Source organism: Parafrankia sp. FMc2, from assembly GCF_041008525.1.
Classification (GTDB): Bacteria; Actinomycetota; Actinomycetes; order Frankiales; family Frankiaceae; genus Parafrankia.
Map to the genome: position 1 here is coordinate 1 of NZ_JBFLUG010000007.1, position 57671 is coordinate 57671.

Annotated in this window: 53 protein-coding genes (1 of these 53 running past the window's edge); 10 read left to right on the top strand and 43 right to left on the bottom strand. The window is 72.2% G+C overall.

Going from position 1 to position 57671, the window contains the following annotated elements; all coding sequences use genetic code 11:
* Positions 1–229 precede the first annotated feature (229 nt).
* A complete protein-coding gene (locus AB1460_RS04270) occupies positions 230–2383 on the bottom strand; it encodes an EAL domain-containing protein (protein ID WP_368959261.1) in 2154 nt (717 codons plus the stop codon).
* Between AB1460_RS04270 and AB1460_RS04275 the strand changes: the two genes are divergently transcribed.
* Positions 2367–2606, top strand: coding sequence for a hypothetical protein (locus AB1460_RS04275; protein WP_368959262.1), 240 nt, complete (start codon positions 2367–2369; stop codon positions 2604–2606). The genes AB1460_RS04270 and AB1460_RS04275 overlap by 17 nt on opposite strands.
* 529 nt (positions 2607–3135) lie before the next feature.
* Here the strand turns inward: AB1460_RS04275 and AB1460_RS04280 are convergent.
* From AB1460_RS04280 to AB1460_RS04300, 5 genes are read right to left on the bottom strand one after another with little or no spacing between them, the layout of a single operon-like run.
* On the bottom strand, positions 3136–4227 hold the full coding sequence (locus tag AB1460_RS04280; RefSeq protein WP_368959263.1) for a class E sortase: 1092 nt from the start codon (positions 4225–4227) through the stop codon (positions 3136–3138).
* Positions 4228–4236: 9 nt separating this feature from the next.
* On the bottom strand, positions 4237–5049 hold the full coding sequence (locus AB1460_RS04285; RefSeq protein ID WP_368959264.1) for an energy-coupling factor ABC transporter ATP-binding protein: 813 nt from the start codon (positions 5047–5049) through the stop codon (positions 4237–4239).
* Positions 5046–5825, bottom strand: a complete 780-nt coding sequence (cbiQ, locus tag AB1460_RS04290) for a cobalt ECF transporter T component CbiQ (protein ID WP_420497188.1) — start codon at positions 5823–5825, stop codon at positions 5046–5048. The genes AB1460_RS04285 and cbiQ overlap by 4 nt, the downstream gene beginning before the upstream one ends.
* A gap of 41 nt (positions 5826–5866) precedes the next feature.
* Positions 5867–6376, bottom strand: a complete 510-nt coding sequence (locus tag AB1460_RS04295; protein ID WP_368959266.1) for a PDGLE domain-containing protein — start codon at positions 6374–6376, stop codon at positions 5867–5869.
* The gene (locus AB1460_RS04300) at positions 6373–7143 is read right to left on the bottom strand and encodes an energy-coupling factor ABC transporter permease (RefSeq protein WP_368959267.1); all 771 of its coding nucleotides are present in this window, start codon (positions 7141–7143) and stop codon (positions 6373–6375) included. Before AB1460_RS04300 ends, AB1460_RS04295 begins: the two co-directional genes overlap by 4 nt.
* A gap of 390 nt (positions 7144–7533) precedes the next feature.
* Between AB1460_RS04300 and AB1460_RS04305 the strand changes: the two genes are divergently transcribed.
* Complete coding sequence (locus tag AB1460_RS04305; protein WP_368959268.1) at positions 7534–8463, top strand: glycosyltransferase family 2 protein; 930 nt, start codon at positions 7534–7536, stop codon at positions 8461–8463.
* Positions 8464–8514: 51 nt separating this feature from the next.
* Here the strand turns inward: AB1460_RS04305 and AB1460_RS04310 are convergent, their stop codons facing one another.
* Positions 8515–9252 (bottom strand): class I SAM-dependent methyltransferase, encoded by a 738-nt coding sequence (locus AB1460_RS04310; protein ID WP_368959269.1) that lies wholly within the window; start codon positions 9250–9252, stop codon positions 8515–8517.
* A gap of 237 nt (positions 9253–9489) precedes the next feature.
* Between AB1460_RS04310 and AB1460_RS04315 the strand changes: the two genes are divergently transcribed.
* Complete coding sequence (locus AB1460_RS04315; RefSeq protein ID WP_420497189.1) at positions 9490–10824, top strand: glycosyltransferase family 4 protein; 1335 nt, start codon at positions 9490–9492, stop codon at positions 10822–10824.
* On the opposite strand, the gene AB1460_RS04320 is transcribed toward AB1460_RS04315, so the two are convergent.
* Positions 10825–11505 (bottom strand): class I SAM-dependent methyltransferase, encoded by a 681-nt coding sequence (locus AB1460_RS04320; RefSeq protein WP_368959270.1) that lies wholly within the window; start codon positions 11503–11505, stop codon positions 10825–10827.
* Between the two features lie 3 nt (positions 11506–11508).
* On the opposite strand from AB1460_RS04320, the gene AB1460_RS04325 reads away from it, so the two are divergent.
* Complete coding sequence (locus tag AB1460_RS04325) at positions 11509–11691, top strand: hypothetical protein (protein WP_368959272.1); 183 nt, start codon at positions 11509–11511, stop codon at positions 11689–11691.
* A 179-nt stretch (positions 11692–11870) separates the two neighbouring features.
* On the opposite strand, the gene AB1460_RS04330 is transcribed toward AB1460_RS04325, so the two are convergent.
* Both AB1460_RS04330 and dnaG read right to left on the bottom strand, forming a co-directional pair.
* Positions 11871–13049 (bottom strand): RNA polymerase sigma factor, encoded by a 1179-nt coding sequence (locus AB1460_RS04330; protein ID WP_006538863.1) that lies wholly within the window; start codon positions 13047–13049, stop codon positions 11871–11873.
* 40 nt (positions 13050–13089) lie between these two features.
* Positions 13090–15054 (bottom strand): DNA primase, encoded by a 1965-nt coding sequence (gene dnaG, locus AB1460_RS04335; protein WP_368959273.1) that lies wholly within the window; start codon positions 15052–15054, stop codon positions 13090–13092.
* An 843-nt stretch (positions 15055–15897) separates the two neighbouring features.
* Here dnaG and AB1460_RS04340 point away from each other — a divergent pair.
* Positions 15898–16053 carry a hypothetical protein gene (locus AB1460_RS04340; protein WP_018640427.1) on the top strand — a complete coding sequence of 52 codons (156 nt, stop codon included), beginning with the start codon at positions 15898–15900 and terminating at the stop codon, positions 16051–16053.
* Positions 16054–16093: 40 nt separating this feature from the next.
* Positions 16094–16633, top strand: a complete 540-nt coding sequence (locus AB1460_RS04345) for a PH domain-containing protein (RefSeq protein WP_368959274.1) — start codon at positions 16094–16096, stop codon at positions 16631–16633.
* Positions 16634–16897: 264 nt separating this feature from the next.
* Here AB1460_RS04345 and AB1460_RS04350 read toward each other — a convergent pair whose 3' ends face one another.
* The 15 genes from AB1460_RS04350 to hemW all read right to left on the bottom strand — a co-directional run bounded on the left by AB1460_RS04350 (position 16898) and on the right by hemW (position 34173).
* Positions 16898–18781 (bottom strand): transketolase, encoded by a 1884-nt coding sequence (locus tag AB1460_RS04350; protein WP_368959276.1) that lies wholly within the window; start codon positions 18779–18781, stop codon positions 16898–16900.
* Positions 18782–19158: 377 nt separating this feature from the next.
* Positions 19159–19845: a YdcF family protein gene (locus tag AB1460_RS04355; protein WP_368959277.1), complete on the bottom strand. Its 687-nt coding sequence runs from the start codon at positions 19843–19845 to the stop codon at positions 19159–19161.
* A 58-nt stretch (positions 19846–19903) separates the two neighbouring features.
* Positions 19904–22957, bottom strand: coding sequence for a glycine--tRNA ligase (locus AB1460_RS04360; protein WP_368959278.1), 3054 nt, complete (start codon positions 22955–22957; stop codon positions 19904–19906).
* A 45-nt stretch (positions 22958–23002) separates the two neighbouring features.
* On the bottom strand, positions 23003–23458 hold the full coding sequence (locus AB1460_RS04365; RefSeq protein WP_368959280.1) for an antibiotic biosynthesis monooxygenase family protein: 456 nt from the start codon (positions 23456–23458) through the stop codon (positions 23003–23005).
* Entirely contained in the window at positions 23451–24248 is a 798-nt protein-coding gene (locus AB1460_RS04370; protein WP_018640415.1) for an isoprenyl transferase, read from the bottom strand. The genes AB1460_RS04365 and AB1460_RS04370 overlap by 8 nt, the downstream gene beginning before the upstream one ends.
* Positions 24249–24437: 189 nt before the next feature.
* Positions 24438–25169, bottom strand: a complete 732-nt coding sequence (gene recO / locus AB1460_RS04375; RefSeq protein ID WP_368959281.1) for a DNA repair protein RecO — start codon at positions 25167–25169, stop codon at positions 24438–24440.
* 76 nt (positions 25170–25245) lie between these two features.
* The gene (gene era / locus AB1460_RS04380) at positions 25246–26163 is read right to left on the bottom strand and encodes a GTPase Era (RefSeq protein WP_368959282.1); all 918 of its coding nucleotides are present in this window, start codon (positions 26161–26163) and stop codon (positions 25246–25248) included.
* A complete protein-coding gene (locus tag AB1460_RS04385) occupies positions 26163–26555 on the bottom strand; it encodes a cytidine deaminase (RefSeq protein ID WP_368959283.1) in 393 nt (130 codons plus the stop codon). The genes era and AB1460_RS04385 overlap by 1 nt, the downstream gene beginning before the upstream one ends.
* A gap of 4 nt (positions 26556–26559) precedes the next feature.
* A complete protein-coding gene (locus AB1460_RS04390) occupies positions 26560–27948 on the bottom strand; it encodes a hemolysin family protein (protein ID WP_368959284.1) in 1389 nt (462 codons plus the stop codon).
* A 15-nt stretch (positions 27949–27963) separates the two neighbouring features.
* The gene (gene ybeY / locus AB1460_RS04395) at positions 27964–28443 is read right to left on the bottom strand and encodes an rRNA maturation RNase YbeY (RefSeq protein ID WP_018640410.1); all 480 of its coding nucleotides are present in this window, start codon (positions 28441–28443) and stop codon (positions 27964–27966) included.
* Between the two features lie 22 nt (positions 28444–28465).
* The gene (locus AB1460_RS04400; protein WP_368959285.1) at positions 28466–29500 is read right to left on the bottom strand and encodes a PhoH family protein; all 1035 of its coding nucleotides are present in this window, start codon (positions 29498–29500) and stop codon (positions 28466–28468) included.
* Between the two features lie 222 nt (positions 29501–29722).
* Positions 29723–30466 (bottom strand): 16S rRNA (uracil(1498)-N(3))-methyltransferase, encoded by a 744-nt coding sequence (locus tag AB1460_RS04405; RefSeq protein ID WP_420497193.1) that lies wholly within the window; start codon positions 30464–30466, stop codon positions 29723–29725.
* 47 nt (positions 30467–30513) lie between these two features.
* A complete protein-coding gene (gene dnaJ / locus AB1460_RS04410; RefSeq protein ID WP_368959286.1) occupies positions 30514–31656 on the bottom strand; it encodes a molecular chaperone DnaJ in 1143 nt (380 codons plus the stop codon).
* Entirely contained in the window at positions 31656–32675 is a 1020-nt protein-coding gene (gene hrcA / locus AB1460_RS04415; RefSeq protein WP_368959287.1) for a heat-inducible transcriptional repressor HrcA, read from the bottom strand. Before hrcA ends, dnaJ begins: the two co-directional genes overlap by 1 nt.
* 268 nt (positions 32676–32943) lie before the next feature.
* A complete protein-coding gene (gene hemW / locus AB1460_RS04420; protein ID WP_368959288.1) occupies positions 32944–34173 on the bottom strand; it encodes a radical SAM family heme chaperone HemW in 1230 nt (409 codons plus the stop codon).
* A 265-nt stretch (positions 34174–34438) separates the two neighbouring features.
* On the opposite strand from hemW, the gene AB1460_RS04425 reads away from it, so the two are divergent.
* Complete coding sequence (locus AB1460_RS04425; protein WP_018640400.1) at positions 34439–34606, top strand: hypothetical protein; 168 nt, start codon at positions 34439–34441, stop codon at positions 34604–34606.
* Between the two features lie 206 nt (positions 34607–34812).
* Here the strand turns inward: AB1460_RS04425 and lepA are convergent, their stop codons facing one another.
* On the bottom strand, positions 34813–36675 hold the full coding sequence (gene lepA / locus AB1460_RS04430; protein WP_368959289.1) for a translation elongation factor 4: 1863 nt from the start codon (positions 36673–36675) through the stop codon (positions 34813–34815).
* A 268-nt stretch (positions 36676–36943) separates the two neighbouring features.
* On the opposite strand from lepA, the gene rpsT reads away from it, so the two are divergent.
* On the top strand, positions 36944–37213 hold the full coding sequence (rpsT, locus tag AB1460_RS04435; RefSeq protein WP_018640397.1) for a 30S ribosomal protein S20: 270 nt from the start codon (positions 36944–36946) through the stop codon (positions 37211–37213).
* A gap of 196 nt (positions 37214–37409) precedes the next feature.
* On the opposite strand, the gene AB1460_RS04440 is transcribed toward rpsT, so the two are convergent.
* Genes AB1460_RS04440 through AB1460_RS04455 form a run of 4 tightly spaced genes read right to left on the bottom strand, consistent with a single transcriptional unit; the run spans position 37410 to position 42523 of the window.
* Positions 37410–37772 carry a hypothetical protein gene (locus AB1460_RS04440; RefSeq protein WP_368959290.1) on the bottom strand — a complete coding sequence of 121 codons (363 nt, stop codon included), beginning with the start codon at positions 37770–37772 and terminating at the stop codon, positions 37410–37412.
* The gene (gene holA / locus AB1460_RS04445; RefSeq protein ID WP_420497190.1) at positions 37769–38794 is read right to left on the bottom strand and encodes a DNA polymerase III subunit delta; all 1026 of its coding nucleotides are present in this window, start codon (positions 38792–38794) and stop codon (positions 37769–37771) included. The genes AB1460_RS04440 and holA overlap by 4 nt, the downstream gene beginning before the upstream one ends.
* Before the next feature lie 13 nt (positions 38795–38807).
* Positions 38808–41285 (bottom strand): ComEC/Rec2 family competence protein, encoded by a 2478-nt coding sequence (locus AB1460_RS04450; RefSeq protein WP_368959292.1) that lies wholly within the window; start codon positions 41283–41285, stop codon positions 38808–38810.
* Positions 41285–42523 (bottom strand): helix-hairpin-helix domain-containing protein, encoded by a 1239-nt coding sequence (locus AB1460_RS04455; RefSeq protein WP_368959293.1) that lies wholly within the window; start codon positions 42521–42523, stop codon positions 41285–41287. The genes AB1460_RS04450 and AB1460_RS04455 overlap by 1 nt, the downstream gene beginning before the upstream one ends.
* Before the next feature lie 209 nt (positions 42524–42732).
* On the opposite strand from AB1460_RS04455, the gene AB1460_RS04460 reads away from it, so the two are divergent.
* On the top strand, positions 42733–43293 hold the full coding sequence (locus AB1460_RS04460; protein WP_368959294.1) for a YceI family protein: 561 nt from the start codon (positions 42733–42735) through the stop codon (positions 43291–43293).
* 124 nt (positions 43294–43417) lie between these two features.
* Here the strand turns inward: AB1460_RS04460 and AB1460_RS04465 are convergent, their stop codons facing one another.
* The 3 genes from AB1460_RS04465 to AB1460_RS04475 form a co-directional block, all read right to left on the bottom strand.
* Positions 43418–44263 (bottom strand): transglutaminase family protein, encoded by an 846-nt coding sequence (locus tag AB1460_RS04465; RefSeq protein WP_368959295.1) that lies wholly within the window; start codon positions 44261–44263, stop codon positions 43418–43420.
* An 88-nt stretch (positions 44264–44351) separates the two neighbouring features.
* On the bottom strand, positions 44352–45296 hold the full coding sequence (locus tag AB1460_RS04470; RefSeq protein WP_018640390.1) for an alpha-E domain-containing protein: 945 nt from the start codon (positions 45294–45296) through the stop codon (positions 44352–44354).
* Positions 45290–46972, bottom strand: a complete 1683-nt coding sequence (locus tag AB1460_RS04475; RefSeq protein ID WP_368959296.1) for a circularly permuted type 2 ATP-grasp protein — start codon at positions 46970–46972, stop codon at positions 45290–45292. The genes AB1460_RS04470 and AB1460_RS04475 overlap by 7 nt, the downstream gene beginning before the upstream one ends.
* A 237-nt stretch (positions 46973–47209) precedes the next feature.
* Between AB1460_RS04475 and rfbB the strand changes: the two genes are divergently transcribed.
* Entirely contained in the window at positions 47210–48214 is a 1005-nt protein-coding gene (rfbB, locus tag AB1460_RS04480; RefSeq protein WP_018640388.1) for a dTDP-glucose 4,6-dehydratase, read from the top strand.
* 78 nt (positions 48215–48292) lie between these two features.
* Here rfbB and glgA read toward each other — a convergent pair whose 3' ends face one another.
* The 10 genes from glgA to AB1460_RS04530 form a co-directional block, all read right to left on the bottom strand.
* A complete protein-coding gene (glgA, locus tag AB1460_RS04485) occupies positions 48293–49465 on the bottom strand; it encodes a glycogen synthase (protein ID WP_368959297.1) in 1173 nt (390 codons plus the stop codon).
* 53 nt (positions 49466–49518) lie between these two features.
* The gene (gene glgC / locus AB1460_RS04490) at positions 49519–50757 is read right to left on the bottom strand and encodes a glucose-1-phosphate adenylyltransferase (RefSeq protein ID WP_368959298.1); all 1239 of its coding nucleotides are present in this window, start codon (positions 50755–50757) and stop codon (positions 49519–49521) included.
* Positions 50758–51062: 305 nt separating this feature from the next.
* The gene (locus tag AB1460_RS04495; protein WP_368959300.1) at positions 51063–51530 is read right to left on the bottom strand and encodes a metal-sulfur cluster assembly factor; all 468 of its coding nucleotides are present in this window, start codon (positions 51528–51530) and stop codon (positions 51063–51065) included.
* Positions 51531–51532: 2 nt separating this feature from the next.
* On the bottom strand, positions 51533–52003 hold the full coding sequence (gene sufU / locus AB1460_RS04500) for a Fe-S cluster assembly sulfur transfer protein SufU (protein ID WP_368959301.1): 471 nt from the start codon (positions 52001–52003) through the stop codon (positions 51533–51535).
* Positions 52000–53325 carry a cysteine desulfurase gene (locus tag AB1460_RS04505; protein WP_368959303.1) on the bottom strand — a complete coding sequence of 442 codons (1326 nt, stop codon included), beginning with the start codon at positions 53323–53325 and terminating at the stop codon, positions 52000–52002. Before AB1460_RS04505 ends, sufU begins: the two co-directional genes overlap by 4 nt.
* Positions 53322–54098, bottom strand: a complete 777-nt coding sequence (sufC, locus tag AB1460_RS04510; protein ID WP_368959304.1) for a Fe-S cluster assembly ATPase SufC — start codon at positions 54096–54098, stop codon at positions 53322–53324. The genes AB1460_RS04505 and sufC overlap by 4 nt, the downstream gene beginning before the upstream one ends.
* An 8-nt stretch (positions 54099–54106) precedes the next feature.
* Positions 54107–54478, bottom strand: a complete 372-nt coding sequence (locus AB1460_RS04515) for a non-heme iron oxygenase ferredoxin subunit (RefSeq protein ID WP_368959305.1) — start codon at positions 54476–54478, stop codon at positions 54107–54109.
* The gene (gene sufD, locus AB1460_RS04520) at positions 54475–55620 is read right to left on the bottom strand and encodes a Fe-S cluster assembly protein SufD (RefSeq protein ID WP_368959306.1); all 1146 of its coding nucleotides are present in this window, start codon (positions 55618–55620) and stop codon (positions 54475–54477) included. The genes AB1460_RS04515 and sufD overlap by 4 nt, the downstream gene beginning before the upstream one ends.
* Entirely contained in the window at positions 55620–57032 is a 1413-nt protein-coding gene (gene sufB, locus AB1460_RS04525) for a Fe-S cluster assembly protein SufB (RefSeq protein ID WP_368959307.1), read from the bottom strand. Before sufB ends, sufD begins: the two co-directional genes overlap by 1 nt.
* Positions 57029–57671 carry the 3' portion of a helix-turn-helix transcriptional regulator gene (locus tag AB1460_RS04530; RefSeq protein WP_368959308.1) on the bottom strand. The gene runs 131 nt beyond the window's last position, so 643 of the gene's 774 nt are visible here — the last part of the coding sequence; its start codon lies off the right edge, out of view — the gene reads right to left on this strand; its stop codon occupies positions 57029–57031. The genes sufB and AB1460_RS04530 overlap by 4 nt, the downstream gene beginning before the upstream one ends.

Consider the following 57671-nt stretch of genomic DNA (forward strand, 5'->3'; position numbering starts at 1 on the left):
GATCTTCAGGTGGCGTGCCCGCGCCCATGAGACCCCCGGCCGCGTGCCCGGCTCCCACTACACAGCCCCACCAGAAACCCCAGGCCTGGCCCACCGCCTACGCGTCAGCAAACTTGCCGGAGCCCTGGGTGGCAACGTAGCGTGGCGAATTGGCGGCGCCGCGCTCCGGCCATACGCGGCGGACCGACGGGCCACGGCCCGGGCCGTGGCCTGGATGCCGCTCCAGCGCCTATCCGGTCAGCCGGTCCCCAGCCACGAATGGACCGGGCACGTGACGGCCCTCGGCCTCGCCACGCTGCGGCTCCCGCGGTCCCCTCGACCGTGCCCCCGAGCCGGGCGCACCACCCCTCGAGGGCCGAGAGCTGGACGGCGCCACGGAGTTCTCCGCGGCCGGGGCGGGCGACAGCGTGGCCGCCGGTGATGGCGCCGGGCGGGCGGAGCCGGAGGCTCCCTGAGGACACGCGGCACGGGTCGCGCGCGGGCCGGCGGTGACGCGGATCGGGCCCGTCATCACCGGCTCAGCCAGTTGGGGCAGCCAGCGGAGCCGGTCGTCCCACTCCGTCAGCCAGCCCAGTACCCGCTCCGCCGTGAGCGGGCGGGAGACGAAGTAGCCCTGCACCTCATCGCACTGCCAGGCTGCCAACGAGGCCCATGAACGCGACGTCTCGACCCCCTCGGCGACGATCCGCAGCCGCAGCGCGTGCGCCAGCGCGACCGTGGACCGGACGATCGCCGCCGCCGAGGCGTCCCGGTCGATGTTCCGCAGGAACCGCTGGTCGAGCTTCACCTCGTCGGCGGGCAGCTCCATCAGATAGGCCAGCGAACACAGGCCGGTGCCGTAGTCGTCGAGGCTGATCCGCACGCCGTGCTCACGCAGGCCGGTGAGGGTCCGCTGTGCCCGCTCCAGCACCGTGATGAGCCCGTCCTCGGTGATCTCGACGACGAGCGCCGCCGGCGGCAGGCCGTGGCGCTCCAGAACCTGGCGGACGACGTCCACGAAGTCCGGATTGACGATGATCGAGGGCGGCACGTTCACGGAGACCGGGAGCACGGCGCCGGCGGCATGCCAGCGCGCGCAGTCGGCCAGCGCGAGATCGAGGACCCGCCGGGTCAGGCACCCCATTAGCCCCGCGCGTTCCATCTCGGGCAGGAACAGGCCCGGCGGCCGCAGCCCGCCGGCGGGGTGCCGCCAGCGCACCAGCGCCTCAACACCGCTGATCCGCCCGCTGCGCATGTCGACCTTGGGCTGGTAGCGCAGCTCGATCTGACCGGCATCGAGCGCCTCGCGCAGCTCTCCGCGCAGGCCGAGGCTTGCCCGGCTGCCGAGATGGCAGTCGGGATCGTAGACCCGCTGGCCGCTGTGGCTGCCTTTCGCCGTGTACATCGCCTCCTCCGCCCGGCGCAGGAGCTCGAGGGCGCTGCGTCCGTGTTCCGGAGAACGTGCGATCCCCACGCTGACCTCGGCCGGCACCCGAAGACCGGCCAGGTGCACCGGCGCCTGGAGCGCCTCCCGGATCCGCCGCGCGGCCGCCTCGGCGCCAGCGAGGTCCACCCCGCGGAGCAGCGCGGCGAACTCGTCGCCGTCGACCCGCGCGAGCAGGTCCTCAGGTCTCAGGACGGAGCGGATCCGCTCACTGGCAACGCGGAGCAGCTGGTCACCGTACTCGTGGCCGAGCGTCCCGTTGATGTCCCGGAGGCGGTCGAGATCCACCAGGATGAGCGCTGCGGGCAGCGGCCCGCCCGGACGATGCCCCCCGGCCAGCCACTGGGTGGCCGTCGCCGTGAACTGCCGCCGGCCCGGCAGGCCGGTGAGCTCGTCGACACCGTGCCGACGGCTGCGGAGAAGCCGGGCCACCCGGGCCCGGAGGCGAACGACGGGCAGGAAGACCGCGATCGCCGTGGTCACGGTCGAGGTCAGCACGGCCGACGACAGCCCTTTGCCGCGGCAGAGGCACCAGACCACGATCGAGGCCAGGAGAAGCCCGATGAGGGCGAGGAGAGCCGCGGGCCGCCGCGCCGCGCGCTTCCGGATACCGGCATCACCGGTGCGGGAACCCGTCGCCGTCCGTCCCGTCCGGGTCACCACGGCCGCACCGGAGCTGCCCGCGCCGCCGGCGTCCCCGCAGCCCGCGTCAGCACCGCCGATATCTGTGATGGAGGCGTCCGTGAAGGGAGCGTCAGCGACATCGGCGCCTGCGCCGACCCCGCCGACAGGTCCCGTGCGAGAGCCCTGCCCTCCGGCGCTGGTCCCGCGGGTGTCCTTCTCGTGGGCGTCGCCCGCACCGGCTGTGGCCCCGCCGGAGAGGCCCACGCCGGACAACATGTCGGCGGCCCCGGTCGTCGGAGCACCCGCGGAGCCCACGCTGGTGGTATTCGCGGCCATCCCCACGTGTGCGGACGGGGCGTCCTGGCGCGTCGGCGCGCACCCGTCCGGCTGGGGCCTCGATGTGGCCAGCGGAGCGGAGGCCGACGCCGTGGCACCGGGCGGCACGGCCTGGCGCGCGCTGTGCCGCCTGGTGGTGCGGCCGGCCCGTGCCGAGCCTGTCCGCGCCGAGGTCACCACCGGCTTTCACCCGGAGATCCAAACAGAGAAAAGTCTTGCCTGACCATACGATTGCCCCCGATGTTAAACCTGTTCGTAGGGACCCCCATGACCTGGCACTCGGCCCGCCGTCAAGCTGCTTGTGCCCGGTTCGTTCGCCCCTGCGGTACGCGAGCGTAACGCGCACGAGTTGGCAGGTTATCGGACTCCGCAGCTTATTGGTCCGCCCGCAAACAAACCGGGCCGGGCTGCCCGCTCACTGACGCCGTCCACCGGCCGGATTTCCTGATTAGCGGCCACCGTTCGGCGCTTCAACGGCATCTCGACGACATGACGTGGCCACCTGTGATCTTCCTGTGGTCCCATTGCGGACGAACGGCGCGGCGTACGTACCACAAGAGGCAACACGCACGTCCGTTCCGCCCGCTAGACCCCGACAGTTACACTCGTGGCAGGCAGATGCGACTCGACCAGGGGGAACACCAGAAACAGCAGAATCGCGGCGACACCCAACGCCAGGAGCACCGCGAGCGGGATACGTACCCGTGCGGGTCCAGGCAGGTGTCTGAAAATCCAGCTGTACACAATTCCTCCTACCTGTCCGTGAGCGCGGGCGGCGCCCCCTGGCTCTTGTCTCTCGTCTCATCCAGCTCGGCGAACACGATGAGCCTGCTCTTCGCGGAGAAGCGGGGATGGCACGTGGTCAGCGTCATCAGCGACCGGGTCGGCATCTCGCCCAGGTGGCCCGGCACGGGATAGGTCACGTCCAGCCGGTGCGGGTTCACGATCTCGGAGCCGGTGACCCGGTAGGTGAAGTACCTGTCGGCCACCTCGACCACGATGGGGTCTCCCACCCTCAGCTCGTCGACGCGGCTGAACGGCTTTCCGTAGGTCGTGCGGTGACCCGAGACGACGAAGTTCCCGATCCCGCCCGGCAACGCCGTTCCCGGGAAGTGCCCGGGCCCGCGGCGCAGCGCCTCGGTCGTCACGCCCTCGACGACGACCGGGGCGTAGTCCGCCCCGAAGCGCGGCACCCGCAGTACGGCGATGCCGTCGCCGAGCTCGACCGGTGGCACCGCCGGCCGCTGGTTCGCCGCCGGCCCGCCGGGCTCCGGCTCGGTCGGGGCCTGCCGGGCCCAGGCCGTCGTCAGATCGTGGCGGATCTGATCCTGCGTCCTGGACGCGAAGATATCCGTGATCCACAGCTGGTAGGCGAGGAAGAGCACCACCACGACACCGGCGGTGATCATCAGTTCTCCGGCGCCCCGGGCGATCCGTCCGCCGATCGGTCGCGGCGGTCGCGCGGTTGCCGGGCCCCATGGGTCACCCTGTGTGCCGGTCACGTTCCCTGCGCGCTCGCCACGGCGCTCGCCGTGCCCGGCGTCGTCTCGCGCGTCGGCGGGCGTGCCGCCTCTCGCGGCGGCCCCCGCCGCGGCACCGCCGGGTTGGACCGTCGGCGGATCCTCCTTGCGGGCGGTCGGGCGCCCGCCCTGCGCCGGGACGCCGTCAGAAGCTGCGGCGGCCGGCTGCTCTGGAAGGCGTGGCGGCCCGGCGAGCAGGTCATCGAGCCTGTCCAGGCCGCTGCGCTCGGCCCGTTCACCGGCGGGCGGATCGGGGGGCGAGTCCGGCGCCGGCAGGAGGGTCCGCGGGTGCTTGTCCTCGCCAGGAGTCCCGCCAGCACTCATGTCGCCACCCTAGGGCATCACTCCGCGACTATCAGTGAGAACATGGCGCGGGTTGAACCCAAAGGGCAACTCCAGCCGGTGAGCGGACATCAACTCCTCGTTGCTCAGGAGTACGGCCGTCGAGCCGTCCGCCGCGATCACGCCCTGGTCGAGGATCACGGAACGGGCACAGAGCTGCAGCGCGTAGGGCAGGTCGTGGGTGACCATGATCAACGTCAGGTCGAGGCCGCCCAGCACCTCGGCGAGCTCCCGGCGGCCGGCCGGATCCAGGTTGGCCGACGGCTCGTCGAGAACGAGGACGTCCGGCCGCATGGCGAGCACCGTCGCGACCGCCGCGCGGCGCCTCTCTCCCAGGCTGAGATGGTGCGGTGCCCGGTCGGCGTACCCGGCGAGCCCGACCGCCGAGAGTGCCTCCGCCACCCGTTCCGCCAGCTCCGGCCCGCGCAGACCGAGGTTCGCAGGCCCGAAGGCCACGTCCTGGCCCACCGTGGGCATGAACAGCTGGTCGTCGGGATCCTGGAACACCAGCCCCACCCGCCGCCGGATCTCCCGCATCTTCGGTCCGGCGACCGCCAGGCCCTCGATGCGGATCGACCCCGCCCCGGCCGTCAGGATGCCGTTGAGGTGCAGCATCAGGGTGGTCTTGCCGGCGCCGTTGGGGCCCAGCACCGCGACCCGCTCGCCGCGGGCAATCACGAGGTCGACCCCGAAGAGCACCTGCCGACCGTCCGGATAGGCGAAGGCCAGCCCGTCGATCTCGACGGCCGGCGGCCCGGCGCCGGCCGGCCCCGTCTGCGTGGCCGACCCGTCCGCGGGCTTCACAGCAGGCCCAGGCCCGCGTTGCGGGCGACCACGGCGACCGTCGCACCGAAGGCGATCAGGCCGCCGGCGAGTGTCCACTGCGCCGGCCGCGGCGCGGCGGTGGGCAACGCGCCGGGCAGGGTCCCCGAGTAGCCGCGGGCCAGCATCGCCAGGTGGACCCGTTCCCCGCGCTCGTACGAGCGGATGAAAAGGGTGCCGAGCGAGGCGGCGAGCACCCCGGTCGCTCGCAGCGAACGGGCCTCGTGCCCGCGGGAGCGGCGCGCCACCGCCATCCGGCGCATCTGGCCGACGACGAGACCCGCGTACCGGATCATGAACGAGGCGACCGCGATGATCACAGGTGGCAGGCGCAGCCGCTCCAGGCCGACGAGCAGGTCACGGGCAGGTGTGGTGGCAGCGAGCACGATCACGGTCATCAGCCCGAGCGTAGCCCGTGCCAGCAGGCCGAACGCCTGCTCCAGTCCGGGCCGCGAGAGCCCGAGGCCCAGCACCTCGACGCGCGGGCCCGGAACGACGAACGGCAGCGCCGCCGCGAAGGCGAGGAACGGCAGCTCCAGCGCGAGTCGACGCACGACGAGCAGCGCGCGCAGGCGCGCCACCGCGCACAGGGTGACCAGCACCAGCAGATGGGCCAGAAAGGCCCACCCGGCGGTGATGGGAGTGACCACCACGCAGATCACGTAGCCGAGGGCGGCAACGATCTTGCACTGGGCGGGCATCGCGTGCAGAACACTGCGCCCGGGCTGATAGGGATCAAGGACGTGCATACCACCCATCGTGTGGCAGGCCCCTCTACCCGTTCACCGCGGGAACCCGCTCATGGCCGGGATGCGGAGCCCGAGCCGGGGCCGGCGCCTGCAACCGCCGGCCCCGGCCCCGGCTCGGGCTCGGGCTCGGGCTCGGGCTCGGTGCGGGAGCGTGGGCGCAGCCGCGTGATTCCCAGGACGACGACAGCTCCGACCACGTAGGCGATCGACACTCCGATGACGCCGGCCACGGCCCCGGCGAGCCGCTCGTTGCCGATGCCGGACACTGCGTAGTCCGCCAGCGGCCAGTCCGCGAACGAATGGTCGTCCGCCTGCTGGATGAACCCCTTGTCCTCGGCGACCTTCTCCAGCCCGTCCGGACTCGAGCTGGCGTAGCCGGACACGAAGCCGGCGAGGACGAAGGCCACGAAGAGGCCTACGACGAGGAAGACCGTGTTCCTGCGGTCCCGGCGCCCCGTACCAGCTCCGTCTCCCGAGTCGAAGGGCTGTGGGCTGCTGCCGCCAGGTCGCGCCGAAGATGCGGGCGTCTCCCGGTAGGCGCCGTCGGGTCTGGTGGTCATGAGGCGCTCCCATCCTCGCGGCGGGCCGCCGGCTGGGGCCTACCGGCACCGGCCACCGCGGGTACCAGGCCCGCGCCGGCGCCGGCGGGCTCGAAACGCCGAACCGTCAGGTCCTGCGCCCGCTGCAGGTCCCGGGCGCCGTACACGAGATCGGGGCGGGTACCGAGCACGAGGCTCACAGTGGCGGCGGTGATGGCTGCCTCGCCGATCCCGATCAGGCAGTGCACTCCGAGCATCGCGCCGGCGACACCGCCGAGCGGCAGGTCGACCGTGCCGCCGATCGCGAACTGGAGCACGAAGACACCCGCGGCGAGGGGAACCGTGGCGAAGGCGGCGACAGCCGAGGCGGCGACCACCGAGGGCCCTCGCCGCGGCAGGACCCTTCTGGCCAGGGCGAACAGGCCATAGCCGCCGACGGCGCCGACCAGCGCCATGTTCGTGATGTTGAGTCCGAGGGCGCTGAGGCCACCGTCGGCGAACAGGGCCTGGACGCCCAGCACCACCGCGATGCCGATCGCGCCCAGCCAGGGCCCGACCAGCACGGCCGCGAGCGTGCCACCGAGCAGGTGCCCGCTGGTTCCCAGGGCCACCGGGAAGTTGAGCATCTGGCCCGCGAAGACGAAGGCTGCGACGAGCCCGGCGAGCGGCGTGAGCTGATCAGTGTTCTCCGCCCCGGCCCGCTTCACGGCGTAGCCGACCCCGGCGACGGCGACCAGGCCGAACGCCGCGGACGTCGGGGCGTCGATGAACCCGTCCGGGATATGCATGCTTTCCCCTCACCCACGGGCACTCAGCCACGGCGCGGCAGCGGATCGGCAGCGACGCGGGCCCGTCCAACGTTGCTAAGAATACGCATCTGCGACTCACTTGCAGGAAAAAGCGACCAGCCTGCCCACAGCGGCCCGTCCGACCCGTCCCTGGGCTGACGAGGCCCGGCTGGCCACGGACGTCCCACCCCTTCGCTGACGGTCGGCGCCACCCGCGCCGCCACCTGCGCCACACAGTGGCACTTGGATACTCTGAGTTATCAGCCGACTATGATGAGTGACTGTCTCGTGGGGACGGGGTCGCCCACCCGGAGTCGCGTGCGCGTCCGTCGCCAGCAGCACCCAGCCATCCCACCGCGCGCCCGCGCCAGGTCCGGACGAGGTGAGGCCATGAAGACCATCGCGGTGATCATCCACCGGGGGCCGGTGGGCCGGACAGTGGATCTCGCGACCCGTCTCGACGTGTCCGCACATCTCGACCAGGTCACCGTGGTGGCCAATGATCTGTCCGCGCGCCCGACCGGACTGCCGGCGGGCGTGAGCTGGCTCGTCCCACCCCGGGACCTCGGACGCGGCGGTGCCTTCCGGTACGCGGTGGCGGCCATGCCCGAGGTCTCCGCCTACCTGCTGGTCGAGAACAACGTGCGGATCGGTGACGCGACCATCGGTGCCTGCCTGGAGCTGCTCGCCGGCGCGAACATCGGGGTGGTCGCCCCCGCGCTCGTGGACGAGGCCGGCGCACGGTCCGTTCCGGCCCGGACGACCCGCTTCCTCGTGCTGCCCCGAATCCTGGGGAACGCCCCCGCGGACCGCCCCAGCGAGGCCAACTGGGTCAGCGGCGCAGCGATGTTCGTCAAGGCCGAATGCCACCAGCGGGTCGCGATGGACGGCCGTTACTTCCACGGCCTGGAGGACATCGACTTCTGCTATCGCGTCCGCAACGCGGGCTGGAGCGTCGTGATCTGCCCGCGGGCAGCCTGGCGGTCAGGCGCCGATCCCGACCCGGACGGCTTCCGCGGCTACTACGAGGTACGGAACCGGCTGTGGTTCACCCGCCTTCGCGGCTGGCGTGGCCGCACGGCCGCGGCGGCGGTCTGGACGCTGTGCGCAACACTGCCCCACGCCATCACCTACAGTCATCGATCGGACCGAGGGGAGGCCGGCTCCCGGCAGACCCCTGCCGGTCGGCTCGTGCTGCGCGGCCTGCTGGACGGCCTCGGCCCGGTGCCCCCGAGCGGCGACCCTCGGGCGGACGAACCACGACCCTCCCGGTGGGCTGCGTCGAGGTCACGGTCAGGCGCCGGCCGCCGCGGCGGCTGACCTGCCCTGCTCCGGACCGCCAGACCGCGTGACTGTCAGACCGCGTGGCCGTCAGACCGCGTGGCCGTCAGACCGCGTGGCCGTCAGACCGGCTACCGGCTCGGCGGCGCGCGCGGCGGGCACCACCGCCGCGGGCACGGCCACGAAGACCGACTGCCAGGCGAAGAGGTTCGGGCGGGTGGACAGGGCCCAGTGGTCGGCGCGTTCGACGAGGGCCGTCGAGATCCACTCGCGAGTCCGCCACCACGGCAGGCCGCCGCTGCCGCCGGTGGCGAGGATCCGCAGGCCATGCTGCTCGAGCAGTTCACGCCCCGTCCGGATGGTGAAGAAACGCAGGTGGGTGACGTCCATGACGCCGGTATCGGTGTAGTCGAAGCGACCCAGCAGTTGCTTCGCCCGCTCCCGGTAGTGCGCGATGTTCGGGAGCGCCACCGCGATCCGCCCGCCGGGAGCGAGCACCCGCTGCGCCTCCGCGAGGAGCCCGGCCGGCTCGACGAGATGCTCCAGGATGTGGGACAGGACCACGAGGTCGTAGGACGCGTCCGCGGCGAAGCGCAGGCCGTCGGCCAGGTCAGCGAGTTCGACCCGCTCGCACTCGACGGCGGCGGCGGCGAGCTCCGCGGAGTCCCGCGTCACCCCGGTGACCCGCCAGCCGGCGGCGCGGAGCAGGCGGGCGTTGTCCCCGGCGCCACAGCCGCAGTCCAGTGCCCGGCCGGGCGGAATGTCGACCAGGCCGAGCAGCGTTCGGTTCCCGGTGTTGCGGTAGCGGAGATCCAGATCCGTCGTCATCGCCGACACCCTGCTTTCCTGTGGTCCGCGCGTACCCGCGCCCCAGCTAGTTACCTGAAGTGATACTCCAACTACCGAAAGAAGGGGTGGAGGGCGGCGGAGCGTGGCGCCCACACCGAGCCACCCGGGGCGGGGTCGCCGGCTTCCCGTCAGTACAGGGCGACACGAACACCCGACCGGCGCTGACACGGCCACGCATCACCACAACTACAGAGAGACTCTCTACTATCACTTTCCGTGCCTCTACCTCGCAGATCGCCCGCCCTGACCGCACCGACCGCGACTGACCAGGACGCGACTGCCCCGCGGGTGCTCCTGCTGCACACCACGACACCGCATCCGGACGCCGCGCGTCACCTCGCCGCCGTCGCCGCCGGCCTGCGGGCGGGCGGCGCCGAGGTGACGCGACTGGCCGCCCGCGAACAGGCCGAGCGGTCCGCTCCGGCCCCGACAGCCGGGGAGGCCGGAGCGACCAGGACAGCCGGGGCTCGGCTGCTTCGCCGGACCGGTCAGCCGGGGGTCGATCTGGCGTCCCGCCTCCGCACGGTGTGGTCGGCCGCGGCCGGAGCACGGGCACTGGGCCCCGTGGACAGCGTTGTCGCCGGACACGTCACGCTTGCTCCGGCCGCGGCCGCCGCCGCCCGACTGACGGGCGCGAGCCGGGTGCCCGTCCTCTTCCACGGCGTCGACATGTGGACGATGCGCCCGCATCTGCGCCTTCTCCTCCGCCACGACCCCCTGCTCTACCCGGTGACATCCAGCTCGTTCAGCGCGGGGGCGCTGTCACCGGTACGGATGGGAGCGATCATCCCGCCAGGTCTGGAGCACCAATGGCGCGAGACCCTGCTCGCCGAGGCGGCGCGCCGCCGGCCGCTGCCGCCGATGCCCACGGTCCTGAGCGTCTTCCCGCTCGGTGACTGGGAGTCCAAGGGGCTGACCACCCTGGTCGACGCACTCGACAGCGCGGCCGCCGTGCTCGGGCCGGTGCGGCTGGTGATCGCGGGAGCCGGGCCGGCACCCGGGGCCCTGCACTCCATCGTCGCCGCGCGCAAGCACACGACACTGTGCGAGGACCCCCGTGACGCGGCCCTCGCCCGGCTGTACGCGACCGCTGACCTGTTCGCGTTGTGTACCCGAACCCGCACCAGGCCGCCGGTGAGCGGCGAGGCGCACCCGACCGCGCTGCTGGAGGCGCAGCTCGCGGGCTGTGCGGTCATCGGCCCCGCTCAGGGCGGGTCACCGGACGCCTATCAGCGGGGTGCCACCGGATGGACCCCGGCCGACGAGTCGGTGCCCGCGTTGGCCCACATCCTGGAGGATCTGCTCGCGGACCGCGCGCGGCTGGCCCGCGCCGGCCGACTGGCCAGCGACTGGGCACGGAGCGTCACCGACCCCGACGATCACATCCGGGCCGTCTTCGCCGCCCTGCTCGGACGTCAGCCACAGGCCCGCACCGACAGCGAAGCAGCGGGCCAGGAACTCACCGGCCCGCCCGCCCCCCGCTCCCCGGAGTCTCCCGCGCCCCACGGGTCCCGGGGGCCGACCGAGGAGGCCCCGGCCGGCCGCTCCTGATCAGGCCTGGGCCGCGGCCTGTCGGACGAGCTCCGGCACCCGCGGGAACACGGCCTGCTCGTAGCGGCGAATCGCGACCAGCAGCCAGCTGCCCGCGGCGTCCGCCGGGGCCTGTCCAGCAGCCGGACGGCCGTCAAGATTCTGCAGCCGGACGTCGCCGAACCCGGCACGTTCGACCAGTTCGACCAGGTGGCCGGCTTCACGCGGGTGGTGTTCTGGGAGGTACCTGCCCCGCGGGCGCGCCGCCGGCCCTGAGGGCGGGGGCGGCGCGGATTCCGCCTGCGTGGTCGGTGGCTGCGTGGTCGGTGGCTGTGGGCGGCCGCCGACGGGGCCCGACACGCTCGCCCGGAGGACGAGACACCCGCCGGGGCGCAGGCTCGTCCACACCGACGCCAGCAGGGCGGAGAGGTCCTCGTCGTCCAGCTGCGTGGCAAGGGTCAGGGAGACCGCGATGTCGACCCGGCGGCCGGATCCGAAGAACTCCCGAGGAGTCCGGTAGTCGATGTTCACCGCATGGTTGAGGACGCGCGCGCAGGCGAGGACACCACGCGAGACGTCCACCGCCTCTACCGACCAGACCCGGCCGGCCACCGCGCGCGCCAGGTAGCCGGGGCCGCAGCCGACGTCGAGCAGGTCCTGCTCGGGCGCCAGGTACGGCTCGAGCACATCCCGGACAAACATGTCGTGGGCACCGCGGTCGCGGTGTGCGGACCGGTCCGGGCGCTGGCCTCGGGGGTGGTGTGCGGCGAGGCCCACCAGCCGCAGGGCCAGCCCTGGCCGCCGCGGACCGGGCGTCACGCTGACGAGCAGGCGGACCCACCTGGCGCCGAGGAAGGTCCGCCCGCCGGTTACCGCGAGAAGCAGTGATCGGAGGCGGGAGAGGCGCAGGTGTGCCGCACAATCACCGTCAGTAGGCTGTATATCGCCGTCGCCGTCAGGGAGTCCGGGAGCCACAGGTCCTTCCGGACCGCCTGACCGCTGCCTCACAGGGTCCGACCCTGACAGGACGGACACATGAAGTCAACGAACGACTACAGCGAGTTTGACTACTCCAGGTAGTCGCGGAGCTTCTGCGACCGGGAGGGGTGGCGAAGCTTGGACAGCGTCTTCGACTCGATCTGCCGGATGCGCTCCCGGGTCACTCCGAACTCGCGGCCGACCTCCTCCAGCGTCCGCGGATGGCCGTCGGTGAGGCCGAAGCGGAGCTGGATCACCTTCTTCTCCCGGTCGGAGAGCGTGTGCAGGACGGAGTCCAGCTGCTCCTGCAGGAGGATGAAGCTGGCTGCGTCCACCGGCACGACCGCGTCGCAGTCCTCGATGAAGTCGCCGAGGTGGGAGTCCTCCTCCTCACCGATCGGCGTCTCCAGCGAGACCGGCTCCTGGGACACCTTCAGGATCTCCCGGACCTTGTCCGGGGTGAGGTCCATCTCCTTGGCGATCTCCTCCGGGCTGGGCTCCCGGCCCAGGTCCTGCAGGAGCTGCCGCTGGATGCGGATCAGCTTGTTGATCGTCTCGACCATGTGCACCGGGATACGGATCGTCCGGGCCTGGTCCGCGATCGCGCGGGTGATGGCCTGGCGAATCCACCAGGTGGCATAGGTGGAGAACTTGTAGCCCTTGGTGTAGTCGAACTTCTCGACCGCCCGGATGAGCCCGAGATTGCCCTCCTGGATGAGGTCCAGGAACAGCATGCCGCGCCCGACGTACCGCTTCGCGATCGAGACGACGAGCCGGAGGTTCGCCTCGACGAGCTTCCGCTTGGCGATCTGCCCGTCCCGCTCGATGGCCTCCAGGTCACGGCGCATCTGCGGGGAGGTCTTCTTCGTCGCCACCGCGAGCTTCTCGGAGGCGAAAAGGCCGGCCTCGATCCGCTTGGCGAGGTCGACCTCCTCCTCCGCGGTCAGCAGCGGGACCTTGCCGATCTCCTTCAGGTACATCCGTACCGGGTCGGAGGTCGGGGCCTTGAGCGCGAGCTCCTCCTCCTCCCGACGTCGACGGGCCAGCAGGTCCGCCTCGTCGGCGTTCTCGCCCCCCGCCTCGAGGACCTCGATGCCCTCGTCATTGAGCACCTGCAGGACGGTCTCGGCCTGCTCAGGGGGCAACTCGGCCGCCTGGATAGCGACCGTGACGTCCTCAGTGGTGAGGAAACCGATCTCCTTGCCACGGGTGATGAGGTCCTTGACCTCGTCCACCTGGGCCTCGCGGGGTAGGACGGTAGGACTCATGGGCGGAATCTCGTCACTTCCTTCTCGGGATCGACCCAGGTTACGCGGCACCTACGCCCCGCTCCCGGAGTTGGAGCTTGTGCTGTTCCAAAGCAATCAGCTCACCGAACGCACGGTTGAAGGCATCAGTGTCGGATGTCGGGTTGAGCCGCTGTACCTGCGACTTCACTTCCCTGATCCGACGGGTCACATGCAGCTCCTGAACACGCGACATCTGTTCGTCGACGTAGCGGTCGTCCACATCGTGGTCGCACAGCACTCCCTCGACCGCGAGCGCGAGGACGAACCGCCGCAGCTCCTCGTCCGGAATCACGTCCACGACCGCACCGGCCCAGCCGAACGGATCACCGGCCGCGTACAGCCCCGCGCACACCCCGCCCGCGGCGGCGATCGCCTCGCGGACCGCGCGATGCGCGGGAACAGTGAACAGCTCGGCGGCGAGCGTGTCGAACAGCGGGCCGGCCAACCCCGGGTACTGCAGGGCGAGCTTGAGAGTCTCCCGCTCGACGATGACGACCGCCTCGTCCGGCGCGGCCTCGAGCTGCCTGCGCCCCGCCGCGCGCGCCCCGCCACCACCGTCGACACCCGGGGCACCACCCTGGCCACCCGTGGCCACGGCACCGCTCGCGCCGGAGGGCCTGGCCGTGCCACCGCCGCCAGCCGAAGCCTTCGCGCGGTGCTGCCCAACCCGGTCGACCACGAACCGCTCGTCCAGGAAGCCGAGCCAGCGGTCCAGGTTCACCGCATAGCGATGCCGGATACCGGTGTCCTTGAGCCGGTTCACCAGCGGCGCGGCGGCGTCCAGCGCGGCGAGGCGGCCCTCGGTGGTGTTCAGGTCGTAGCGGTCGATCACGCCGCGGATCGCGAACTCGAACAGCGGCTGCCGGCTGGCCACGAGGTCGCGCACCGCCGCGTCGCCATGCTGCGTCCACAGGTCGCACGGGTCGAGCCCGTCCGGCTGTACCGCTACATAGGTCTGGGTGACGAACCGCTCCTCGTACTCGAAGGCCCGCATGGCGGCGGCCTGCCCGGCCTTGTCCCCGTCGAAGGTGAAGATCACTTCGCCGGGACGGGAGTCCGAGTCCATCAACAGCCGGCGCACGATGGCGACGTGGTCGCCACCGAAGGAGGTCCCGCAGCTCGCGACGGCCGTGGTGACGCCCGACAGATGACAGGCCATGACGTCGGTGTACCCCTCGACGACCACCACCTGGTAACGGCGGGCGATGTCACGCCGCGCCAGGTCGGCGCCGTAGAGGAGCTTCGCCTTCTTGAACAGCGGCGTCTCCGCCGTGTTGAGGTACTTCGGCCCGGCGTCGGGACCATCGGCGAGGCGCCGGCCGCCGAAGCCGACGACCTCACCGCCGAGATCACGGATCGGCCACAGCAGCCGGTGGTGGAACCGGTCGATGAGCCCGCCGCGCCCGCCGCGCTTGGCAAGACCGGCCAGCTCCAGCTCCTCCGCCGTGAAGCGGCGCGCGAGCAGGTGCCGGGTCAGCGCGTCCCAGGACGCGGGCGCGTAGCCGAGGCCGAACTGCTCCGCCGCCGACCGGTCGAAGCCGCGGGAGGTGAGGAACTCCCAGCCGGCGCGCGCATCCGGAGAGGAGTGGAGCTGCTCGGTGTAGAACTCGGCTGCCAGCCGGTGGGCCTCCAGCAGGCGCTGCCGCTGACTCGTCACCGCCCGGCTGGTGGTGCCCCCACCCTCGTAGGTCAGGGTGATTCCGGCCCGGCGGGCGAGGCGCTCGACCGCCTCCGGGAAGCTGAGACCGTCAATCTTGCGGACGAAGGCGTAGACGTCGCCGCCCTCGTTGCAGCCGAAGCAGTGGAAGAACCCGACCGAGGGCCGGACGTTGAACGACGGCGACTTCTCGTCGTGGAAGGGACACAGCCCGACCAGGCTGCCGCCGCCGACCGGGCGGAGCTGGACATGATCACCGATGACGTCCGCGATGTTCGACCGCTCCCGTACGAGAGCTATGTCAGCGTCGCGGATGCGCCCGGCCACCGAATCCCTCCCTGGTCACGTCCGGCGGGCCCGCCATCGCGGGCTCCGATGTCACTGGATAGACGGCGCCACCCCGCCTGGGGTTGCGCACCGCGGGTATCTCGTGTCCGGTCACCTGGTACGACGCGGCCAGCGGCCCGGCCCACCCGGGGCGCCCTCGCCGCCGACCGGACGGAACCGCTGATGACGTCGGTGTCAACGGTCCTTTCGCGTGATGGTACTTGTCATCCGACCGACAGTGGCGATCATGCCACGCGCGGAGCCGGTGGCGACCGCCTCTCGCCCCGACGGAGCGCGCTGTCCGGGCCGCACCGCCCGAGCCGCGCCGCGGGACGACGCCCGGCACCGTCCGGCACACCCTCGCGAAGACCATGATGCGACACAGGCCACATCGGAAGCCACCGACGAACCATGCTCATCACTCCAGTGTCGCGCCACGACCCCATCCCATCCCAAACGCAGCCGGCAGCGATCACAGCGTACGTCGTTTTTTGCTGGTCACAGCACCCTCTGCGGTGGTCGGCCCGTCAGTGCCCCACTCCGGGGGCCCGCGGGCCGGGCACGCGAGGGGGACCACCCAACGGGTTGACGACCTGTGTTCTCCCACTGTGCGGGCGACACGCCGGTGCGCGCGAGACGAACCAGACCCGTTCGAGGGTGTTCAGTCTCTCACCCAGAGTGAGATTCCGATCATTGGGGCAGGTCACAGGCCCATGTCAGCGGGGTCATACCACTCGCTGACCACGAAGCTGAGCGTATCGAGGCGATTCTCGTACCTACGTCGATCGCAACAACGATACTTTGGGCGCACCCCGTTCCCCCAACTCGGCCCGGAGGCCCGCCGTGGACAAGATCGTCAAGTACGGTGCGATCGCGTTCCTCATCTTTTTCATCGTCACCGCACCGGACAGCGCCGCGAGCATCATCGACCGGGTGTTCGGGTGGCTTGAGGACATCGGGAACGGAGCGTCTGAGTTCGTGACAGACACAGCCCTGTGATCCGGCCCCTCCCCGGCCCGGCGTCTGCGACACTTCGATCGTGGTGAGACTCCAGCTTCCAGACCCAGCGCTGCGGGACACCAAGTACCTCGCGTCCCAGGAACGCCTGGTCATGATGGTGCGGCTGCACTGGGCCATCATGCTGCCGGTCCTCCTGCAGACACTGGGCGCGGCGCTGCTCGCCCTCGCCGTGAACGTCCTCCTGACCTTGGAGGACATCGACACGGGCCCCATCACCACAGTGCTGTGGTGGTTCGCGCTCTTCATGATCCTCCGAATGCTCTGGAAGATCGCGGACTGGCACTTCGACCACCTGATGATCACAGACAAGCGTCTGCTGAAGGTGTCGGGCATCTTCTTCCGCAAGGTCCAGACGATGCCACTGTCGAAGATCACCGATCTCACCTACAACCGGGACCCGCTCGGGCGGCTCCTCGGGTACGGCGAGTTCGTCGTCGAGTCAGCCGGCCAGGACCAGGCTCTCTCGAAGATCAGCTTTCTTCCCCGGCCGGACCGGCTCTACCTCACCCTGGTCGACATGACCTTCGGTGGCGGCCCGTCCCCGGCCGGCGACGACTGACCCCTCACGGTCAGCCGCCGCCCTCGCCCCGCCTCCGGGCCAGCCCTCGTCTCCGGGCCGGCCTCCTGCCTGCGCCGAGCCCCTCGTCCCTGACCGGCCGAGGGGCCGGCCGCGCATGCGGACACGCAGAAAGCCCCGCCTGGCGCGGCGGGGCTCTCAGGGGACGCTCTCGGGCTCTTGTGGGGCTGAGGACAGGCAGGGGTCGGCTGTCACGGGCCTGGCCCCGTCGGCGCGCCCGCGAGGGGCGCGCCGACGGGGCGTTGCTCAGCGAAGCAGACCGCGCGCGGCCTCGACGATGTGCGGAGTCGAGATACCGGCGAAGTCCAGCAGCTCGTCGGGGGTACCGGATCCGGGCAGTTCGGTGACCGACAGGTGGGCGAGCCGCACGGAGACGTCGCCGTCCCGCAGGGCACTGGCGAGACCTTCCAGCACGGCGCCGCCGATGCCGCCCTCGGCGTAGTGGTCCTCGGCGACGACCAGCCGGCCGCCGGTCGCCCGCGCGGCCTCGGCCAGGGTCGCGGCGTCGACCGGCTTGATCGAGTACAGGTCGATCACCCGGGCCGACACACCCTCGGCGGCCAGGACGTCCGCCGCGGCCAGGCAGTGGTGCAGGGTGACGCCGGCGCCGATCAGCGTGACGGTGTCGGCGTCCGAGCTGCGCAGGACCTTGGAGCCGCCCGGCACGAACTGCTCGTCGGGCCCGTAGAGAACCGGGTAGGCACCGCGGGTGGTCCGCAGGTAGCTGACGCCGCGCAGGCCGGCCATGACCTCGACCAGCTTCGCGGTGGACGTCGCGTCGCTCGGGTACAGCACGGTCGACCCGCCGACCGCCCGCATCATCGCGAGGTCCTCGAGCGCCATCTGGGACGGGCCGTCGGCACCGATCTCCACGCCGGCATGCGACCCGGAGAGCCGGATGTCCGCCTGCGAGATGGCCGCCATCCGGATGAAGTCGTACGCCCGGGACAGGAACGCCGCGAAGGTCGAGGCGAACGGGACGTAGCCGCGCACCGACAGCCCGACCGCCGCGGCGACCAGCTGCTGCTCGGCGATGAAGATCTCGAAGAACCGGTCCGGATGGGCCTTGGTGAAGTCCTCGGCGTAGGTCGAGTTGCTGACCTCCGCGTCGAGCGCCACCACGTCCGTCCACGCCCCGATCGCGGCCAGGGCCTGGCCGTACGCCCGCCGGCTGGCGACCTTGGCACCGAGCTCGTAGGTCGGCAGGGTGAACGCCGGACGGGCCTGGTGCTCCGGCCGCGCCAGGTCGGCAGGCGGCACCGGGCCACGCACGCGCAGGTTGCGCTCGCCGCCGAGCTCGACGATCGCCCGCTCGGCCATGTCGCCGGTCAGCGGCTTGCCGTGCCAGCCCTCGACGTCGGCGATCTCGGAGAAGCCCTCCCCCTTGCGGGTGCGGGCCAGGATCACGGTGGGCCGCGCCGCGTCCTCTGCGTCGGCGAGGGCGGCGTCGATCGCACCCAGGTCATGGCCGTCGACCACCAGGGCACGGGCACCGAAGGCCTCGACCCGGCGGGCGTAGGCGGCCATGTCCCAGCCGAGCTCCGTCGGCCCACGCTGGCCGAGCCGGTTGACGTCCACGATGGCGATCAGATTCGACAGGCCGTAGAAGGAGGCCTTGTCCAGCGCCTCCCACATCGAGCCCTCGGCCATCTCGCTGTCGCCGCAGACCACCCAGACCCGGTAGGGCGTCCGGTCCAGGAACTTGCCGGCGAGCGCGACCCCGACGGCGTCCGGCAGGCCCTGGCCCAGCGACCCGGTCGCGACGTCCACCCACGGCAGCACCGGGGTCGGGTGGCCCTGCAGGCGGTGGCCGAACCGGCGGTAGCCGGTCATGAGCTCCTCGTCGGAGACCACGCCGACAGCCTTGAACATCGAGTAGATCAGGGGCGACGCGTGCCCCTTGGAGAAGATCAGATGGTCGTTCGCGGGATCGTCGGGGTTGTCCCAGTCGTAGCGGAGGTGCCGCGCGAGCAGCACAGCCATGACGTCCGCGGCGGACATGGAGGATGTCGGATGGCCGGAGCCCGCCGAGGTGCTGCTGCGGATCGAGTCGACGCGCAGCTGCTGCGCGAGTTCCTGAACCGTCTCCAGGTCGGCGACTCCAACCACTTCGGACACGGGAGTTGCCACACCAGTCTCCTTCGTCAGCATTGTGCTGGTCTTCGGTTGTCCTGGTCGGGCCGGTGAGGCGAGCCGGCGCCGCCGGCCGACACCGCAGCCGTCGTGACGCGGCCCCACGCAGGTCGAGTGTCGTCTGTGCCGCGGGCCGGCCGACCCGGCGCCTGACGCCTGTCGCACTACCCCGTCACTCCGCGATCCGAACCGTACCAGCACGCAGGGCCTGTCACACCGGTGGAAAGCCGGCCTTCGTCACACCGGCGACACCCCGGCGGCACCCGGCCGGAGGTCGAACGCACCGGCGGGCCCGGGTCCGGTGACCCGCGGGTGGCGGTGATCACCACCGGCAGCGCGTGCCGTCGCCCGGACGGGGGTGCCGGGCCGCGGGGTCAGACGGCCGGAGTATGGGCCCCGGCCGGGGAGGCCCGGTGGAACAGCTGGTAGAAGCGGTAGCCGATGCCCTCGCGGAGGATGTAGCGGACCTGGGTCCCGAAACCGCGGTTCGCCGGGCCCTTCGTCGCCGGGGACGTCACCGTCTCTATCCCCAGGTCCGTGGCGATCGCGCGGGAACGCAGGCTGTGCCAGCGGTCGGTCACCACCACCGCGGACCCCCACTGCCGGCTGTCCATCAGACCGGCCACCGCGGTCAGCGACGACAGGGTGTCCCGGCCCTGCGGGACAGCCATCACGGCACTCGCCGGCACGCCGTGGTCACGCAGGTAGGCCGCGGCGGCCTCCGCCTCGGTGAACCGGTCGCCCGGCTGGTTGCCCCCCACGGTGATCACCCGGGGCGCGACGCCGGCCCGGTAGAGCTCCAGCGCGTGGTCCAGCCGGGCCGCGAGGATCGCCGACGGGCGGCCGTCGTACTGCGAGGCACCCAGCACGATCAGCGCGTCGGAGGCCCGACGGTCGTCGTCCCGGCCGACCCACCACACCTCCCCGAAGGTCGCGGCGGATCCGGCGACCAGCAGCATGACGATCATCAGGACGACCCGCAGGGTCCAACGCCACCAGGGAACCCGAAACCAGGACGCCGAGGGCGGACGGGGCAGAAACCGCCGAGGGGACAGGTCCACGCGATGTCACGTTAGCCGCAGCGGACCTGTTCAAACCCCCCGGCCGGATCCTGCGCCCTCAGGTGCCGTCGGCAGCTCCCGCCGGCGTGATCGGGAGAGTACCGAGCGCGTCCCAGTCGAGCACCTCGGCGGCGACGTCGCGGATCTCGGCGAGCAGCCCGAGCCGGGCCGCCCGCACGGCTGGATCGTCGGCCATCACCATGACGGCGTCGAAGAACGCGTCGACCGCGGCTGGCAGCTGGTCCGCCACGGCGACGAAGTCCGCGAGCTCCGGTGCCCGCCCGGGGCTGCGCACGACCAGCTGACGGGACAGCTCGGTGGCGGCCTGGGCGAGCCGGTGGTCCGCCGGGTCGACGAGATCGTCGATCACGATGCCCGGGGTGGCCTCGGCCGGGACGATCCGGCGGACCCGACCGACCGCGGCGGCGAGCCGGGCGAAGGCGGGGCTGTCCACCAGGGTGCGCAGCTCACGCAGGGTCGAGGCCGCGCGGGCCGGCCGCCCGGTCAGCGGGCGCAGCGCGCCGACCAGCCGGTGGTCGGTGCCGGCGTCCAGCAGCTGCTGGGTGAAGCGGCCGCGCACGAACGCGTCCGCCTGCTCCAGGGCGGTCTCCGACACGGGCACCGGGAGGAGCTTCGCCGCCTCGGCCAGCATGTCCGCCACGGTGAGACCCGCGAACTCGGGACGCCCCGCCAGGATCGCGGTGACACCGAGCGCGGCCCGGCGCAGCCCGAACTGGTCCGAGCTGCCGGTCGGTGCCGCGTCGAGCGCGAACAGCCCGGTGAGCAGGTCAAGCCGGTCGGCGAGGGCGAGCAGCGCACCGGGGACGGTCTGCGGCACGGCCCCGCCGGCGCGGCGCGGCAGCTCCATCTCGTACAGCGCCACCGCGACGGCCTCGGGCTCGCCGGCCCGGCGGGCGTACTCGCGGGCCATCGTCCCGGCGAGGCTGGACAGCTCGATCACCATCTGGGTGGCGAGGTCGAACTTGGCCAGCTCACCCGCGCGGTCGAGGGTCGCCCGGTCGGGTGCGGACAGGCCGGCGCCGGCGGAGCTGCCGAGCCGGTCGGCAAGCCGGCCGGCAAGAGCCGCGATGCGGTCCGCCCGGTCGGCGACCGAGCCGAGCCGCTGCTCGAAGGTCAGCTTCGCGAGACCCTCCCGGAAGGTCGCCAGGGGCACCTTGAGGTCGGCGTCGAAGAAGAACGCCGCGTCCTCGAACCGGGACCGCAGCACGGCCTCGTTGCCCGCGCGGACCAGCGGGACGTCGACCGCTCCGTCCGCCACCGTGACGAAGCACGGCTGCAGCGCCCCGGCCGTGTCCCGCACCGCGAGGTACCGCTGGTGCTTGTGCATCACCGTCGTGAGGATCTCCGGCGGCAGCTCGAGGTAGCGCCGCTCGAAGGAGCCGAGCACCGGGCGCGGGTACTCGACGAGGTTGGTCACCTCGTCGATGACGTCCGCCTCGAGCTCGAGGTCGATCACACCGTGCTGCTCGGCGGCCAGCTTCGCGGCCTCGTCGACGATCAGCTCCCGGCGGGCGGCCGGATCGAGCAGGACGGAGCTGGCGGCGAGCAGCTCGGCGTAGCCGTCGGCGCCGCGCACCTCGATCGGCGGCGACCCGGCACGCCGGTGGCCGCGGGACGTCGTCCCGGCCGCCAGCGTGGACACGGCGACCGGGACGACCGAGCCGCCGAGCAACGCCACCACCCAGCGCACCGGGCGGCTGAAGGACAGCTCGGGGTCGTTCCAGCGCATGTTCCGCTCGGACCGCAGACCGGCCAGGACGGCGCCGAGCACATCGGCCAGGACCTCGATCGCCGGCCGGCCGGTGTCGGTGCGCACCAGGGCGACATGCTCGACGCCGCGGTGCTCGACGACGGTGAGGTCGGCCACCGCGGCGCCCTGCCCGCGCACGAACCCGGTTGCCGCCTTCGTCGGCTCGCCCTGCGCGTCGTAGGCCGCCGAACGGCGCGGGCCCCGCACGACCTGCTCGACGTCGGGCTCCCGGGCGGCGACCTTCTCGACGACGGCGACGATGCGCCGCGGGGTCCCCCGCACCAGCACGGAGCCGTGCGCGAGGCGGGTGCCCGCCAGCCGCTCGACCAGTGCGGCCCGGACAGCCTCGGTCTGGCGGCCCACCTCCGCGGCGGGCAGCTCCTCCGTGCCGATCTCGAACAGCAGCGTCGCCGGGCCGGACGGCACCGCCGCCGGGTCGACGGCGGCGGGAACGGCCGGCGCCGGCCGGGGGGTCTCCCCCAGCGGGCTGCCCAGCTCGACCCGCCGCTCCCGCCAGAGCGCGGCGACCTCGCGGGACATCCCCCGCATCTGGGCGAACGAGGTCGCCCGCTCGGTGGTGGAGACGGCGCCGCGGGAGTCCAGAATGTTGAACGCGTGCGAGCACTTCAGCACGTACGAGTGGGCCGGGACCGGCAGCCGGGCGTCGAGCAGCCGGCGGGCCTCCGCGGCGAACTCGCCGTACATCCGGCGGACCGCGTCGATGTCGGCCTCGTCGAGGTAGTACCGCGACATCTCGAACTCGGCCTGGCCGAACACCTCTCCGTACGAGGCCCCGGGGGCGTAGGCGATCTCGGCGAAGTGCCGGACCTCCTGCAGCGCCATCATGATCCGCTCGATGCCGTAGGTGATCTCGACGCTCACCGGGTCGAGCGACTGGCCGCCGGCCTGCTGGAAGTAGGTGAACTGGGTGATCTCCTGCCCGTCCAGCCACACCTCCCAGCCCAGGCCCCAGGCGCCCAGGGCCGGCGAGGTCCAGTTGTCCTCGACGAAGCGGACGTCGTGCGCCGCGGTGTCGACACCCAGCGCGCGCAGGCTGCCCAGGTACAGCTCCTGCGGGTCACCCGGATCCGGCTTGAGGATCACCTGGAACTGGGTGTGGGTCTGGAGCCGGTTCGGGTTGAAGCCGTAGCGCGAGTCGTCCGGGCGCACCGAGGGCTCCACATAGGCCACCCGCCACGGCTCGCCACCCAGCACCCGCAGGATGGTCGCCGGGTTGTAGGTACCGGCACCGACCTCGGTGTTGAACGGCTGCACGATCATGCAGCCGCGCTCGGTCCAGTAGCGGGTCAACGTCAGCAGGGCGTCCTGCATGGTCAGCATCGGGGCAGCCTCGGCAGCTCGTGATCGGGTGTTACCCCGCCGAGGCTACCGGGTGGCGGTGCCGCTACCGCCCGCCCAGCCTCGCGAGCCGGTGCCCGGCGCGGCGGTGTCCGCATCGGGCGCACGGGCCGACCCGTGCGAGAGCGCGGGCCCGCCCGTCTCGCGTTCGTGCAGCACCTCGAAGGCGCCCGGGGCGTCCTGCGCCCAGCCCAGCAGCGGTGTCAGCTCGCACCGGACGTCGAACCCGGACAGCGCCCGCCGCCAGGCCCCCGGGCCGGACCACTCCGTGACCAGCAGCCAGGCGGCCGGCTCGTCGACGGACCGACCGACCCGGCCCGACCGGAAGCCGCGCTGTGCGGCCAGCGCGGCCAGCACCCGCTCCCCGGCAGCCGCGAAGCCGGCCCGTTCCGGCTCGGGCACGTCGAACCGGAGGACAGCCACCACCGGCGCGCCGGGTCCGCCGGCGGCCGCCGGCGGCCGGGCAGCCTCGTGCTCAGGCACGGTGGGCGACGATGCCGCCGTAACGGCGGTCCCGGCGGGCGTACTCCTCGCAGGCCAGCCACAGGTCGCGGCGGTCGAAATCAGGCCACAGGGTGGGCACGAACGAGAACTCCGCATAGGCCGCCTGCCAGAGCAGGAAGTTGCTCAGCCGCTGCTCTCCCGAGGTCCGGATCAACAGGTCGACGTCCGGCATGTCGGGCTCGTCGAGGTAGCGCGCGATGGTCTCCTCGTTGATGCGCTCCGGGCGCAGCAGGCCGGCACGCACGTCGCGGGCGATCGCCGCGGCGGCGTCCGCGAGTTCCGCGCGCCCCCCGTAGTTCACGCACATCACCAGCGTGAGCCGGTCGTTGTCCCGGGTCCGCTCCTCCGCCGACTCCAGCCGCCGGATGACATTCCCCCACAGCCGCGGCCGCCGGCCGGCCCAGCGCACCCGTACTCCGAGCGAGTGCATGTCCTCGATACGCCGCCCGAACACACCGTCGGTGAAGCGCATCAGAAACGCGACCTCGTCCGGTGAGCGCTTCCAGTTCTCCGTCGAGAAGGCGTACACCGACAGCCAGCGGACACCCATCTCGATGGCGCCCTCGACGCAGTCGAACAGGGCGTCCTCACCGGCCTCGTGGCCCTTGGTACGCGGCAGACCGCGCAGCTTCGCCCAGCGCCCGTTCCCGTCCATGACGATCCCGACATGGCGTGGGACGAGGGCCGGCGGCAACGCCGGCGGCAGCGCTCCGGACGGGTGGGGACGCGGATCGCGGTACCGCCTGCCCACCTCTTCACGCAGGCTCACAGCCGACATCCTCTCGTCCGGGCCGGCGGTTCACCGACCGACCCCCGCCAGCCCGGGGACACCCGGACCACCGGTCTCGCAGCACACATCCCGTCCCGCTCCTCACCCGGTCCCCTCGCCCGCCACGCACCCCCGTGCCCGACCCGGGACACCGCCTCCGCGCCCTCCGGCCACACATGCCCGTGACCCTCACGTCCGTTCAAGATGCGGCAGGGCTCGCAGCGCACGTTCGAGGTGCCACTGAAGGTAGGCGGCCACGACCCCCCCGGCCTCCCCGCGGGTACGGACGTCCGTCGCCTCCGCGCCGTCCCAGTCGCCGTGAAGAAGGTCGGCCAGCAGCCGCACCGCGGCCGGAGACGTCGACGCCGCACCGCGCGGTCGACATTCCGGGCACACTACGCCGCCGCCCGGAACGGACAGCGAGTGGTGCGGTCCGGGCTCGCCACAGAGCGCGCATTCATCGAGGGCCATTCCGTATCCGGAAACCGTGAGTGAGCGCAGCAGGAACGCGTCCAGGACCAGGGACGGCGACCGCTCACCGGACGCAAGCGTACGCAGGCCACCGACGAGCAGCAGAAACAGCCTGAAGGCGGGCTGACGTTCCTCGCTGGTCAGCCGCTCCGCGGTCTCGAGCATCACCGCCGCCGCCGTGTACCGCGCGTACTCCTGGGCGATCGTCGCACCGTACGGAGCGAGGATGTCGGCCTGGGTGACCGTGTCCAGCGAGCGGCCCTCGTGCAGCTGCAGGTCGACATAGGTACCCGGCTCCAGCCGCGCGCCGAAACGCGAGGACGTCTTCCGGACCCCCTTGGCCACCGCCCGGACCCGGCCGTTACGCCGGGTGAGCACGGTCACGATGCGGTCCGCCTCGGCGAAGGGCGCCGCCCGCAGGACGACGCCCTCATCGCGATACACCGGCACGTTCCCATGGTTACATGCCTGCCCTGACGGCCTGGCGGGCCGCCTTCCGTCGCCGGTGCGCGGCGCGCCGACGCCTTTAGAAACCCAGCCGGCGGAGCTGCTTCGGGTCCCGCTGCCAGTCCTTGGCCACCTTGACGTGGAGGTCGAGGTAGATGGGCGTGCCCAGCAGCGCCTCGATCTGGGTGCGGGCCCGGGTGCCGACGTCGCGCAGCCGGGACCCGCCGGCGCCGATGATGATCGCCTTCTGGCTGGGCCGCTCGACGAAGACGTTGACATGGACGTCGAGCAGCGGCCGGTCCGCCGGGCGGTCCTCCCGCGGGATCATCTCCTCGACCACGACGGCCAGCGAGTGCGGCAGCTCGTCCCGCACGCCCTCCAGCGCCGCCTCGCGGACCAGCTCGGCGACCATGACCTGCTCCGGCTCGTCGGTCAGCTCGCCCTCCGGGTAGAGCCGGGGGCCCTCCGGCAGCCGGGCGACGAGGACGTCGGCGAGCGTGCCGACCTGGAACGACGACACCGCGCTCACCGGCACGATCTCGGCGAAGTCCCCGAGCCCGGTGACCTCGAGCAGCCGGGCACCCACCCGGTCCGGGTCGCCGACCTTGTCGACCTTGGTGAGGATCGCGACCACCGGGGTGCGCCGGGCCAGCCGGCCCAGCTCCTCCGCGATGAAACGGTCCCCGCGCCCGAGCGGCTCGTCCGCGGGCATGCAGAAACCGATCACGTCGACCTCGGACAGCGTCGCGCGGACGACGTCGTTGAGCCGCTGCCCGAGCAGTGTGCGCGGGCGGTGCAGACCCGGGGTGTCGACCAGGATGAGCTGGGCGTCCGGCCGGTGGATGATGCCGCGGATGGCGTGCCGGGTCGTCTGGGGACGTCCCGAGGTGATCGCCACCTTCGTTCCCACCAGGGCGTTCGTCAGCGTGGACTTGCCCGCGTTGGGTCGCCCGACGAGGCAGGCGAAGCCTGAGCGGAAGTCGGTCGCCAGGTCCACTAGCTCGACACCCGGTCGCGCGCGACGCCGTCCGGGCCGGCGAGGAACACGGGCACACCCGCGCCGAACTCGGCGAGCACCGCCAGGTCGTCGGCACCGATCTCGGCGGAGTCGGTCACCACCGCGACGGCCTCGAAGCGCCGGGCGCCGCTGGACGCCGCCGCCACCACCGCGGCCCGCAGTGCCGACGTCGCGAGCTCGGGCCGGGTGTGCGCGACGGTGGCGGCGGCGTAGGTCCGGCCGTCGGTGTCGCGCACCGCGGCGCCTTCCGCACGCTGCCCGGCCGGTGTGTAGGCGCGCAGCCGGGCGGCGCGGGCCAGCACCACCAGCTTGGTGTCCTCCGCCTCCAGGACCAGCCCGGCCGGGCTGGGAGGGGGGGTCGACGACGTCACGATGTCACCTCTCTGCTTGGGGATCCCGGGCGGTGGCGCCGGGTTTCTCGCCCGCGCCGGCCGGTTCCCCGGTACTGCCGGTGGCCGGCCGACCCGCGCCGTCCTCGCTGCCGTCCTGGCCGCGGGTGGAGGGGGAAAGCCGCTGGACCACGACGGTGCCGATCTGGTTGCGCCGACCGGCGGCCCGCTCGGCGGACAGCCGCAGCCCGGCGATGTCGGCGGTGGCGCCGGGGATGGGCACCCGGCCGAGCACGGTCGCGAGCAGGCCGCCGACCGTCTCGACGTCATGGGCCTCGGGCACCTCGTCGACGCCGAACAGCTCGGCGAGATCGTCGACGTCGAGGCGGGCCGTGACCCGGGCGGTGTCCTGGTCGAGCCACTCGACCGGCGGCGCGGCGCTGTCGTACTCGTCGGTGATCTCACCGACGATCTCCTCGAGGATGTCCTCGATGGTCACCAGACCCGCGGTGCCGCCGTACTCGTCGATGACGACCGCCATGTGGGTGCGGGAGGCCTGCATCTCGCGCAGCAGGTCGTCGGCGGGCTTGCTCTCCGGGACGAGGACCGGCGCCCTCATGATCTGCGCGACCCGGCTGTCCTGGGGGCCCTCGCGCTCCCAGCCGACCATGTCCTTGAGGAAGGCGATCCCGACGACGTCGTCCACGTTCTCGCCGATCACCGGGATGCGGGAGAAGCCGCTACGCAGGGCGAGGGAGATCGCCTGTTGCACCGTCTTGTCGGACTCGATGAAGACCATGTCGGGGCGCGGCACCATGACCTCGCGGACGAGGGTGTCGCCCAGCTCGAACACCGACGCGATCATGTCGCGCTCCGCCGGCTCGATGACGTCGTTCTCCTCGGCGAGGTCGACGAGGTCCCGCAGCTCCGCCTCGGAGGCGAACGGGCCGTCGCGGTAGCCCGGGCCCGGCGTCACGGCGTTGCCGAACGCGATGAGCAGGCGCGGCAGCGGCCCGAAGATCTTCGCCAACCGAATGGTGAGCCCCGCGGTCGCCAGTGACACCGCCGGGGCGTGCTGCCGGCCGAGGGTCCGGAACATCACCCCGACCAGGATGTAGGCGACGAGGGTGGACACCAGTGCGCCGAGCCCGACGGCGGCGAAACCCGCCCCGTAGGCGTGCACGGCCAGCACGGTGATGCACGCGGCAGCCGCCATCTCGCCGACGATCCGCAGCAACAGCAGCAGGGCGAGGAAGCGCCCGGGGTCGGCGACGACCCGGGCGAGGTTCGCGGCACCCGCCTTGCCAGCCCGGGCGAACTCGTCGACGCTGACCCGGGAGACCCGGGTCAGGGCCGCGTCGACCGCACCGAGCCCCGCTGCGGCGAGCGCGGCGGCGGCGGCGATGAGGACGAGCAGGAGATCACCGGTTGCCATGACGGACCGGGCCCCTCAGGAGGTGGCGGCGCCGGCCGCGGTGTCCCAGGAGGCCAGCAGGCTGTTCTGGAGCTTCCACATCTCCCGTTCCTCCTCCGGCTCGGCGTGGTCGTAGCCGAGCAGGTGCAGGATGCCGTGCGTGCACAGGACATGCAGCTCGCGCTCCATGTCGTGACCGGCCCCCGCGGCCTGCCGGCGGGCCACCTCCGGACACAGGACGACGTCGCCGAGCAGGGTGGTCGGGTCCTCCTCCACCGACTCCGACCAGGACGGCTCGAACGCCTCGTCCTGGGGGAAGGCCAGCACGTCCGTCGGCCCCTCCTCCCCCATGTACCGGACATGCAGGTCGGTCATCGCGTCGATCTCGACGAGCATCACCGACAGCTCCGCCAGCGGGTTGACCTTCATCGTGTCGAGGACGAACCTGGCGAGCGCGGCCAGCCTGACCTCGTCGAAGTCCGTCACGCCCGACTCGTTGGCGACGAAGACCGCCATCAGACGTCCTCTCCCGCGGCGCTCACCGGCGCTCCCGGCGGGTCGCCCGGGCCGGCCGGGTCTCGGTGGGGGTCGGGCTCGCGGCGTCCCAGCGCGCGTAGGCGTCGACGATGTCGCTCACCAGCCGATGACGAACGACGTCCGTGCTGGTCAGCGCCGCGAAGTGCACGTCGCCCACGCCGTCGAGGATCTCGCGGACCACCCGCAGCCCGCTGTGCGTGCCGGAGGGCAGGTCGACCTGCGTGATGTCACCCGTGACGACGATCTTCGAGCCGAAGCCGAGCCTGGTCAGGAACATCTTCATCTGTTCCGGCGAGGTGTTCTGCGCCTCGTCGAGAATGATGAACGCGTCGTTGAGCGTGCGGCCGCGCATGTAGGCCAGCGGTGCGACCTCGATCGTCCCGCTCTGCATGAGGCGCGGGATGGAATCCGGGTCGATCATGTCGTGCAGCGCGTCGTAGAGCGGACGCAGGTAAGGGTCGATCTTCTCGAACAGCGTGCCGGGCAGGAAGCCGAGGCGCTCGCCGGCCTCCACCGCCGGCCGGGTGAGGATGATCCTGGTGACCTTCTTCGACTGCAGCGCCTGGACGGCCTTGGCCATCGCCAGATAGGTCTTGCCGGTGCCCGCCGGACCGATCCCGAACACGATGGTGTGCTGGTCGATCGCGTCGACGTAGCGCTTCTGGTTCAGCGTCTTCGGCCGGATCGTCCGGCCACGGTTGGACACGATGTTGAGGGTGAGCACCTCGGCGGGCCGCTCCCCCTCGCCGCTGCGCAGCATTGCCACCGAGTGGTCGACATGCTGCGGGCTCAGCTCGGTTCCGGCGTCCAGCAGCGCGACGAGCTCGGAGAACAACCTGGCGGCAAGCGCGTTCTCCGCCGGATCACCGGTGATCGTGATCTCGTTGCCCCGCACGTGGATGTCGGACGAGAAGGCCTTCTCGATCACGCGCAGCAGCTGGTCCTGATGGCCGAGCAGGCTCACCATGCTGTGCGGGCCGGGGACGACGATACGCGTGGTGACCCGGGAGTCGGGGGGGGGTTCGGATTCGGGCATGTGTACGGCCGCGCGGGCCGGCGTACCTCTCACTTCAGGACTGGGACGAAGGTCGCCCTCAGACGACGGCGGAAACCACAGGCGCACTACACCGTGGTGCTCACGACGTCATGGTGCTGCTGGGTCATCGTGCTGCTGGGTCATGGTGCTGCCGAGTCATAGTGCTGCTGGCGCAGGTCATGATCGTGACGCTGGTCATGACCGTGCTGGTGACAACCCAGTCTATCCGGCCAGGCGGCCGATGTCGGCGAGTACCAGGGCGGCCGCCACGACACCCGCGGTGGACGTCCGCAGCACTGTCGGGCCGAACCGGCCGGCGATGGCGCCGGCGGCCGTGAACGCGGCGAGCTCGTCGTCCGCCACCCCGCCCTCCGGCCCGACGACCAGCAGGATCTCCCGCGGCTCGCCCGCGCGCCCCTGCTCCCACGCGCCTTCCTGCTCCCACGCGCCTTCCTGCTCGCGCACTGGCACAGCGAGGCCGGCCAACGGCGTCGACGCCGTCTCATGCAGGACGACGGCGAGCGCGGAGCGCCGGGCACGCTCGGCGAGCTGCCGGGTCGTCACGAGCCCGCCGACCTCCGGCCAGCTGAGCCGGCGGGACTGCTTCGCGGCCTCCCGCGCCGTGCGGCTCCACCGGGCCCGCGAACGTTCACCGCGCTCGCCGTCCCAGCGGACCACGCATCGGGACGCCGCCCAGGGCACGATCTCGTCGACGCCGACCTCGGTCATCATCTCGACCGCGAGCTCGCCGCGGTCGCCCTTGGCGAGCGCCTGCGCCACGACCAGCCGCGGCGACGGGATACCGATCGACCTGCGGCGCAGGACGACGCATTCCAGCTCGTCGCGGCCGGCCGACCGGACCTCGCACTCCAGCGCCGTACCAGCGCCGTCGGTCACGTCCAGGCGCTCACCGGCCCGCAGCCGCCGCACGGTGGCCGCATGCCGGCCCTCCGGGCCGCCGAGCACGAAGACCTCGGCCGGCGGCAAGGGATCCAGGTGGAAGACCGGCGCGGTCAGCGGCTACGCCGCCCGCTGCGGCGCCGGGAGAACAGACCCGAGCCGCCGGAGGCACCGCCCACCACCGCCGGGGTCTCCTCCTCGCGCAGCTTCGCCAGCTCGCGCAGCAGCCGTTCCTGCTCCGTGTCCAGCTTCGTCGGCGTCTCGACGACGATGTGGATGTGCAGGTGGCCACGGCCGACGGCGCGCAGGTGCGGCACGCCGCGCCCGGCGAGCCTGATCACCTCGCCCGGCTGGGTACCCGGCTTCACCGTGATCGTCTCGGAACCGTCGAGGGTCTCCAGCGTCGCCATCGTGCCCAGCGCCGCGGAGGTCATCGGCAGCCGCAGATCGCAGTGCAGGTCGTCACCCTCCCGGGTGAAAACGGCGTGCTGCCGCTCGGAGACCTCGACGTACAGGTCCCCGGGCGGGCCGCCGCCCGGGCCGACCTCGCCCTCGCCGGACAGCCGGATGCGCATCCCGTCCTCGACCCCCGAGGGGATCTTCACGGTCAGCGTACGGCGCTTGCGGACCCGGCCGTCGCCGGAGCAGTCCCGGCAGGGGTGCTCGATGACCGTGCCGGTGCCGGAGCACCGCGGGCACGGCCGCGAGGTCACCATCTGCCCGAGGAACGAGCGGGTCACCTGCTGGACCTCACCACGGCCGTGGCAGGTCGAGCAGGTCGACGGCTGCGTGCCTGGCGCCGCGCCCGCCCCGGCGCAGGTCGCGCACACCACCGCGGTGTCGACCGTGATGTCCCGCGTCGCGCCGAAGGCGGTCTCGGCCAGGTCGAGCTCCAGCCGGAGCAGCGCGTCGTTGCCGCGCCGGACCCGCGAGCGCGGCCCGCGGCTGGCGCCGCCGCCGAAGAACGCGTCCATGATGTCGCCGAGGCCGCCGAAGCCCGCCCCGAACGGCGAGCCGGCGCCGGCCGCGCCACCACCGGGCGCGAGCGGGTCACCACCGAGGTCGACGATCTGACGCTTCTCGGGGTCCGAAAGGACCTCGTAGGCGTTCGTCACGTTCCTGAACCGCTGCTGCGCCTCCGGATCGGGATTGACGTCCGGATGCAGCTCGCGAGCCAGCTTGCGGTAGGCCCGCTTGATCTCGTCACCGGTGGCGTCACGCCGCACACCCAGTGTCGCGTAATAGTCCACTGCCATCAGTCGGCACCCAAGAGTTCACCCACGTACTTGGCGACGGCCCGCACGGCCGCCATCGTTCCCGGATAGTCCATCCGCATCGGGCCGACGACTCCCATCCCGCCCAGTGCAGCCGGGCCGAGACCGTACCCGGTGGCGACGACGGAAGTCGATCGCAGGGCGTCGACGTCCGTCTCGCGCCCGATGCGCACCGTCACAGTACCGGTCTCCCGAGCTGAACCGATCAGTTTGAGGAGCACGACCTGCTCCTCCAGTGCCTCCAGGATGAACCGCAACGAATCGGCGAAGTCCACCGAGGCACGGGTGAGGTTCGCCGTGCCCGCGAGCGCGACCCGCTCCTCCTGGCGCTCCAGCAGCGCCTCCAGCACGACCGTCGTCAGCGTCGTCAGGTGCGGCCGCAGGTCGGGCCGTGCCGAGTCGGGCAGGTCTGCCGCCGCCTCGGTGGCGTCGGCCATCCGCCGGCCCCGCAGCGACCCGTTGAGCAGGCCCCGCAGCTCCCCCACGACCCCGTCATCGACCGGGGTGGGGATCTCCACCACCCGCTGCTCGACCCGACCGGTGTCGGTGATGAGGACGAGGAGCAGGCGGTTCGGGCTCAGCGTGACGATCTCGATGTGGCGCACGCTGCTCGAGGAAAGCGAGGGGTACTGCACCACCGCCACCTGCCGGGTGAGCTGGGCGAGCAGCCGCACCGATCGGCGCACCACGTCGTCGAGGTCGACCGCGCCCTCCAGGAAGCTCTGGATGGCCCGGCGCTCGGCGCGCGACAGCGGCTTCACGCCGGACAGCCTGTCCACGAACAGGCGGTAGCCCTTGTCCGTGGGAATGCGGCCGGCGCTGGTGTGCGGCTGCGTGATGTAGCCCTCTTCCTCCAGCGCGGACATGTCATTACGCACTGTGGCGGGCGACACCCCGAGAGCATGCCGCTCGGCGAGCATCTTGGACCCCACCGGCTCGTTGCTGAGCACGAAGTCCTCGACGATCGCCCGCAGGACCTCCAGGCGCCGTTCTTCAAGCACGTGACCACACCCCCTTCGCCGGTTCCGTCAGCCAGGCGGGGCTGGCGACGCGTGCCGGGCCGGTCACCCTGCCCTGGCACTCTGCCACCGTGAGTGCCAAGTGTAGCTTCCTACCCAGGTCGCGGCAGCCATCGTGAGCAGACAGGCCTTCCGGCCACGGCGAACCCGCCGCCGCGGGCCCGCCCGGCGACCAGCCCCCAGCCGGCACACGCCCAGTCGGGCGGCCAGTCGCCGGCCAGGAGCTGGTCGCCGGGCGGGCAGCAGGGCGTCAGTCGGGCAGCAGGGCGCGGACCACGGTGTCGGTCAGCAGCCGGCCACGCCGGGTGAGCGCCACCCGGCCCGCCGCCAGCTCCGGCCCGACGACGAGACCGTCCGCGGCCAGCCCGTACGCGGCCGCCAACCCGCGCTCGCACAGGGCGTCCACCGCGAGCCCCTCGACCAGCCGGACCCCGAGCATCACCCGCTCGACCCGCCGCGCCGCGGCGTCCAGGACCTCCCGGGCGGCAGCCGGGCTGCGCCCCGCGCCGACCCTCGTCGCGTACTCGGTCGGATGGCGGACGTTCCACCACCGGACCCCGCCGACATGGCTGTGCGCGCCCGGCCCCAGGCCCCACCAGTCATCGCCGCGCCAGTAGCCCAGGTTGTGCCGGCACCACGAGGACGCGTCCCGGGACCAGTTGCTGATCTCGTAGTTGAGCAGCCCGGCGGCGGCGAGGGTCTCGTCCGCCTGGAGGTAGCGGTCGGCCAGCAGGTCGTCGTCCGGCTCCAGGAGCTCGCCGCGGCGCACCCGGCGGGAGAGCTTCGTCCCCTCCTCGACCGTCAGCGAGTAGGCGCTGACGTGGTCCGGCTCAAGCTCGATCACCGTGCTCAGGCTGGCCGCCCAGTCGGACTCGGACTCGCCGGGCGCACCGTAGATCAGGTCGAGGCTCAGCTGGTCGAACCCGGCCCGACGGGCCCAGCCCACGACCTCCGGGACCCGCCCGGGGGTGTGCTGGCGATCCAGCGCGGCGAGCACGTGCGGACGGGAGCTCTGCATGCCCAGCGAGATCCGGGTGAACCCGCTCGCCCGCAGATGCTCCAGCGCGGGCAGGTCGACGGACTCCGGATTCGCCTCGGTGGTGACCTCCGCGCCGGCGGCCAGCCCGAAGGTGTCGTCCAGGATCCGCAGCACCTTCGCCAGGTCGGCGGCCGGGAGCAGGGTCGGGGTGCCGCCGCCGACGAAGACCGTCGACACGGGCAGTTCACGCTCACCCAGCACAGCCCGGGCGAGGCGGGCCTCGGTCGCGATCGAGTCGACGAAGGAGGCGGCTCCGCCCTGACCACCCGCGCCGAGCTCGGCCGGGGTGTAGGTGTTGAAGTCGCAGTACCCGCAGCGGGCCGCGCAGTACGGGACGTGCACGTACACGCCGAACGTCCGGGTGCCGACGCCGGCGAGCGCGGCGTCGGGGAGCGCGCCGTCGACGGGCGCCGGCGCCCCTTCGAGAGGCTTGGATGGCATAACCCCAGTGTGCTCCCAACGAGTGCCGAGACCGCAACGCTCTGTTTGTCAACTGGTCTCATAGGTCTCATCCGGGCGGTACCGGACTGCGTCTGGACCAGTATCAGACAAGGTGCGCCGCGCGCCGCCCGAATGCGCCATCCGCGGCACCGAGGGACACCACCCCGGGCCGGGACCCCGCGTTTGCGGTTCGTTGACAATCGTAGGGCCAAACCATGGGCAATTGGTCATGGATCAGTCGAGGTGGGTACGAAATGATCCAGGTATGCAGGAGGAGCTCACCAGCGGAGTCGTGACCATCGAGGAACTGCTGCCGCCGCGAACCACCGAGTACCGGTCAGGATCCGTCCTGGCCCTCGGCTTCGCCCAGGCAGAACCGGTCACCGAACCGATCCGTATCCCGCGGATGAACCCGGCGCCTGATTCCGCCTGACCGCGGCCGTCGCCCCAGCCCGAGAAACCGGCGCACGAGAGAACGGTGTGCCCACCCCGACCTCGATCCCCCCGGCGCGGACGCCGGCCCGGCCAGGCCAGGCCACAGGGAGCTGCCCAGGCCTGGGCCGGTGCCGGGGGCACGGGGCCGGCTAGGCGCTGCCCGGCCGGCGGGCCCGTGAAGCGGGCCCGCCGCGGGCTCCGGCCTCAGCGACCGCCGGTCTTGGGCGCCGGCGTCTTCGGGCTCTCCGTCGTCGACAGCGCCGCGATGAAGGCCTCCTGCGGGACCTCGACCCGCCCGATGGTCTTCATCCGCTTCTTGCCCTCCTTCTGCTTCTCCAGCAGCTTCCGCTTCCGGCTGATGTCACCGCCGTAGCACTTGGCGAGCACGTCCTTGCGGATGGCCCGGATGTTCTCGCGCGCGATGATCCGGCTGCCGATCGCCGCCTGGATCGGCACCTCGAACTGCTGGCGGGGAATCAGCTCGCGCAGTTTCGAGGTCATGGCGACGCCGTAGCTGTAGGCCTTCTCCCGGTGCACGATCGCCGAGAACGCGTCGACCGCCTCGCCCTGCAGGAGGATGTCCACCTTGACGAGGTCCGCCGCCTGCTCCCCCGCAGGGTCGTAGTCGAGGCTGGCGTATCCGCGGGTGCGCGATTTCAGGGCGTCGAAGAAGTCGAAGATGATCTCCCCGAGCGGGAGCGTGTACTTCAGCTCGACCCGGTCCGTGGAGATGTAGTCCATGCCCTTGAGGACGCCACGGCGCCCCTGGCACAGCTCCATCACCGCGCCGACGAAGTCGGTCGGCAGCAGGAGCATCGCGTCCACCACCGGCTCGTACACCTCGGCGATCTTGCCGCCCGGCCAGTCACTCGGATTCGTCACCGTGACCTCCGAGGTGTCCTCCATGACGACCCGGTAGACCACGTTCGGCGCGGTGGAGATGAGCGTGAGGTCGAACTCCCGCTCCAGCCGTTCCCGGACGATCTCCAGGTGCAGCAGGCCGAGGAAGCCGCAGCGGAAGCCGAAGCCCAGCGCCGCCGACGTCTCCGGCTCGAAGGTGAGTGCGGCGTCGTTGAGCTGCAGCTTGTCCAGTGCCTCGCGCAGCGCCGGGTACTCGCTGCCGTCCAGCGGATACAGACCCGAGTAGACCATCGGCCGCGGGTCCCGGTACCCGCCGAGCATCTCGGTCGCGGGCCTGCGCGCGGAGGTGATCGTGTCCCCGACGCGGGCCTGCCGGACGTCCTTCACGCCGGGGATGACGTAGCCCACCTCGCCCGCGGACAGCGACCCGGTGGGCCGCGGGTCCGGCGAGATGACGCCGACCTCCAGCGTCTCGTGGCTGGCGCCGGTCGACATCATCAGGCAGCGGTCGCGGGTCGTCAGCGTCCCGTCGACGACGCGGACGTAGGTGATCACGCCGCGGTAGATGTCGTACACACTGTCGAAGATCATGGCGCGCGGCGGGCCGGCCGGGTCACCGCCCGGCGGCGGGATGCGGCGGACGATCTCGTTGAGCAGCTCCGGTACGCCCTGCCCGGTCTTGCCGGAGACCTTCAGGACGTCGCCCGGGTCGCAGCCGATGATCGACGCGATCTCCTCGGCGACCTTCTCGGGCTGCGCCGCCGGGAGGTCGATCTTGTTCAGGACCGGGATGATCGTGAGGTCGTTCTCGATCGCGAGGTAGAGGTTGGCCAGCGTCTGCGCCTCGATGCCCTGGGCGGCGTCGACCAGCAGGACCGCGCCCTCGCAGGCCGCGAGCGAACGGCTCACCTCGTAGGTGAAGTCCACGTGACCGGGGGTGTCGATGAGGTGCAGGATGTAGTCGCGGTCGTCGTCGGCCTTCCACGGCAGCCGGACGTTCTGCGCCTTGATCGTGATGCCGCGCTCGCGCTCGATGTCCATCCGGTCGAGGTACTGCGCGCGCATGTTACGGGCCTCGACCACGCCGGTCACACCGAGCATGCGGTCGGCGAGGGTGGACTTGCCGTGGTCGATGTGGGCGATGATGCAGAAGTTGCGGATCAACGCCGGGTCGACGGTGGTCGCCTCGGTCGGAGCTTCGGACACGCGGGCTGGTCTCGTTTCGCTGCTCGTCGGTCTGTCGGGCACTCGGGCCGGTCGCCGCCACGTGCGTACGTACGGGCTCGCGTCCTCCCATCGTGCCAGGCCTCCATCGTGCCAGGCACACGGTGGCCCGCCCGCGTGGCCGCGCCCGGCGGCCGTGGCCTGCGGGCGCTGGTTTGATAATGTCGGTGCTGCTTCGCCGTGGGCCCTGGTCGGGGCGGACGGCGCATCTCCCGAACCATCCCGACTCGACACCCAGAGGTTCTCCCGCGTGGCCAACATCAAGTCGCAGATCAAGCGCAACCTCACCAACGAGAAGCGACGGCTGCGCAACAAGGCCGTGAAGTCCGAGCTGAAGACGCACGTCCGTCGCTTCCGTGACGCCGTCGACGCCGGCGACGCCGAGCGTGCCGAGAGCGCGTTCCGCATCGCCGCCAAGAAGCTGGACAAGGCCGCCAGCAAGGGCGTGATCCACCCGAACCAGGCCGCGAACCGCAAGTCCGCGATGGCGAAGGCGAACGCGGGCATCGGCGCTTCCTGACCCGCATCGGGCGGCCACCGCCCTGCGGCGGGTCTGGGGCCTCTGCCATCGCCCAGGACCGGAACTCCTGATCGACGGAGTTCCGGTCCTGGGCGTTTTCGCTCGGAAGTCGCCGGGATCCCCGGCGTCAGGCGGGCTTCAGGCGGCGGGTTTCACAGCAGCGACGGGTTTTCACGGCAGCGACAGGTTCAGGCAGTCAGCGCCCTGGCCCCGGCTCCCGGTCGACCGGTGCCACCAGCGTACGTTCGAGGACCTCGGCGTAGGCCGTGATCGCCGCGACCACGAGCGGGAGCACGACCAGGACCCAGGCACTGGCCAGGTCGCCCATCGCGACCACGAGAGTCACCAGCACGGTGACTGTGGCGACGGCGCCGCGCATCCACCCCGCCGGCAGTACCCGCAGGCCGAAGACTCCACCGGGCGGGATCTGGTCATCGTGCACCGGGCGGGAGCCGCCGGCCCCGGCGCTGCGGCCGCCCTGCCGGCCGTCGCCGGGCTCACCGCGCGCGGGCCCCGCCGCACCGCCGTGCCCGCCGTGCCCGCCGTGGGAATCATTCATCGCCCTCGTCCTCCCCTGCCGGCGAACTCGCCACGATCGCTGCCCTGAGCGCCGCCCGACCGGCCCCGGGCCCCGGCGACCTCCTGGAGCAGCCGCTCCAGCGCGTAGCCGGCGTTGACGGCCGCGCCCTTGACTCCCGCGTCCGCGACCGCGACGGCCCGGATCGCCCGCGCCAGTCCGGCGTCGGACCAGCCCCGTGCCGAACGCTGGGCCCGCTCGACCTTCCAGTCCGGCATTCCCAGGGCCTTCGCGATGTCCCACTTGGACCCGCCGCCCACGGAGGAGACCCGCGCCAGGTCGCGCAGACCGCCGGCAATGGCACTCGTGACGAGGACCGGCGCCGTCCCGCCCTCGAGAGCCTGGCGGAGCAGGGCCAGCGCAGTGGCGAGGTCGCCGGCGATGATGGCGTCCGCCACGGCGAAACCGCTGGTCTCGGCTCGCCCGCGGTGATAGCGCGCCACCGCCGGCTCGTCGATGACGCCGGCCGTGTCCGCGACCAGCTGGTCGCAGACCGCCGCGATCTCCCGCAGGTCACCGCCCACGGCGTCGAGCAGCGCGCGGACCGCCTCCTCTGTGGCCTTTCCGCCGAGCCGGCGGATCTCGGCGACCGCGAAGTCGTGCCGGTCCCGCGGGCGCGTGATCCTGGCCGCGGGAACGACTCGGGCGCCGGCCTTCTTCATCGCGTCGACCAGCTTGCGGTTCTTCACCACGCCGCTGTGGACCACGACAAGGACGACGTCATCGAGGGGATGCTCAACGTAGGCCAGCAACGCGTCCCGGAGGTCCTCGGAAAGGTCCGCCGCGCCGCGGACGACCAGCACCCTGCCGCCGCCGAACATCGAGCTGGCACCAAGGTCGATCATGTCGGCGTCGGTCAGCTCACCGGGCGCGCGGTCGACGATCTCGACCTCGGGGTCGCGGGCCCGGGCGGCGTCGCGCACCTCGCGCACGGCGCGCGCGACCAGCAGATCCTCGTCACCGCTCACGACGACGAGCGGCGGCGGCGCGGCTGGGGACGGCATGTGGATCAGCATGTCACGCCGGCGCCTCGGCCTCACGCGCACCGGGCCGGCGTGCCACCACGGCAAGCTGGCCCGGCGCCGCCCGGACGACGGCCACCGCCCCGTGCAGGTCGGTGCGGGCCACCATCACGCCGGCCGCGCGCAGCCTCTCGATGGTTCCCGGCGCCGGGTGGCCGTAGGTGTTGCCCGTGCCGACGCTGATGACGGCGACCGCTGCCGCGGTCGCCGTGAGGAAGTCGTCGGTCTGCTCCTCGGCGCCGTGGTGCGCCACCTTCAGCACGTCCACCGCGACCGTGCCGTGGTGCGCCAGCTGACGCTGCTCGGGGAGCTCCGCGTCGCCGGTGAGCAGCATGGTGACCCCCGCGACCTCGGCGAACAGGACGAGGCTGGCGTTGTTCGGGTCGCTGTCCGTCCCACGCAGCACCCGCTCCGGCCCGAGCACCCGCCAACGCACATCCCCGACCGAGCCGACCGAGCCGGCCAGCACGGTCCGCACCGGCACCCCGGCGGCCTGCGCGCCGCGCTGGACCGCGGCCCACTGCTGCGCCGGTTCGGGCAGGGGGCTCACCACCAGCTGCCCCACCGGAACCCGGCCCAGCACTCCGGTCAGGCCGCCCGCATGGTCGGCGTGCAGATGGCTGAGGATCAGCACCGGTACCCGCCGGATCCCCAGGCTTTTCAGGCAGGCCGCGACAAGCTCCGGGTCGGGGCCGACATCGACCACGACCGCGGAGCCGGGCCCGGCCCGCAGGACGAGCGCGTCGCCCTGCCCGACGTCGCAGGCCACCAGCCGCCAGCCGGGCGGCGGCCAGCCAGCCAGCCGCGGCAGCAGGAACAGGCGGGCGACCAGGAGGCCCACCACGATGGCCGCGAGCAGCCGACGGGTCGCCGGCCGCCGCGCCATCGTGACGGTGAGCACGACCGCGACCAGGGCGAGGGCCGCGCCGACGGGCCCCGCGGGCCAGCCGACCGTCGCGCCCGGGATGCCGGCCGCCCGGTCGGCGACCACGACCAGCCACCGACAGGGCAGCGCCGCCAGGTGCGCGACCGGCTCCGCGGCGGGCGGATGCACCGCGGCCAGGCCCATCGTGAACAGGCCGAGAACCGTGGCCGGCGCCACCGCCGGGGCTGCGGCCAGGTTCGCGGGAATGGCGATCAGGCTGACACCGCCGCCGAGCCAGGCCAGGACCGGCGTGCAGGCGAACTGTGCAGCGGCGGCCACGGCCACGGCCTCGCCGACCCGACCGGCGGCCGTGCGCAACCGCCGGGAGGCATCCGGCCAGCGGGCTCCGGCCCGCCGTTCCAGGGCCTCGCCCCACCCTGGCCCCCACACCACCATGCCGGCGGTGGCGAGCACTGACAGCGCGAAGCCCGCCGACAGCGCGAAGGTCGGGTCCGCCGCGATGACCGCGAGGACGGCGCCGGCGAGTGCGGCCAGCACCGCGCGCGGCCGGCCCAGCGCCAGCGCGGCAAGGCCGACGAGCCCCATCGCCCCCGCCCGCACCACACTCGCGGACGGACGCGCCAGAAGCACGAAGCCGGCCAACGCGGCCGCGCCGGCGAGCGCCCGGGAGCGCGGACGGAGCCTCGTCCGCCCGAGCATGACCAGCACCGCGCCGGTGACGATCGCGAGATTCGCGCCGGAGACAGCTGTCAGATGACTCATCCCGGCGGCGCGGAAGTCGTCCTTCAGCTCTGGGTCGAGCTCCGAGGTGTCACCGACGACGAGCGCCGGGAGCAGGCCACCCGCGGGCTGCGGGACCACCACTGCGGCCGCGTGCAGCCGGGCCCGCAGCCAGCCGGCGGCGCGCTGGGCGGCGGGCGGGCGCCCGCGGGGCCGGGGCGGTGCCCGGGCGAACAGGACCGCGGAGATCGTGTCTCCCGGCCTGGGCCTCGCCAGCGTGGCACGGACGTCCAGCCGCTGGCCCGGCAGGTAGCGCACCAGGTCCGCCGAGGGGCCGACCAGCAGCACCGGGACGGAGCTCCGCAGTCTCCGGCCGGCGCCGGTCACCGCTTCCAGGCGCGCGCTGGCGGTCGCCGGCGGCGCACCGCGGGCCGGGCCGGTTGCGCCGGCTCGCGGTGGGGAGGGCAACGGGTCGTCGGTGAGGACGACAGTGGCCTCGATCGTCCGCTGGGCCCGCACCAGCTCGGCAAGGGGGCCGGCGGTGCGGGCGCGACCGGCGAGACCTCCGACGAGCAGGCCTGCGGCGAAGAAGGCGAGGGCGACGCAGGCCGCCAGACCGGGCCCGCCGAGCCCGCGGTGCCCGGCAGCCCGATGCTGCGCGCCGAGGAGCACCGCGGGCACGCAGCAGACGAGGGCGACGCAGGCGCATCCCAGCAGCACCGGGCCGGGAACCCAGCGCCCGGCCAGTGCCGCGGCGCCCCAGAACACGGCCGCCGGGACAGCCAGTCGAAGGTCCGCGCGACCACGGCGGGCGCCCCGTTCGTCGGCGGGCAGGCCGAGGCCGGCCTCCATCACGACAGCGACCATCAGACCCGCACCAGCGGGAGGAGATCCGCCAGGCGGCGGTCACCGACGCCAGTCACCTCACCCAGCTGGTCAGGCGACGTGAACGGACCGTTCTCGGATCGCCAGTCGATGATCCGCTGCGCGAGTACCGGGCCGACGCCGGGCAGCTCGTCCAACTGTGCGGCGGTGGCGGTGTTGAGGTCCAACGGCTGCCCGCCGGGGCCGGCTGCCTCTCCCGACGCCGCGGCCCCGAGCCCGGGGTCGGCGCCCGCCCCGAGGGGCGGTGGGGCGGGGCCTGGCCGCCCGTCGACGAGGATCTGTTCGCCGTCGGTGAGGATCCGGGCAAGTGCTATCCCACTCGTGTCGGTGCCCGGCAGCGGACCTCCGGCGCGGGTGAGGGCGTCGACGACTCTGGCACCGGCGGGCAGCCGCACCACCCCGGGCCGCACGACGCGACCGGCGACGTCGACCACGACCTCGCTCCCGACGGTCGCCTCCGCTCGTTCCGATCCAGCCTCCGGACCGGCCGAGCCGGCCGAGCCGGCCACTCCCCCGGTACCGGCCCCCTCTGGCGGCCCCGTCGCCCGCGTGCCCGGGGTCGCCCCGAGCGCGCCGGCGGAACCCGCGCCGGGCACACCCTCGGCACCGGATCGAGCCGGTACAGGCGAGCCCAGGGATACCGGGCGGTTACGCCAGGCCATCCAGCCGGCTGCCGCCGCCACCAGGACGGCCACCACGACGAGGACCAGGGCGGCTCGCGCGGTGGGCGCCAGGACCGCGTCACGCAACGTGGGCGGAAGGCGTTCGGATCCGCGCCACCGTGACCGCCCAGGGCCCCGGGAGGAGCCGGCCGGGCCGTCGGCCGGGTCGGGGCGCACCCGGCCGGCGTCACCGGCGAACTCGTCAGGCCAGTCGTCGATCTGGTCGGGCCAGTCGTCGATCTGGTCGGGCCAGTCGTCGATCTGGTCGGGCCAGTCGTCGATCTGGTCGGGCCAGTCGTCGATCTGGTCGGGCTCGTCGGCGCCACCACCGACATCGCCTCCGTAGGCACCGCGGTCAGCCCGGTCTTCAGGCCTGCTGCCGGACCCGCTCTCGGGCCCGGGCCCGGGCCCGACATCACCGAACTCGCCGTACCGGATCCGAGGCCCGCCCGGACGCTCGTGCGGCGGCGGCTGCGCCCAGGATCGCGCCAGGGGTTCGGTCGTGGGATCGCTCGCCTCAGGGAGCTGCTGGTCCGACCGCGGCAAGCGTCTGTCCATGCACGCAACGTAGGCAGCGTCGAGACGAACCGGGCGCCTCGGCGGCTCGCTGTGGACAACCGAATGTCGTCCACAGCGGGGAATGAGCCGGCCGTAGGTTTGGTTGACCGCGCAAGTAACCTACCTCTGGCAGTCGGATCCGACCGCCGCCCCGGCACCACGGCGGGCCGGCGCCGGACGTTCCTGAACAGGCCTCGAAGGAGATCACCATGAGTGCTGCAGCCAGCGACCTGACCGAGCTCACCGGTACCTGGACCCTCGACCCCGCGCACACCCGCATCGGCTTCGCCGCCCGTCACGCGATGGTCACGACGGTGCGCGGGCAGTTCACCGGCGTGCAGGGGACCCTCGAGCTCGACGGCGCGAACCCGACCGCCTCCAGCGCGAGCGTCACCATCGACACGACGACGTTCGACAGCGGCGTGGCCGACCGGGACGCGCACGTGAAGTCCCCCGACCTGCTGGACGTCGCGCAGTTCCCGACCATCACCTTCACCAGCACCGGCGCGAAGGCCAGCGGCGACGACAGCTACGTCCTGACCGGGGATCTCACCATCCGCGGTGTGACCCGCCCGGTGGAGATCGCCATCACCTTCGAGGGCTCCTCGAAGGACCCGTTCGGCAACGTCCGCGCCGGTTTCACCGGGACGACGAGCATCAGCCGCAAGGACTTCGGCATCTCCTTCAACGCCGTGCTCGAGACCGGCGGCGTGCTCATCAGCGACAAGGTCAAGATCGAGCTTGACGTCTCGGCCATCAAGGCCGCCTGACAGCGGCCACGCCCGGCCCGTCGTCACCGGCCGACGGTGCGTGCCGTGCTCCGACCTGGCTCCGGAGCACGGCGCGCCGCCCTCGGCGCGCGCAGCGGTCAGCGGAGCCGGGTGACCGCCGTACTCAGCCGAGCCGGGTGACGGCGACGGTGACCCCGAGCGAGGTCGACGTGCCTCCCGAGTACACGCCCAGCATGGGCGGCACGTCGCCGTAGTCGCGTCCGCGGGCGACGACGACGTGCGGCTCCCCGGTCGGGATCCCGTTGGTGGGGTCGAAACCCAGCCAGGTGCCGAGCCAGCCCTCCACCCAGGCATGGCTCTGCCCGCTGACCGTCTCGCCGACCTCGGCGTCCGCCGACGGGTGCAGGTAGCCGGAGACGTACCGGGCGGGCATGCCGGCGGCCCGCATCAGCACGAGCGCCAGATGGGCGAAGTCCTGGCAGACCCCGACGCCCTGTTCCCAGGCCTCGACGGCCGATGTCCGCACCTCGGTCGTCCCGGGCCGGTAGCTCAGTTTCTCCCGCACCCAGTCGCCGACCGCGGGGAGGAAGTCGGCCGGGCTGTTCGCCGCCGCGAGTTCCAGCGCCGCCGCGCGCAGCTCCGGGTGCTCCGGGGTGGAGACCGTGGGCCTGACGAACTCGACGAAGCGGTCCGCGAGGCTGTCGTCAGTGAGCTGATCCCAGCTCGGGACGTCCGTCGGGCGCGGCGGGGCAGCCGCTGTCTGCACGACCGAGCGCCCGGTGACGATCAGCTCGGTGTGCGGGGTGTGCAGGTCGAACGCGGTGACCTGGGTCCCCCAGTAGTCCCAGTACCGGTAGGTCGAGGCGGCCGGCTCGGTGCGGACCGTGGCCTCCAGAGTGAGCTGTGACTCCCCCGTCTGGGGGATGATGCGCGCCTCGTTGTAGGAGGAGACCACCGGGCTGGCGTACCGGTAGCCCGTCGAGTGCTCGATGCGGATCTGCCAGCTCATGGCGCGCCTGCCTCCTCGTCGTCTCCGGTGCCGGTTGTCGCGGCGCTGGTCGTCACGGCGCCCGTCGTCACGGCGCCGTCGGTGGCAGTCAGGCGGGCACCTCGCTCGCCCAGGTGTGCGGGCTCTCCCGAGCGAAGTAGCGGGCGGTGACGGCCGCGCTGACCGCCGAGCAGGTCCGCTGCAGCGCCGCGAGCAGGTCGGGCATCTGGGCGGCCAGCTCGTCGATGCCGCGGAACTCCAGCTCCGTCCGCGCCCGGCCGACGGTGCGGCGAGCCGCGTCGTCCACGGTCGAGCGGGCCAGGCCCCGGCCGGAGTCGAGCTCGGCGAGGATCTGCTCGGCGAGGGCGAGCGACCAGTAGACCGACCGTGGGAACAGGCGGTCCAGCAGCAGGAACTCGGAGACCCGGGCGGCGTCCACCGCCCGGCGGTAGGTCCGCAGGTACGCCTCGTGCGCACCGCAGGAGCGCAGCAGGCTGACCCAGCTCTGGGAGTTCGGGTCGTCGCTGATGCTGGACGACAGCAGCCGCGCGGTCATGTCGACCCGTTCGAGGCTGCGCCCGAGGACCAGGAACCGCCAGCCGTCGTCACGCGCGAGGGTGGCGTCGACCAGCCCGGCGAGCATCGCCGTACGTTCCCGCACGTAGCGGAAGTAGACGTGCGGGCCCATCCGGCGGGCGAGCTCCTCGGTGTGCGGGAGCTCGTTCCAGGTGGCGTTCAGGCACTCCCAGACGTCGCTGGAGACCACGACACGGGCACCGCGCGCGTTCTCACGGGCGGCGGAGAGCGACCCGCGGATGCTGGACGAGTTCGTCGCCTCGTAGGCGAGCACCTCGGTGACGTAGCGGGCGTTCGCGGGCTCGGAGCGGTCGACGACCCCCATCACCGCGAGCAGCTCGGCGCCGGCGGACGTCTCGTCCAGGGCGGGGTCCTCAAGCACCCGGTGCACATGGACGTCGAGGATCCGCGCGGTGCTCTCGGCCCGCTCGGCGTAGCGGCCGATCCAGAACAGCGACTCGGCGATGCGGCTCAGCACCGGCCCGCCTCCCGTCCGGACTGCTGCTCCTGCTGCAGGTGAAGCTGGCGCTGCTGGCGCTGCTGGCGCTGCTGGCGCTGCTGGCGCTGCTGGCGCTGCTGTTGTTGCCGCTGCTCGGACTGCTGTTGCTGCTGCTCGTCCGAGGAGTGCGGGCCGAGATCGGGGCCGGGGGCGACCGACGGCGCAGGTCCGGAGCGGCGACCGAACGGCGTCGTGCCCTCCCGCTCCTGCAGGTCGGGGGCGAGGACCCAGGTGTCCTTGGAACCGCCACCCTGGCTGGAGTTCACGACCAGGCTGCCGCGCGGCAGGGCGACCCGGGTGAGCCCGCCCGGCAGCACCCAGATCCGGTTGCCGTCGTTGACCGCGAAGGGGCGCAGGTCGACGTGGCGAGGGCCGAGCCGGTCGCCGGCGAGGGTCGGGGAGGTGGAGAGGCGGACCACCGGCTGGGCGATCCAGCCGCGCGGGTCGGCGAGGACGCGGGCACGCAGCTCGTCCAGCTCGGCCGCGGTCGCCTGCGGGCCGATGACGATTCCCTTGCCGCCCGATCCGTCCACCGGTTTGACGACCAGGCTGTCGAGGTTGGCCAGGACGTGCGCGCGCTGCTCGGGGTCCTCCAGCCGGTAGGTGTCGATGTTGCGCAGCACCGGCTCCTCCCCGAGGTAGTACCGGATGAGGTCGGGAACGTAGGTGTACATCAGCTTGTCGTCGGCCACGCCGTTGCCGACGGCGTTCGCGATCGTCACGTTGCCGGCCCGGGCGACGTTGAGCAGCCCGGCGCAGCCGACCACCGACTCCGGCCGGAAGTGGAGCGGGTCGAGCCACTCGTCGTCGATACGCCGGTAGATCACGTGCACCGGGTGCTCGCCCTCGGTGGTGCGCATGGTGACCCGGTTGTTGCGGACCGACAGGTCGCGGCCCTCCACCAGCTCCACGCCCATCTGGCGGGCGAGCAGCGCGTGCTCGAAGTAGGCGGAGTTGTAGACGCCGGGGGTCAGGACGACGACCGTGGGGTCGGCCACCTCGGGCGGCGCCGCCGAGCGCAGCGCGTGCAGCAGGTGGGTCGCGTAGTCGCCGACCGGCCGTACCCGGTGGGTCGCGAAGAGCTCGGGGAAGACCCGGGTCATCGCCCGCCGGTTCTCGACGACATAGCTGACCCCGGACGGGACGCGGACGTTGTCCTCCAGTACCCGGAAGTCGCCGTTCTCGTCCCGCACCAGGTCGATGCCGCTGACGTGGGCCCGGACCCCGTTCGGCGGGTCGATGCCGTGCGCGGCGCGGTGGAAGTGGGAGCACGAGAGCACCAGCCGGCGCGGCACGATGCCGTCGGCGAGGACGTCGGCACGCCCGTAGACGTCCGCCAGGAACGCCTCCAGCGCCCGCACCCGCTGCACGACACCGCGCTCGATGACGTTCCACTCGTCGCCGTCGAGCAGTCGCGGCACCAGGTCGAGCGGGAACGGACGCTCCTCGCCGAACAGGTTGAAGGTGATCCCGGCGTCCCGGAAGGCACGGTCCAGCGCCACCTTGCGCGCGGCGAGGTCGGCGCTGCTCAACGGCTGGAGCGCGTCATGGAGGGCGGAGTACACATCCCGGGGGCGGTGGGCCGGGTCGAAGACCTCGTCCCACGCGGCCGCCGCAGCGACCTCCGCCGCATACCCCTCGAACAGGTCGGCCACGCGCTGGAGCGTAGGGGCTCGGTGTTACTTCCGCATGACGTCACCGTGGGAGGCGGGGGCCTCACCACGAGCCCCACGCCGGACGCCGCGGAACGGCATGGGACGACACCGGGCGACAGCGGGCGACACCGGCGGACGTCGACTCGCCGCCCTCGCCCACGGATCGCACACGCGTAGGCGATTATGGAGGGGCGACCGATGCGACGACGCACCGTATGACGCACCGAAAGGCGAACGATGACGACTCTGCTGGTGACCGGAGCCGCCGGATTCATCGGATCCAACTTCGTCCGGTACTGGTTGGGCACGCACCCCGGCGACCGGCTGGTCGCGCTCGACGCGCTGACCTACGCGGGCTGCCGCGAGAACCTCGCCGACGTCCAGACCGGCATCACGTTCGTCCACGGCGACATCCGCGACCGCGAGCTCATCGAGGGCCTGCTGCGCGAGCACCGCGTCGACATCGTGGTCAACTTCGCCGCGGAGTCCCACAACAGCCTGGCGATCATCCGCCCGGGCGACTTCTTCTCCACCAACGTCATGGGCACCCAGAACCTGCTCGAGGCGGCCCGCACCGTCGGTGTCGCCCGGTTCCACCAGATCTCCACCTGCGAGGTCTACGGGGACATGGCCCTCGACGACCCGGGCGCCTTCACCGAGGACTCGCCCTACCTGCCGCGGACGCCCTACAACGCCGCCAAGGCCGGTTCGGACCACGCCGTGCGCTCCTACGGGTACACCTACGGTCTGCCGATCACGATCACCAACTGCTCGAACAACTACGGGCCTTTCCAGTTCCCGGAGAAGGTCATCCCGCTGTTCGTGACCCGGGCGCTGCAGGGCGAGTCGCTGCCGCTGTACGCGTCGACGAAGAACCGGCGGGAATGGCTGCACGTCGTCGACCACTGCCGGGCCATCGAGGCCGTCCTGGAGCGGGGCACGGTCGGCGAGACCTACCACGTGGGCAGCGGCATCGAGGCCGACATCGAGACCATCGCGGACCTGATCCTCGGCGAGCTGGGCCTGCCGGCGTCACTCAAGACGATCGTGCCCGACCGGCCCTCGCACGACCGCCGCTACCTGCTCGACTCCGGCAAGCTGCGGACGGCGCTGGGCTGGGAGCCGCGGATCAGCTTCGCGGACGGCATGAAGGCGACCATCGCCTGGTACCGCGACAACGAGGCCTGGTGGCGCCCCCTCCTCGGGCGCTCGCCGGTCTCGGAGACCGCCTGGCAGGGCTAGGAGCCCGACGCCGCCCTGTCTGGCTCGCGCTGCCTGGCCTTTCACACGGCCGGACAGCGCGGGCGAGGTCAGGCAGAGTCAGGCGGGCCCGTCCACCAGGTGGCTGTAGAGGCGCGCGGTGCGCTCGGCCACGGCCGCCCAGCCGAACGCGGCGACGGCACGCTCCCGGCCGGCCCGCCCCATCCGGGCGGCCCGCGCCGGGTCGGCCAGAAGCTCGTTGACGGCCGCCGCCAGTGTCGCCGGGTCGTCCGGCGGGACGAGCAGGCCGGTCTCGCCGTGCGCCACCACCTCCGGGATCCCGCCGACCCGGGAGGCGACCACCGCGGTGCCGCAGGCCATCGCCTCCAGGTTCACGATGCCCAGCGGCTCGTAGACCGACGGGCACACGAACACCGCCGCGTGCGTCAGCAGCTGGATGACCTCCGGCTTGGCCAGCATCCCGGACAGCCAGACCACCCCGTCGCGGCTGCCGCGCAGGCTGTTCACTCCGGCGGTGACCTCGGCGTGCAGCTCCTCGGTGTCCGGCGCCCCCGCGCACAGCACGAGCTGGGCGGACGGGTCGAGGTCGGCGGCGGCCCGCAGCAGCACCGGCAGCCCCTTCTGCCGGGTGATCCGCCCGACGAAGACCACGGACGGCCGGTCCGGGTCCACGCCGTGGCGTTCGAGGACGTCCGTCCGCGGGTCCGGAGCGTACTCGTCGGTGTCGATGCCGTTGCGGATGACGTGGACGCGCCCGGGGTCGACCTGCGGGTAGGCGTCCAGGATGTCGGCGCGCATCCCGTCGCTGACCGCCACCACCGCCGCCGCCGAGCTGATCGCGACCTGCTCGGCCCAGGACGACAGGCGGTAGCCGCCGCCGAGCTGCTCGGCCTTCCAGGGCCGCCGCGGCTCGAGCGAGTGCGCGGTCATCACGTGCGGGATGCCCTCGACGAGGGCGGTCAGGTGCCCCGCGAGGTTGGTGTACCAGGTGTGGGAGTGCACCACGTCGGCGCCACCGGAGGTGTTGACCGCCGCCGCCATCGACAGGTCCATCGAGGCGATCCGCAGGGCGTCGTTGGCGCCGTCGAGCGCGGGCCAGGGCTGGTGCCCGACCACCGCGGGCGGCACGGCGGCGGGCGGGCGCGGCTCGCCCTCGCAGTGGACGGTGAGCTCGACCAGCCGGGCCAGCTCGCGGGCGAGGTACTCGACGTGCACGCCGGCGCCGCCGTAGACGTCCGGGGGGAACTCTCGGGTGAGCAGCGCGACGCGCATCCGTCTCTCGATCCTCCGCCTGGTTGCGGTCACCGGCCGGGCGCCGGCGCCGGTCAGTCCGCGATGGTGACGCCCTTGCCGACGACGGTGACGCCGGCCGCGCTGACCTGGTAGCCGCGTGCCCGGTCATGGTCCTTGTCGACCCCGACCATCGCCCCCGGGGGGACGACGACGTTCTTGTCCAGGATGGCGTTCCGGACGACGGCGCGACGTCCGATGACGGCATTGTCCATGAGGACCGCGCTGTCGACCGCCGCCCACGAGTTGACCCGCACCCCCGGGGAGAGCACGGACCGCCGCACCGTCCCACCGGAGACGATCACACCGTTGCTGACGATGCTGTCGGTGGCGACGCCGACCCGGCCGGGGCTGTCATGGACGAACTTCGCCGGCGGCACCGGCGGGACGTTGGTGTAGATCGGCCAGTCGCGGTTGTACAGGTTGAAGACGGGGTCGAGCGCGCACAGGTCCATGTGGGCGTCGTAGTAGGAGTCGAGCGTGCCGACGTCCCGCCAGTAGCCGCGGTCGCGGTCGAGCGCCCCGGGCACCTCGTTGCCGGCGAAGTCGTACACCGCCGCCATGCTCTGCCCGACCAGCATCGGCACGATGCTCCCGCCCATGTCGTGCACGCTGTCCGGGTCGGCGGCGTCGGCCCGCAGGGCGTCGATGAGGACGTCGGTCGTGAAGACGTAGTTGCCCATCGAGGCGAAGATCTCGTCCGGGGTACCGGGCAGCCCTGGTGGATCCACCGGCTTCTCGAGGAACTCGGCGATGGAGATCCCGTCAGGCGCGGGGCGGATCACCCCGAAGGCGGAGCCCTCCGAGCGGGGGACCCGCAGGCCCGCGACGGTCACACCGGCACCGGACTCCAGGTGCTGCGCCACCATCTGGCGGGGGTCCATGCGGTAGACGTGGTCGGCGCCGAACACGACGACGATGTCCGGGGCCTCGTCATGGACGAGGTTCAGCGACTGGTGGATGGCGTCGGCGCTGCCGGAGAACCACTGCGGGCCGAGGCGCTGCTGCGCCGGCACCGGCGTCACGTAGTTGCCCAGCAGGTTGCTCATCCGCCAGGTGGTGGTGATGTGGCGGTCCAGACTGTGGCTCTTGTACTGGGTCAGTACCGCGATACGCAGGTATCCGGCATTGACCAGGTTCGACAGTACGAAGTCGACCAGGCGGTAGATACCACCGAAAGGAACGGCCGGCTTCGCTCGGTCCGCGGTCAGTGGCGCCAGGCGACTGCCGGCACCCCCCGCCAGGACCAGGCCCAGCACCCGAGGGCTGCGCATTCTTCGGCCCGGCTCCCCGTCTTCCGCCCGGATCCGGGGTCGATCCGCCCCGGCTGCGACCGGTCGCCAGCGGTTCCGGCACGTGATCGGGCATGTGCCGTGTTGTGCTGGATTCCGGTCATCACGGAGCCTACAAGGCGGCCGGGAGGCGGCTCGCTCGGCGTCAAAAACCGCTGGCCCGGGACGCCGATCCGGCCACTCCCACGAGTGGGGAGCGGCCGGATCACATCGGCGGCCGCACAGCCTGCCCGGTCAGGACAGCCACGACGCGGGACAGCCGTGACGCGGGCGGGCGGGGCTGGCGGTCAGACGTTGAAGCCGAGGGCGCGCAGCTGCTCGCGACCGTCATCGGTGATCTTGTCCGGGCCCCACGGCGGCATCCAGACCCAGTTGATCGTCACGTCGTTGACCAGGTTGTCCGGGCCGTCGACGAGCGCCGAGCGGGTCTGGTCCTCGATGACGTCCGTCAGCGGGCAGGCCGCCGAGGTGAGCGTCATGTCGAGGGTGACCGTGTTGTCGTCGGCGATGTTGATGCCGTAGACGAGGCCGAGGTCGACGACGTTGATCCCGAGCTCGGGGTCGACCACGTCCCGCATGGCCTCCTCGACATCGTCGAAGGATGCCTTGTCCACGACGACGGCCCGCTCGGTGGCGACGGCCGGCGCCGCCTCCGACGGTGCCGCCGCCGCGGGCTGCGCCGAGATGCCGGTGGGCTCCTCGGCGACGGCGGGCTCCGCCGGGGCGGACGCGGTGGTGGTGGCGGTCTCGCTCATGGTCATGTCTCCTGCTTCGGGACGGCGGTCCGGGTGGCGGCACCGGTGGCCTGCGCGGTGGCGTCCTTCCAGGCCATCCACGACAGCAGGGCGCATTTCACCCGGGCCGGGTACTTGGAGACACCCGCGAACGCGACCGCGTCCTCCAGGACCTCCTCGTCACCCTCCTGGGTGCCGCGCGACTGCATCAGCGTCAGGAACTCGCGTTCGAGCTCCAGCGCCGCCGCCACCGACTTCCCGATCACCAGGTCGGCCATCACGCTCGCCGACGCCTGGCTGATCGAGCAGCCCTCGCTCTCGTAGGACACGTCCGCCACGACACCGTCGGCGACGCGGACCCGCAGGGTCACCTCGTCGCCGCAGGTCGGATTGACGTGGTGCACCTCGGCGTCGAACGGATCCCGTAGGCCGCGGTGGTGCGGGTTGCGGTAGTGATCCAGGATGATCTCCTGGTACATGGAGTCGAGCTTCACCTCAGGAAGAACCTCCTGACCTGCCCGAGACCTTCCACCAGCGCGTCGACCTCGGCGGTCGTCGTGTAGAGGTGGAACGACGCCCGGGTCGTCGCCGGGACCCCGTACCGCAGGCAGACCGGGCGGGCGCAGTGGTGCCCGACCCGCACCGCGATGCCCTGCTCGTCCAGGATCTGACCGATGTCGTGCGGGTGCAGCGGCCGGTCCTCGGAGTCGCGCAGGGAGAAGGAGATCGCCCCGCCGCGGTCCCGCGGCGTCGGCGGGCCGATGATCCGCAGGCCCGGCACGGCCGCCAGTGCGTCGAGCGCGTAGGCGGTGACCTCGTGCTCGTGCGCGGCGATGGCATCCATGCCCAGGCCGGTCAGGTAGTCGACGGCGGCGCCAAGCGCCACCGCCTGCGAGATCATCGGCGTGCCGGCCTCGAACCGGTGCGGCGGGGCCGCGTAGGTGGAGGCCTCCATCGTGACGACCTCGATCATCTCGCCGCCGCCGAGGAACGGGGGCATGACCTCGAGCAGCTCGCGCCGGCCCCACAGCACACCGATGCCGGTGGGCCCGCACATCTTGTGCCCGGTGAAGGCGAGGAAGTCCACACCGAGTGCGACGACGTCGATCGGCATGTGCGGCACCGACTGCGAGCCGTCGAGCACGGTGAGCGCGCCGACCGCGCGAGCCCGGGCGACGATCGTCGCGACCGGGTTCACCGTGCCCAGGATGTTGGACTGGTGGACGAACGAGACGACCTTCGCCCGCTCGGTGATGACCTCGTCGAGGTGGGCCAGGTCGAGTCGGCCGTCCTCGGTGAGGCCGATCCAGCGCAGGGTGGCGCCGGTGCGGGCGCACAGCATCTGCCAGGGCACCAGGTTGGAGTGGTGCTCCATCTCGGTGATGACGACCTCGTCGCCGGGGCCGAGCCGGAAGCGCTCCGCCTCCGCCCCGCCGGAGACCGCGTTGCTCATCGCGTAGGCGACCAGGTTCAGCGCCTCGGAGGAGTTCTTCGTGAACACGATCTCGCGCCGGTCGGGTGCGCCGACGAACGCCGCGATCCGGTCCCGCGCGTCCTCGTAGAGGGCCGTGGCCTCCTCGGCGAGCACGTGGATGCCACGGTGCACGTTGGCGTTGTGCCGCTCGTAGTAGGTCCGCTCGGCGTCGAGGACGGCGAGCGGCTTCTGCGACGTCGCGGCGCTGTCCAGGTAGACCAGCGGCAGGCCGTCGTGCACGGTGCGGGCGAGGATCGGGAAGTCGCGGCGGACCCGCTCGACGTCGAACCCGGGCGTGGTCGCCGTGTCGGCTCCCGGCTGGCGGGTCTCGATGATCGTCATGAGATCGCCGCCGGCTCCGTGGTCTTCACGTACCGGTCGTAGCCGGACTCCTCCAGCGTCGCCGCGAGCTCGGGGCCACCCGCGTCCACGATCCGGCCGCCCGCCATGACGTGCACGAACTCTGGCTTCACATAGCGCAGGATGCGGGTGTAGTGGGTGATGAGCAGGATGCCCGTCTCCCCCTTCACCCGTACCGCCTCGATGCCGGCCGAGACGATGCGCAGAGCGTCGACGTCGAGGCCGGAGTCGGTCTCGTCGAGGATGGCGATCTTCGGCGCGAGCAGCTTCATCTGCAGGATCTCGTGACGCTTCTTCTCACCGCCGGAGAAGCCCTCGTTGACGCTGCGCTCGGCGAACGCCGGGTCCATCTCCAGCCCGGCCATCGACTCCTTGACCTCCTTGACCCAGGTGCGCAGCTTCGGGGCCTCGCCCCGGACCGCCGTCACCGAGGAGCGCAGGAAGTTGGACACCGAGACGCCGGGCACCTCGACCGGGTACTGCATCGCCAGGAAGATCCCGGCCCGCGCCCGCGCGTCGACGGACATCGCCAGGACGTCCTCGCCGTCAAGGGTCACGGTGCCCTCGGTGACGGTGTACTTGGGGTGGCCGGCGATCGAGTAGGAAAGCGTGGACTTGCCGGAGCCGTTCGGCCCCATGATCGCGTGGGTCTCGCCCTTGCGGACGGTGAGGTCGACGCCGCGCAGGATCTCGCGCGGGCCGTCCGTGTCGGTGTCGACCGACACGTGCAGGTTGCGGATCTCGAGAACAGACACCGCTGTCGTCACCCTCGCTTCGGGTTCGTGTGAAGGTCGACGAGGACGTCGTCGCCGTCGATGGTCACTGGGTAGGTGGGCACCGGGTCGATGGCCGGCAGGCTCGTCGGCTCGCCCGTGGTCAGGTCGAACCGGGAGCCGTGCAGCCAGCACTCGATGAGGCCGTTCTCGACCTCGCCCTCGGAGAGCATCACCTCGGCGTGGGAGCACTCGTCCCGCACCGCGTAGTACCGGCCGCCCGACCGGACCAGGCACACCGGCTCACCGTCGATCTCGACGCCGAGCGCGGACTCGTCGGCCAGGTCGGAGACGGCGCAGGCGCGCCGCCAGGAGGACCCCGCCGTGGTCCCGGCGGAGCCTGTGCTGCTCGGTGTGGTCATACGCCCACCGCCGCCAGCTCCTCCTCGACCCGCGCCATGATCCGCTCACGCAGTTCGGGGATGTCGATCCGGTCGACGATCTCGGCGAAGAAGCCGCGGACGACCAGCCGGCGTGCCTCGTCGGCCGGGATGCCGCGCGACATCAGGTAGAACAGCGACTCGTCGTCGAACCGCCCGGTCGCGCTGGCATGACCGGCGCCGACGACCTCGCCGGTGAGGATCTCCAGGTTGGGCACCGAGTCGGCGCGGGCGCCGTCGGTGAGCACCAGGTTGCGGTTCAGCTCGTAGGTGTCCGTACCGACCGCGTCGGCACCGATCACCACGTCGCCGACCCACACCGCGTGCGCCCCGGCGCCCTGCAGGGCGCCCTTGTAGACGACCCGGCTGCGGCAGTTCCGCGCCTGGTGGTCGACCAGCAGGCGGTGCTCCTGGTGCTGGCCGGTGTCGGTGAAGAACAGGCCGTAGAGCTCGGCGTCGCCGCCGGGCCCGCGGTACTCCACCGTCGAGTTGAGCCGGACGAGGTCGCCGCCGAGGGTCACGGTGAACGACCGCAGACGGGCGTCCCGGCCCACCGAGAAGGCGTGCGAGCCCAGGTGGACGGCGTCGTCGGCCCAGTCCTGGAGGGTGACGAAGGTCAGCGCGGCGCCGTGGCCGATGAACACCTCGACGGTGCCGGCGAAGGCGGCGCTGCCGGTGTGGTCGAGCACCACCGTCGCGGAGGCGAACGGGCCGAGCTCGACGAGCACGTGCTCGTAGGCGACCCCGCCGTCACCGTGCAGGCGCACGATGACCGGCTCGGTCAGCGCCGCCTCGGCCGGGACGGTGACAGAGACCCCACCGTCCGCGCGGGCCATGGCGAACGCGGCAGGGCGGTCGGACGGGGTCAGGACCCGCCCGATCCGGGAGTCGGTGGCGGCGAGCCGCTCGACCTCCACGCCGTCCGGCGCGGCGACCGAGACGTCGATCTTGGTGTCGCTCGGCGGCCCGTTCAGCAGGCCGCCCAGGCGGCGCAGCGGGGTGAACCGCCACGCCTCCTCCCTGCCGCCGGGTACTACGTGGTCCTCGGGGTCACGGGACCGGACGGGACGCGGTGCCGCGCCGGCCTGGGCCGGGGGGCGTCCCGTGGCATCGATGACGGCCATCAGCCGACTGCGCCTTCCATCTGGAGCTCGATGAGCCGGTTGAGTTCGAGGGCGTACTCCATGGGCAGCTCGCGCGCGATCGGCTCGATGAAGCCGCGCACGACCATGGCCATCGCTTCGTCCTCGGACAGGCCGCGGCTCATCAGGTAGAAGAGCTGGTCCTCGCCGACCTTGGAGACGCTGGCCTCGTGCCCGATGGAGGCGTCGTCCTCACGGACGTCGACATAGGGGTAGGTGTCGGAACGGCTGATCGTGTCGACCAGCAGCGCGTCACACTTCACCGACGACCGCGAGGCGTGCGAGCCCTCGTTGATCTGGACCAGGCCACGGTACGAGGTACGGCCGCCACCGCGGGCCACGGACTTCGACACGATCTTCGACGACGTCCGCGGCGCGGCGTGCACCATCTTCGCGCCGGCGTCCTGGTGCTGCCCCTCACCTGCGAAGGCGACCGAAAGCACCTCGCCGTGGGCCTGCTCGCCGAGCATCCACACCGCCGGGTACTTCATCGTCACCTTGGAGCCGATGTTGCCGTCGATCCACTCCATGGTGGCGCCCTCGTGGCAGGCGGCCCGCTTCGTGACGAGGTTGTAGACGTTGTTCGACCAGTTCTGGATGGTCGTGTAGCGGCAGCGCGCGTTCTTCTTCACGATGATCTCGACCACCGCGGAGTGCAGTGAGTCGGACGAGTACACCGGTGCCGTGCAGCCCTCGACGTAGTGGACGTACGCACCCTCGTCAACGATGATCAGGGTCCGCTCGAACTGGCCCATGTTCTCCGTGTTGATCCGGAAGTAGGCCTGCAGCGGGATCTCGACCTGCACACCCGGCGGGACGTAGATGAACGAGCCGCCGGACCACACCGAGGTGTTCAGCGCGGCGAACTTGTTGTCGCCGACCGGGATCACCGAGCCGAAGTACTCCTGGAAGATCTCCGGGTGCTCACGCAGGCCCGAGTCGGTGTCGAGGAAGATGACACCCTGCTCCTCAAGATCCTCACGAATCTTGTGGTAGACGACCTCGGACTCGTACTGGGCCGCGACGCCGGAGATCAGCCGCTGCTTCTCCGCCTCGGGGATGCCGAGCCGGTCGTAGGTGGCCCGGATGTCCTCCGGCAGCTCGTTCCACTCGGCGGCCTGCTTCTCCGTCGACCGGACGAAGTACTTGATGTTGTCGAAGTCGATCCCGGTCAGGTCCGCACCCCAGGTCGGCATGGGCTTGCGCTCGAAGAGCTTCAGCCCCTTGAGCCGCAGGTCGATCATCCAGGATGGCTCGTTCTTCTTCGCCGAGATGCTGCGAACAACTGCTTCGGAGAGGCCGCGCTCCACGTCGACGGCGTAGGCGTCCGCATCTGCCCAGCCGAACCGGTAGGAGCCAAGGCCCTCAAGGGCGGTCTCGGCAGAGGTGGTCATAGGGAACCTTCCGAAAATGAGGATGGTTGTGATGTCCGCCCGGACCCGGACGAGGCCGTGTCGGGCGATGCACCCGGCGATGGCGTGGACTCGGCTGCCGCGGCACTCCCGACGGGCGGGAGCACCGTGATCGCCTCCACGGGGATCACCGGGATATGGGTGGTGCAGACGCCGTCGCCGTGCGCGATCGTCGCCAGCCGCTGCACGTGGGTGTCGAGGAGTCGCGCGAGCATCTCCGTCTCGGCCTCACACAGCGCCGGGAACCGCTCGGCCACGTGCTGCACCGGGCAGTGATGCTGGCAGATCTGGGTGCCGGTCGGCAGCTCGGAGACGCTGGCGGTGTACCCGGCCTGGGTCATGGCCGCGGCGATCGCCTCCGGCCGCTCCGCCAGGGGAACCGCGACCACCTCGTCGCGGATCTGGCGCTCGAGATCGACTCCGCGGGCCCGGGCGAACTCGGCGACCGCCTCCGGGCCGCAGGCGTCCGCGAGGAACCGCAGCGCGCCGGCCGCCAGGTCGGAGTAGGCCGTCGGCCCGGCCTGGTGCCCGGCCTCGGTGAGCGTGTAGCGCCGGGCCGGGCGGCCCCGCCCGCGAGGACCACGCACCCCGGTCGAGGTGGTCGTGATCGTGCCGTCCGAG

Coding starts and splice junctions, on each gene's coding strand:
- AB1460_RS04270 (WP_368959261.1), bottom strand. CDS start 2,383: ATGGCCGCGAATACCACCAGCGTGGGCTCCGCGGGTGCTCCGACGACC.
- AB1460_RS04280 (WP_368959263.1), bottom strand. CDS start 4,227: ATGAGTGCTGGCGGGACTCCTGGCGAGGACAAGCACCCGCGGACCCTC.
- cbiQ (WP_420497188.1), bottom strand. CDS start 5,825: ATGGGTGGTATGCACGTCCTTGATCCCTATCAGCCCGGGCGCAGTGTT.
- AB1460_RS04295 (WP_368959266.1), bottom strand. CDS start 6,376: ATGACCACCAGACCCGACGGCGCCTACCGGGAGACGCCCGCATCTTCG.
- AB1460_RS04300 (WP_368959267.1), bottom strand. CDS start 7,143: ATGCATATCCCGGACGGGTTCATCGACGCCCCGACGTCCGCGGCGTTC.
- AB1460_RS04305 (WP_368959268.1), top strand. CDS start 7,534: ATGAAGACCATCGCGGTGATCATCCACCGGGGGCCGGTGGGCCGGACA.
- AB1460_RS04310 (WP_368959269.1), bottom strand. CDS start 9,252: ATGACGACGGATCTGGATCTCCGCTACCGCAACACCGGGAACCGAACG.
- AB1460_RS04320 (WP_368959270.1), bottom strand. CDS start 11,505: ATGTTTGTCCGGGATGTGCTCGAGCCGTACCTGGCGCCCGAGCAGGAC.
- AB1460_RS04330 (WP_006538863.1), bottom strand. CDS start 13,049: ATGAGTCCTACCGTCCTACCCCGCGAGGCCCAGGTGGACGAGGTCAAG.
- AB1460_RS04360 (WP_368959278.1), bottom strand. CDS start 22,957: ATGCTGACCATGCAGGACGCCCTGCTGACGTTGACCCGCTACTGGACC.
- AB1460_RS04390 (WP_368959284.1), bottom strand. CDS start 27,948: ATGGCAACCGGTGATCTCCTGCTCGTCCTCATCGCCGCCGCCGCCGCG.
- ybeY (WP_018640410.1), bottom strand. CDS start 28,443: ATGGCGGTCTTCGTCGCCAACGAGTCGGGCGTGACGGACTTCGACGAG.
- AB1460_RS04400 (WP_368959285.1), bottom strand. CDS start 29,500: ATGCCCGAATCCGAACCCCCCCCCGACTCCCGGGTCACCACGCGTATC.
- dnaJ (WP_368959286.1), bottom strand. CDS start 31,656: ATGGCAGTGGACTATTACGCGACACTGGGTGTGCGGCGTGACGCCACC.
- hemW (WP_368959288.1), bottom strand. CDS start 34,173: ATGCCATCCAAGCCTCTCGAAGGGGCGCCGGCGCCCGTCGACGGCGCG.
- AB1460_RS04425 (WP_018640400.1), top strand. CDS start 34,439: ATGCAGGAGGAGCTCACCAGCGGAGTCGTGACCATCGAGGAACTGCTG.
- AB1460_RS04440 (WP_368959290.1), bottom strand. CDS start 37,772: ATGAATGATTCCCACGGCGGGCACGGCGGGCACGGCGGTGCGGCGGGG.
- holA (WP_420497190.1), bottom strand. CDS start 38,794: ATGCCGTCCCCAGCCGCGCCGCCGCCGCTCGTCGTCGTGAGCGGTGAC.
- AB1460_RS04450 (WP_368959292.1), bottom strand. CDS start 41,285: ATGGTCGCTGTCGTGATGGAGGCCGGCCTCGGCCTGCCCGCCGACGAA.
- AB1460_RS04455 (WP_368959293.1), bottom strand. CDS start 42,523: ATGGACAGACGCTTGCCGCGGTCGGACCAGCAGCTCCCTGAGGCGAGC.
- AB1460_RS04460 (WP_368959294.1), top strand. CDS start 42,733: ATGAGTGCTGCAGCCAGCGACCTGACCGAGCTCACCGGTACCTGGACC.
- AB1460_RS04465 (WP_368959295.1), bottom strand. CDS start 44,263: ATGAGCTGGCAGATCCGCATCGAGCACTCGACGGGCTACCGGTACGCC.
- rfbB (WP_018640388.1), top strand. CDS start 47,210: ATGACGACTCTGCTGGTGACCGGAGCCGCCGGATTCATCGGATCCAAC.
- glgA (WP_368959297.1), bottom strand. CDS start 49,465: ATGCGCGTCGCGCTGCTCACCCGAGAGTTCCCCCCGGACGTCTACGGC.
- glgC (WP_368959298.1), bottom strand. CDS start 50,757: ATGCGCAGCCCTCGGGTGCTGGGCCTGGTCCTGGCGGGGGGTGCCGGC.
- AB1460_RS04495 (WP_368959300.1), bottom strand. CDS start 51,530: ATGAGCGAGACCGCCACCACCACCGCGTCCGCCCCGGCGGAGCCCGCC.
- AB1460_RS04505 (WP_368959303.1), bottom strand. CDS start 53,325: ATGACGATCATCGAGACCCGCCAGCCGGGAGCCGACACGGCGACCACG.
- AB1460_RS04515 (WP_368959305.1), bottom strand. CDS start 54,478: ATGACCACACCGAGCAGCACAGGCTCCGCCGGGACCACGGCGGGGTCC.
- sufD (WP_368959306.1), bottom strand. CDS start 55,620: ATGGCCGTCATCGATGCCACGGGACGCCCCCCGGCCCAGGCCGGCGCG.
- sufB (WP_368959307.1), bottom strand. CDS start 57,032: ATGACCACCTCTGCCGAGACCGCCCTTGAGGGCCTTGGCTCCTACCGG.